The following is a 57,671-nucleotide window of genomic DNA, read 5'->3' as shown; positions in this document are numbered from 1 at the left end:
GTCGAGGCCGGTAACGACCTCGGTGATGGTGTGCTCGACCTGGATGCGCGGATTGACCTCGATGAAGTAGAAGGCGCCGGTGTCGGCGTCCATCAGGAACTCAACGGTGCCCGCGCCGCAATAATTGGTGGCGCGACCGATGGCCAGCGCCGCCTGGGCGAGTTGCTCGCGGGTTGCGTTGTCGAGATAGGGCGCGGGCGCGCGCTCGATCACCTTCTGGTGGCGACGCTGGATCGTGCAGTCACGCTCAAACAGATGCACCAGATTGCCGTGGGAATCGCCGAGAAGCTGCACCTCGACATGGCGGGCGCGTCGCACCAGCTTTTCCAGATAGACCTCGTCCTTGCCGAACGCCGCCTTCGCTTCGCGTCGCGCCGCCGCCACCGCGTCCAGCAACTGGTCGGCGCCGTCGATGGGCCGCATGCCGCGCCCGCCGCCGCCCCAGCTGGCCTTGAGCATCACCGGATAGCCAACCGCCGCGGCAAGGCGCAGCACCTCGTCGTCGTTGTCGGGCAAGGGATCGGTGGCCGGCATCACCGGCGCGTTGACCGACACGGCCAGATTGCGCGCCGCCACCTTGTTGCCGAGCTGGCGCATGGTGTCGGGCGAGGGGCCAATGAAGATGATGCCCGCCGCCGCGCAGGCCTCGGCGAACTCAGGGCTCTCCGACAGGAAGCCATAACCGGGGTGGATGGCGTCGACCCGCGCCTTCACGGCGATGTCGATGATCGAATCAATGTCGAGATAGGCCTGGAGCGGCCCCTTGCCAGCTCCGACCCGATAGGCCTCGTCCGCTTTGAACCGGTGGAGCGACAGCCGGTCTTCCTCGGCGTAGATCGCCACCGTCTCGATGCCCAGCTCTGTCGCCGCGCGAAAAACGCGGATGGCGATTTCAGAACGGTTGGCGACCATCAGCCGCTTGATACGCTTCCCCATCTCGACCCTTGTTACCCGATTGTTGTTCACACCAGTTTGCAATATCCGCAACCTGCGCCGCCTCGGGAAGGGCTTATTCTGCGAAGAATTGCGGATATGTGCCTCCGACGATGCGAAGTTTGCAAAATTCGGCCGCGCCAGCATGACGAACCGTAAGGGTGCGCGCGTGCGGCCCTGCCCGGAAAAGCGATGCGCCACAGGGGGGCAGCTGCGCCGGCGGCTTCTTCTGGCGCGCGCATGGCCGGAGAAAGCGCAATCCACTTTTCAGAAGGCAATCCACCGTATCCCGTGCGCCCGGCTGCCTGGTTACGCCGGGGCGGCGGCAGGCGCGCTTGCCGGTCCAGGGCTTCGTCCGCCGCTATGGCAGGCGATAGGCGAAGGTGGGGATGCCGCTGCGGGCCTGGAGAATCTCGGTCTCGACGCCAAACACCTGGCGCACCCAATCCGGCGTCAGCACCGCATCCGGCGCGCCCTGGGCGACGATCTCGCCATTGCGCATCAGCAGGATGGCGTCGGCGCAGGATGACGCCAGGCTGAGATCGTGCAGCACCGCGAATACCGCGACGCCGCTGTCGGCCAGGCGCCGCGCCTCGCGAATCAGCAGCAGCTGGTGATGGATGTCGAGGCTGGCGGTCGGCTCGTCCAGAAACAGCGCCTGGGGCAGGTCGTCCCGCTTCGTCGCGGCGCGACCGGCCGCGAGCTGGGCGATGGCGCGGGCGAAATGCACGCGCTGGCGTTCGCCGCCGGACAGCGTCTCATAGCTGCGGTCTGTCAGATGGCCGACGTCGGCGCCGGCCAGGCTGCTGTCGATGATCGTCGCAGCCGCGGCGCGCGGCAGCTTGCGGCCCACGGTCTCCATGCCGAGACGGACGACCTCCGCCACCGTGAACGGAAAGCCGAGACTGGAGGCCTGGGGCAGCACGGCGCGTGACGCCGCCAGCCGCCATGGCGGGATGCTGGCAAGCTCCGCGCCATCCCACAGGACGCGGCCGCCGGTTGGCGCCAGCTCGCCGCAGCACAGGCGCAGCAGGGTTGATTTGCCGGCGCCATTCGGGCCGATGGCAACGGTCATCTGGCCGGGGCGCAGCGTCATGCTGGCCTGGTTGAGCAGGGTTTTGCCGCGCACGCCATAGCTGGCGGCGGAAAGGGTCAGCAGGTTCATGCGAACGTCCCCCTGCCGCCGCGCAGCAGCAGCCAGAGAAAGAACGGCGCGCCTACCGCGGCGGTGAGAATGCCGATCGGCAGTTCGGACGGCGAAACCAGCAGCCGCGCCAGCACATCGGCGCCCACCAGCAGCGAGCCGCCGAGCAGCGCGCTGGCCGGCAGCAGCACCCGGTGATCGGGCCCGCAGGCCAGACGGATGACATGGGGCACGACAATGCCGACAAAGCCGATGGCCCCACAGGCCGCCACCGCGACGCCGACGGCCAGCGCCGTCAGCAGGATGGCCAGGCGCTTGAGGCGCTGCACCGCGACGCCGACGTGATAGGCCTCCGCCTCGCCCAGCAGCAGCGCGTTGAGGCCGCGCGCCAGCGCCGGCGCCGCGACGATCACCAGCAACACCGCCGGCGCCACCGCCGCCACCTTGGTCCAGGTGGCGCCGCCGAGGCTGCCGAGCGACCAGAAGGTGAGATCGCGCAATTGCCGGTCATCGGCCATGTAGACCAGCAGGCCGGTGAGCGCGCCGGCAAGCGCCGCCAGCGCCACGCCGGCCAGCAGCATGGTGGTGACGGATGTGCGCCCCTGGCGCGTGGCGATGACATACAGCACGGTGGTGGTGACCAGGCCGCCCAAAAACGCGGCCGCCGGCAGGATGGCGAACGGCAGGGTGGTCCCCGCCGGCCAGAAGGCGGCGATCAGCCGGTCGCCGACGACGATCGAGGCCGCCGCCGCCAGCGCCGCGCCGGATGACACGCCAACAAGGCTGGGATCGGCGAGGGGGTTGCGAAACAGCCCCTGCATCAGCGCGCCGGACACCGCCAGCGCCGCCCCGGCCAGCAGGCCAAGCAGGGTGCGCGGGGCGCGGATGTCGAACAGCACCAGGGCTTCGCGCGGCGTCGCCGTCTGGTCGGTGAGGCCGAGGCCGCCGGCGAAAATGGCGAGCACCCGCCGGGGGCTGATGTCAACGGCGCCCGCGCCCAGAGACAGCACGACGACGGCCGCCATCAGCAGCGCCAGCGTGATGAACAGCAGCATCGCTCCTGGCCTGAACGCGGTGGTTCCCGATCCCTGCATGATGACTCAATCCCCGGGCGGCGTCAGCGGGCGCCGCGCCTTCGCATTATTTTCGCGCATTATTCTCGCGCGCCGTCTTGTGCTGGCCGTTGGCAACGGTTCAGCGGGCGTCCTTCAGCTCCGGGTAGAGCGCGCTGAAAACCTCCAGCGCCGCGTCCGGGGCGCGCGGGCCAAAGCCCAGCAGGTAAAGACCGTCGAGGCTGACCAGCCGCTGCGTCTTCGCCGCCGGGGTGGCGGACAGCGCCGGCGCCTTGAACACGTCGCCGGCGGCGTGCTGGCGCGGGCCGCCGCTCATCATCAGGATCACGTCTGGCGCGGCCTCGATCACCGCCTCGTCGGTCATCGGCTTGTAGCCCTGGAAACCACTGGCGACGTTCTCGCCGCCGGCAAGGCGGATCATGCCATCGGCGCTGGTGCCGGCGCCGCCGACCATGGGGCGGCCGTTTTGCAGGCTGAGGATGAACATCACCCGCGCCGGCCTCGTGATCTTTTTGCGCTTTTCCGCGAGGGCGGCGAACTTGTCCCGCACCTGCTGTTCGAGCTTGCCGGCGGCGTCCTGGGCGCCCGTGACCGCGCCAACGGTGGCGATGCGTTCGAGCACGCCCTGCTCGGTCGCAGCTTCTGGCGCGCGCACGATGCGCACGCCGGCCTGGGAAACCAGCGTCAGCGCCTCAGGGGGGCCGCCGCCTTCCTGCAACAGCAGCACGTCCGGCTGCAACGACAGGATGCCCTCGGGAGATAGCTGGCGCACATAGCCGATGCTGGCCTTGTCTTTCTGCGCCACAGCCGGGAACGTGCTGGTGGTGTCGACGCCGACGATCCGGTCGCCCTGCCCCAGCGCATAAGCGATTTCCGTCAGGGCCCCGCCGGCGACGACGATCCGCTTCGCGGGCGCCCCGGCGGCGGCGTTCGCCGCTCGTCCGGCGAGGATGAGCGGGACGCCTGCAAGCGCCGCGCCCATCAGCCCGCGTCGGGTGAGGCGCGGGGCGTTTGCCCGGGCCAGCGGTTGCGTAATCTCGCGCCTTGTCTGGTCGGCCATGGCTGACGTCCCGTCTGTTGTTGCCGTTTGGTGTTGCCGGGCTGGCCGGCGCCGGAGCAGCCCCGGCCCTGGCGGCCGCGCCGCCCATGCTCCGGAGCCACACGAATCAGGAAGGCAGGACCTGCCGCCGCCACAGGGGAGGCGCTGGCAGTCTGACTGTGGTGGAACAGGATCTGCGCCAGGCTCCGGGTCAAACCCGGCGCCGCGACATGTCGATGTGTCTGCATCGCCACGGGCTGGCGGCGATCCGTTCCAGCGCCTCCATACAGGCAAGGTGCGTACAGTTACAGTTAAACTTTGCAGAGTTTCGCATTGGCGTGTGATCTCCGGTTCGCCGGACGACGGCGCGCCACGGCTCTTGTGTAGAAAAAATGCGTATTATTAACAGCATGATATGCCATGGCCCGGCGTATTCGTGGCCCGGCGCCAGGCCTGGCGCGCGCCCATGCGCCGCCCTCATGGGGAAGGGATTCGGGCAAGGGATTGCGAGATTTCACTTTAGATTCATTCTGAAGTTTGCCTGTATTTGGAAATGGAACGAATCTAAAGTGTGTTTTCAGTTTTAAATCATTATAATTTAGAAGTAATATTGTGTTTGACTCGTGTATTTCCAGAACTTACGGAGGGGCAGAGGCGTTGCCGCACGATCGCCGCTGCGAAGGTCAGCAGAGCGCGGGCGGAAACCGTAACTGTCAAACATTCGGGATCTGGGCGATGCGCAAAGGTGCGTGCGGGGCGCTGTTTCTGTCTGCGTCACTTCTGGCCATCACGGTCGCAACTGCGGACGAAATCAAACTCGACACGATTTCGGTCACAGCGACCCGTGTCGAACAGAAGGCGATTGATCAGCTGGCCGGCGTCAGCATCGTCAATCGCGACGAAATCGAGCGGTTCAATCCGTCGCGTATTTCCGACGTCCTGCGTGAGATTCCCGGCGTCTGGAGCCAGGAAAACGCCAATGATCCGGCGCAGTCGATCAACATTCGCGGTTTGCAGGACTTTGGCCGCGTGGCGGTGCTGGTTGACGGCGCCCGCCAGAATTATGGCGTCAGCGGCCACAACGCCAATGGCCAGTTCTACCTCGATCCCGAGCTGATCAGCCGCGTTGACGTGACGCGCGGTCCGGTGTCATCGATCTATGGCTCCGGCGCCATTGGCGGCGTGGTGCTGTTCCAGACGCGCGGCATCAACGATCTGCTCAAGCCTGATGAGAAGGTCGGCGTCGAGCAGCGCCTGGTGCTGGGGACAAACGGCGCGGGCTTCCTGTCCAGCAGCGCCGTCGGCGCCAGGATTGGCGGCGTCGCCGATGTCTATGGCCAGTTCCTCACCCGTCAGACCTACAACTACAAGGACGGCGCCGGCACGGTGATCAACGACACCGGCAGCGAAGTCGCGAGCGGCCTGTTCAAGGTGAACATTCGCCCGGCCGAGGGGCACGAGATCTCGGCGACGGCCCTGCGCCAGAACTACGGCTTCAGCAACAGCGGCTCCAGCAACCAGGGCGCGCGTTTCGACAACGTGCTCAACACCGGCACCTACACCCTGGGCTACCGCTTCCGCAGCCCCGAGACGCCGCTTATTGACCTGAACATGAAGGTCTACGCCAACGACACCACCATGTCGCAGCGTTACATGGCCAATTCGCCCAGCGGCACGTACGGCGCGCTCGGCGCCACGCCGGGACTGAGCCGCATCATTTATGACCAGAAGACCACCGGCTTCGACATCTTCAATACGTCGAAGTTCCAGACCGGCGCCCTGTCGCATACCCTGACCTATGGCGGCGACGGCGTCTGGGACAAGGTCAACAGCTGGGACACCGCGGGTGGTTTTGGCTCGGCGTTCACGCCGGGCGGCGAGCGCACCCTGTTCGGCCTCTATGTCCAGGACGAGATCCGCTACAGCAGCTGGCTGCGCGTGGTCGGCGGCGTCCGTTATGACCATTACGAACTGACCAGCCCGACAACCGGCAGCGACGGCGGCCGGGTGTCGCCCAAGTTCACCATCGGCGTGACGCCTGTCACCGGCCTTGAGCTGTACGCCACTTACGCCGAGGCTTACCGCGCGCCGACCATCACCGAAACGCTGATCGAGGGATATCATCCGTTCCCGGCGTTCCGGATGCTGCCGAACCCAAACCTCAGGCCCGAGGTGGCGCACAATCTCGAGGCGGGCGTCAACCTGAAGTACAACGACGTGCTGAAGGCCGGCGACACCTTCCGCGCCAAGGCGACGGTGTTCCGCAACGAGATCGATGACTATATCGGCTTCACCAACGCCGATACCTCGACCCTGGTCGCCTTCATCCCCGGCATGCCCAATTCGGTGTGCGCGCTGCTGCCGCCGGCCCAGGCGCGGCGCCTGTGCGCGCTGATGCCGGACCAGCAGTACCAGAACTTCGGCAAGGTCCGGCTCACTGGCGCCGAGCTGGAAGCCGCCTATGACTGGGGCTGGGGCTTCACCACCATTGCTGGCACCTATGTGCGCGGCAAGGACCAGGACACGGGCTATGGCCTTGCGTCCGTGCCGCCGAACCGGATTTCCGGCACCCTGGGCTTCCGGTTCCTCGACAACCGCCTGACGGTTGGCGGCCGCGTCACCGGCGTCTTTGGCAAGAGCCGCCGCAACCTGCCGCCGGACCAGGTTGACCTGGCGACGCCTGGCTACGGTCTCGTCGATCTGTTCGCCTCCTACAGCTTCAATGACTGGGTGCGGGCGGACGTCTCGGTGCAGAACCTGTTTGACAAGCGTTACACCCAGTATCTGAACTACACGTCGAACCCCGGCATGCAGGCCAAGGCCGGGTTGACGATCAAATTTGCCTCGCATTGAGGCGCGGAGCGGGGCGGCTGCGCCCCGTTTTCGCACGCGACATGCGCCGTTTTCTGTTAGGATCGGCGCCGGGATATGTGTTGGGGCCGCACGCGTCCGGAGCAGGGCTGGTCTGGATCAGACCATTGAAAGCGGAGCGGGACCGTCGGCTGAGCAGGAGAGCCTGATGTATATTGGCATGAACCGTTTCAAGGTCCTGAAGGACAGGGCCGGAGATTTTGAGCAGGTCTGGCTGACCCGCGAATCCTATCTGCACGAGCTGGATGGCTTCATCGAGTTCCACATGCTGCGCGGGCCGGAGAAGGAAGACCACGTCCTCTATTCGTCCTACACGCTGTGGGCGTCGAAGGCGCATTTTGACGCCTGGACGCAGTCCGAGCAGTTCAAGAAGTCGCACCAGCGCGCCGCGCAGCCCGGCAACGGCCCGATGACCGCCGGTCATCCGGAGTTCGAGGGCTTCGACGTCATCCAGAGCAAGCCGGCGCGTCAGGCGGCCGAGTAATCAGGCTGAAGCTTCAGGCGGAGCATGGCCCGAACCGTCATCAGGCGGCGCATCCCCGATGCGCCGCCCTTTTTATGCCTGGTCATGGTGCGGTCCGGACGAAAGCCCATCCCAGACCCAATGAACGCGTCGCACCGGCTTTGGCGCAGCCCGCGAGGCGCCCGGGCAGGTCAGCATCCGCGTACTCCGCTGGCAAGCGTCTGCATCAGGCGCCCGCCAGTTGCACTGTCATGATCAGGCCAACCGCCATCATGGCCCAACCGATGGGCGTGGCGAAAATGATCGAACCGGCTGATTTGATGGCGCTCATGTTCTTGTCCCCCAGAAGCGTTCTGCTTCATGGACAACATAGCCAGCCCAGGAGGTGAGGGACGTGCGCGGATGCACGCCAGCGGCGTGGCCCGGCGTGCGACAAAGGGGAGGGACATTATCGCCAGCCCGATTCGTCTGGGGCGCGCCTTGCGGCGCTCAGATCGGCATGAGAAACACCAGCCCGCCGGCGACCCCCGCCGCGATCGCTGCGCCCAGCAGCGGCAGCCAGAATGCGACCGGACCCGCGGCGATCGCCAGCGCCAGCCGGCCGACCGCATTGGCGCAGAGGGCGGCGAGCACGCCATGGCCGATGACACTGGCGTCGACGCCCTGATCGGTGAGGCGCAGGGCGCTCAGCACCGCCACATCCACGTCGAACATCCCCGACAGGGCGGAGGTCGCGACCAGGCTGCCGCTGCCAAAGCGTCCGACAACGCCCGCGCTGATGGTCGAGATCAGGGCGAACATCAGGGCGAACAGCAACAGGGATCCCAGTTCGAAGGGATTGCCGGGCGTGGAGGCGGCTCCGTCCGCCTGGCCGCGCAACAGCAGCAGGCCGCCGCAGCCGGCGAAGGTCAGGGCCGCCGCCAGGGTTTCCGGCGCCATCGTTACCAGAATCTGGGGGCGCAGAAGCAGCGTCACCGCCGCAACCCGCAGCAGGGAGGTCATGGCCGCGAGGCAGGCTGCCCCTGCAAGCGGCGCCGCCCGCTCGCCGCCCGCCGCCTTGCGCGCCAGCGCCACCGTCACCGCCGTGGAGGAAATCAGCGCGCCAGCGATCCCGCTGACCACCATGCCGCGCGCCGGGCCAAGCAGGCGCACCGCCGCGTAGCCCATGAACGAGATGGTGGCCATCAGCACGGTGAACAGCCAGACTTCCCACGGATTGAAGCCGCCCCAGGGGTCAATGGCCCGGTTGGGCAACAGCGGCAGCACCACGGCGGTCATCACGGCCAGCGTCAGCGCCGATCGCACCTCTGTCCAGCTCAGGCGTTGCAGCAGGCCGTGAAGGGTCTCGCGGCTGGCCAGCAGGCCGGCAAGCAGCGCCGCGCCAGCGGCCGCGGCCCGGATTTCGCCCAGCGTGGCGAGGGCGCCCAGGGAAAACACCAGCACGGCCGCCACCACGCCGGTGACGCTGAAGCCGCCCTCCTGCGCTTCTTCCCGCTGCTTGAACCAGGCGAAAACCGCGCTGAAGCCAAGCAGTCCCGCCACCAGCACAGCCGGGGCGGCCAGCGCCTGCGACAGGGCCGCCGTGACGCCGCCAAGCAGCCCGATGGCGCCAAAGGTCCGGATGCCCGCCGTGCGACTGCCAGCCGGCCCGGCGCGCTCCCGCCAGCCGCGCTCAAGGCCGACGAGCAGGCCAATGGCGAGTGAGAAACCAAGCCGTACGATCAGGCTGTCAAAGTTGACAAGACCGCTCATGGCGCCTCCGCGAGGCCCGGCTCAGCCAGGACGGCCTTCACCCTTGCCCCAGGTCCAGCGCCACTCCCGCACCTCGGGCATGTCCTCGCCGTGCTCGCGGATCCAGTCATGGTGCTTGCGCAGCTTTTCCTCGAAACTGGCGATGATCGCCGCGCCTTTCTCCTGCAGGATTGGCAGCCGGCGGATCGCCTCGATGGCCAGATGGTAGCGATCGAGTTCGTTCAGCACGGTCATGTCGAACGGCGTTGTCGTCGTGCCCTGCTCAATATAGCCGCGCACGTGGAAATTGGGGTGGTTGCGGCGTTTGTAGACGAGGCGGTGGATCAGGTACGGATAACCATGATAGGCGAAGATCACCGGCCGGTCGGACGTGAACAGCCGGTCGAACTGCGCGTCGGTCATGCCGTGCGGATGATGTTGCGGGTCTTGCAGCGTCATCAGGTCCACCACATTCACCATGCGGATGCGCAGGTGCGGCAGGTTCTGGCGCAGCAGGTCGATGGCCGCCAGCGTCTCCTTGGTGGGCACGTCGCCGGCAGAGGCCATCACCACGTCCGGTTCCAGCCCGTCCTCGGTTCCCGCCCAGTCCCAGACGCCTGCGCCCGCCTCGCAATGGCGGACGGCCTCATCCATGGTCAGCCACTGCGGCTCCGGCTGCTTGCCGGCGACGATGACGTTCACCCGGTCCCATGTCTTCAGGCAATGATCGCCCACCCACAGCAGGGTGTTGGCGTCTGGCGGGAAATACACCCGCACGATCTCCGGATTCTTGTTGGCGACGAGATCGACGAAGCCTGGATCCTGGTGGGAGAAGCCGTTGTGGTCCTGGCGCCAGACGTGTGAGGTCAGCAGATAGTTCAGCGACGGCACCGGCTTGCGCCATTCCAGCTCACGCGCGACCTGCAGCCATTTGGCGTGCTGGCTGAACATGGAGTCGATGATGTGGATGAAGGCTTCATAGCAGGAGAAGAAGCCGTGGCGGCCGGTGAGCAGATAGCCCTCGAGCCAGCCCTGGCACATGTGCTCGCTGAGGATTTCCATCACCCGGCCATCGGCGGAGAGATGCTCGTCGCTGTCGAGAGTCTCCGCCATCCACACCCGGTCGGTGGCCTCGAACACGGCTGACAGGCGGTTGGATGCGGTTTCGTCGGGGCCGAAGACGCGGAAGTTGGCCGTGCTGGCGTTGAGCCGCATGACGTCGCGCAGATACTGGCCAAGAATCAGCGTCGCCTGGCTCTCCCTGTCGCCGGGCGCCGCCACCGGGGCCGCGTACTGCCGGAAATCCGGCGTGACCAGCGGCCGGGTCAGCAGGCCGCCGTTGGCGTGCGGATTGGCGCCCATGCGGCGCACGCCTTCCGGGGCCAGGGCCTTCAGCTCCGGCCTGAGGGCGCCGTTGTCATCGAACAGGTCGTGGGGATCGTAGCTCTTCAGCCAGTCCTCCAGAATCTGGCGGTGTCCGGGGTTGGTCCGGCAGGCGTCGACCGGCACCTGATGCGCCCGCCAGGTGTTCTCCACCATCTTGCCGTCGACGGTTTTCGGCCCGGTCCAGCCCTTGGGACTGCGCAGGATGATCATCGGCCAGCGCGGCCGCTCCGGCGATTTCAGCGACGCGGCGCGGCGGATGTCGGCGAAGCGGTCGAAAATCCGGTCGAGCGTCGCGGCCATCAACTGGTGCATGGCCGCAGGCTCGTGGCCTTCAATGAAGACAGGCTCATAGCCATAGCCGGTGAACAGGGCGCGCAAATCGTCGTCGGACAGGCGCGCCAGCACGGTCGGATTGGCGATCTTGTAGCCATTCAGGTGCAGGATCGGCAGCACCACGCCGTCGCGGACCGGGTTGAGGAACTTGTTGGCGTGCCAGGCGGTGGCCAGCGGTCCGGTTTCGGCCTCGCCGTCGCCAACCACGCAGGCGACGACCAGGTCGGGATTGTCGAAAGCGGCGCCATAGGCGTGCGCGAGGGAGTAGCCGAGTTCGCCGCCCTCATGGATTGAGCCTGGCGTCTCCGGCGCGACGTGGCTGGGAATGCCGCCGGGGAAGGAGAACTGTTTGAACAGCCGGCGCATGCCCTGTTCGTCGGCGCTGATCTGCGGATACACCTCGGAATAGACGCCCTCCAGCCAGGTGTTGGCCACCATGCCTGGTCCGCCATGGCCGGGGCCGCAGATGTAGATGACATTGGCGTCGCGCTTGCGGATGACGCGGTTGAGGTGGGCGTAGATGAAATTCAGCCCGGGGGTGGTGCCCCAGTGGCCGAGCAGGCGCGGCTTGATGTGCTCGGGCGCCAGCGGCTGGCGCAGCAGCGGATTGTCCATCAGGTAGATCTGGCCCACCGACAGGTAGTTGGCGGCGCGCCAGTAGCGGTCGATCAGCGACAGCTCCGTTGCGTCAAGCGCCGGCTCCCCGTGGTGGCTTTGGATCTCGCTCATGGCTGCCTCCGGTCAGTTCAGGGGCGGACGCGATCCGGCGCCCTGCAAAATATCCATTCCCGCGCGCTCCTGCCCGCCGGCGCTGTCGCCCGCCAGCGGCTCCTGACCTATCGCAGGAACCTCCGGAAGCGCTGCAATGAGAACAGGAACAGCGCCAGGCCGATGCCGGCGAGGGCCAGGAATTGTGGCCACACCACCCCGAAGCCCGCCCCACGAAACAGGATGGCCTGCGACAGGATGATGAAATGCGTGTTCGGCGCCGCGAGCATGATGGTCTGGATGACCTCCGGCATGCTTTCGCGCGGCGTCACGCCGCCGGAAAGCAGTTGCAGCGGGATCAGCACCAGCATCAGCAGCAGGCCGAACTGCGGCATCGAGCCCGCGACGGTGGCCAGAAATATGCCGAGGCTGGTGGTGGCGAACAGCATCAGCGCCGCGCCGGCCAGAAACAGCAGGGTCGAGCCTTCGATGGGAATGCCCAGCGCCCCCTGGACCACGAAGACCAGCGACATGGCGGAGGCCAGCAGGACGACGAAGCCCATGGACCAGATCTTGCTCACCATGATCTCGGTCGGCGTCACCGGCATCACCAGCAGGTGCTCGATGGTGCCGTGCTCGCGCTCCCGGATCAGCGCCGCGCCGGTGAGGATGATCGACAGCATGGTGATCGACGAGATGATGTTGTTGATGGCGCCGAACCAGCTCTTGTTCAGCTCCTGGTTGAACCTGGCGCGCAGGGTCAGTTCCACCGGCAGGGCGGTGATGCTGCGCCGCCGGTTCAGGTATTCGGCGATCTCGCTGGTCAGGATCGACTGGATGTAGCCGCCGCCGGTGAAAGCCTGGCTCATGCGCGTGGCGTCGACGTTGAGCTGGATCGCCGGGGACCGCCCGGCCAGCAGGTCGCGCTGGAAGTTGGGCGGAATGTCGATGGCGAAGGTGTCGAGGCCAGAATCCATGCGCCGGTCCATCTCATGGGTGGAGATGTGGCGCGGCGGCGTGAAATAGGGCCGGTAGAACGCCGTGGCGATGCGGGTGGAAACCGGAGAATTGTCTTCGTCGACGATGGCAATGGCCGCCTGGTTGAGCGTCTCGGGCATGGCTTTCGCGGCCGTGTAGATCGCCAGGGTAAAGGCATAGACGATCAGCAGCAGCATCATCGGATCCCGCCCGAGGCCGCGCAGTTCCTTCACGCCCAGCCGGGCCACATTGGCGATGCGCATCTCAGCCCGCCTGTTTTCTCAGGAGCGCGACGCCAAGGCCGGTCAGCGCCGGCGCCGCGATCAGCAGGGGAATGAAGGAGCCGGCCAGATCCCCAAAGCCGAGGCCCTTCGAGAACACGCCGCGCGAGATCGTCACAAAATAGGTCGCCGGGTAGATCTGCCCGATGAAGGCGCCAATGCCCTGCAGCGATGACACCGGGTCAATGATGCCGGAATATTGCACGGCGGGGATCAGGGTGATCAGCGCCGTGGCGAAAATCGCCGCGATCTGGCTGCGGATGAAGGTGGAGATAACCAGGCCCATGCCGGTGGTGATGAAGCCGTAGATGAGCGCCGCCGTCGCCAGGGTCAGAAAATTGCCGGTCAGCGGCACCTTGAAGATGAACACCGCGAACGCCGTCATCATCAGGAAGTTGATGAACGCCAGGCCCACATAAGGCGCCTGCTTGCCGAGCAGGAATTCCAGTCTTGTCACCGGCGTCACATAGAAATTGATGATCGAGCCGAGCTCCTTCTCCCGCACCACCGACAGCGCCGACAGCATGGAGGGAATCATCAGCAGCAACAGGGGGATCACCGCCGGCACCATGGCCACCAGGCTTTCCAGGTCCGGGTTGTAACGGTAGCGGATGGCGATCTGGAAGGCGCTGGCGTTCGATGCCGCGCCAAGCTTCTCCCGCGCTTTCTGTTGCAGCCATGCGGCGTGCATGCCCTGGACGTAGCCCCGAATGGTCTCCGCCCGCTGCGGCATGGCGCCATCAATCCAGGCCGCGACCTCGACCGGCCGCCCGCGCGCCGCATCCCGCGCGAAGCCGGGCGGAATTTCGATGGCGAGACTGATGTCGCCGCTGCGCATCCGCCGGTCCAGCTCTTCGTAGCTGGCGATGGGCGGCTTCTCGGTGAAATAGCGCGAGCCGGAAATTTGCAGGGCGTAGTCGCGGCTTGTGGTGGTGTTGTCCCGGTCGAGCACCGCGAAGCTCAGATTCTCCACATCCATGTTGACGCCGTAGCCGATGACGAACATCAGCAGCACCGTGCCGATGATCGCCAGGGTGGCGCGGATCGGGTCGCGGCGCAGTTCAAGCGCCTCGCGCCGGGAGTAGGCCAGCATCCGCCGGGCGTCGAAGCCACGCCGGATATGACTTTCGCGTTCAGGCGTCGCCGCGCCGGGAGCCTCTGGCTCCGCAGCCGGCGCCTGTCCCGCGGCCGGGTCGGTCTGCTTCACCGCCTCCTCGAGGCAGGCGATGAAGGCGTTTTCCAGCGTGTCGGCGCGGTAGGCCTGGGTGATCGCTTCCGGCGTATCGGAAATCAGCACGCGCCCGGCGTGCATCAGGGAAATGCGGTCGCACCAGCCGGCTTCATTCATGAAGTGGGTCGAGACAAAGATCGTGACATTGTCCCGCCGCGACAGGTCGGACAGGATCCGCCAGAAATTGTCGCGCGCCACCGGATCAACGCCAGAGGTCGGCTCGTCCAGGATCAGGATATCCGGGCCATGGATGATGGCGACGGCCAGGGACAGGCGCTGGCGCACGCCGAGCGGCAGATCGTCCGGCAGGGCGTCCATGACGTTCCTGAGATCGAACCGGCTGGCCAGTTCATCCATGCGCGGGCCGATTGCCCCGGCCTCCATGCCAAACAGCTGCGCGTGCAGCTTCAGGTTCTGGCGGACGGTCAGCTCCGTATAGAGCGAGAACGCCTGGCTCATGTAGCCAACGCGCTGGCGCACCATCATGTCCCTGGGGTCAACCTCGCCGCCAAACAGGCGGGCGACGCCTTCGCTTGCCGGCAGCAGGCCGGCCAGCACTTTCATGGTCGTGGTCTTGCCGCAGCCGTTGGAGCCAAGGAAGCCGAAGATCTCGCCGCGCGGGATGCGGAAACTCACGTCATTGACGGCGGTGAAATCGCCGAACTTCACCGTGACGTGCTCGGCCTCGATGGCGATGTCCGCCGCATCGCTGGCGGGGCGGGGCGGAATCACCACCTGGTGGTGATCGCGCCGCGCCTCCTCCGGCAGCAGGGCGACGAAGGCGGCGTCGAGGTCGGCGGCGCCTGTCCGCTCCAGCAGTTCCGCCGGCGATCCGGTGGCGAGGATTTCGCCGTCGTTCATGGCGATCAGCCAGTCGAAGCGCGCGGCTTCCTCCATGTAGGCGGTGGAGACGATGACGCTCATGCCCCGCCGTCCGGCGCGGATGATGTCGATCAGCTCCCAGAACTGGCGGCGCGACAGCGGGTCAACGCCGGTGGTCGGTTCGTCAAGGATCAGCAGGTCGGGATCGTGAATCAGCGAGCAGCAAAGGCTGGCCTTCTGCTTCATGCCGCCGGACAGTTTGCCCGCCGGGCGATCCGCGAAGCGGGACATGCCCGTATGGGCCAGCAATTCGGCGATGCGCCGCTCGCGTTCGGCCTGGTTGTGGCCGAACAGGCGGCCGAAGAAATCGACGTTCTCGAACACCGACAACGTCGGATAGAGGTTCTTGCCAAGGCCCTGGGGCATGTAGGCGATGCGCGGCAACACCTCCTGCCGTTGCCGGGCGCTGGCGATGTCCGCGCCCAGGCTCTCGATCTGCCCGCCCTGCATGACGCGGGCGCCGGCGATCAGCGACATCAGGGTCGATTTGCCGACGCCGTCCGGTCCGATGACGCCAACCATGCAGCCGCCTGGAATTTCCAGGGTAATGTCCTTCAGGGCCCGCGTCGCGCCATAGGACAGGCTGACGTTGCGCAGGCGGACCGCAGGCGCCTCCGCCGCCGGCTGCGCTTCGGTCTGCTGCGGGCGCGTGGCCGGCGGGCTTGTCATGTCTACTGGACCGTTTTGGCGAGATGGGCGGGCCATTCAGCGGCGGGGTCGACCCTGACATAGGCCATGCCGGGAAGGCCGGTTTTGACCTGGCGCACGTGCTTCTTCAGCAGTTCCCCAGGAATTTTGGCTTTCACCCGGAACATCAGCTTCTGCCGCTCCTCCTCCGTCTCCACCGATTTGGGGGTGAACTGGGCCACGTCGGAGACGAAGCTGATCTTCGCCGGAATCACATATTGCGGCGCCGCGTCGAGCACCAGGCGCACGTCGGAGCCGAGCGCCAGGCGTCCGGCCTGGGCGGTTGGCAGGAAGAAAGTCATGAACACATCGCCGACGTCGACCAGGTTGAGGACGCGGCCGCCAGCGGACAGCACCTCGCCGGGCTGGGCGACGCGATACTGGATCCGCCCGGCGCGCGGCGCCTTGAGGGTGCTGTCGTTGATATCGGTGACAATGGTGGCGATGGCCGCCTGGGCGGCGTCAACCGCGGCTTTCGCATCCACCACCTGGGCCCTGGCGGCGCTGATGCCGGCTTCGGTCGCCGCCAGTTGCGCTTTCGCCGCGCCGAGGGCGGCGCGCGCGCCCTGCTCGGCGGCGCGGTCATCGTCCAGCGTCTGCTGGCTGGTGGCGTTGGTGCGGATGAGGTGCTGCGAGCGTTCATATTTGCGCGTGGCGACGTCGAGCTGCGCCTCGCGCTGCGCCACCACGGCCGCGGCGGCCTCATGCTCCGCCTCGCGCTGTTTCACCAGATTTCCGGCGGTTTCGATGCTGATCTCGGCGCGGCGTTTCTCCGCTTCCGCCTGCTTGCGCCGGCTTTCGAGCTGCTCGGTGTCCATCCGCGCCAGCACCTGTCCCGGTTCGACGAAGTCGCCTTCATCGACAAGGATTTCCTTGATGCGCCCCGGAGCTTTCGTGGAGATGTCGATCTCGACCGCCTCGATGCGGCCGTTGCCGCTGGCGATCCCTGGCGGCAGATCCTGCGGACCCAGCTTGCGCCAGGCGTAATAACCGCCTGCCGCAACGACAACTGCGAACGCCAGCGCCGCCCAACGCCTGCCAGAAGAAGCCATTGTCACGGAACTCCGATATGCGATGCGCTGAATGCACGCCACAGTCAGCCTACAGCGGCGCGAGCCGATTTCAACATGGTGCGGTTGTGCATAACTGATGGTTACGTCGGGCTAACGACACGAAATCCCGGTGAGGTGTGCGGGCTGACGCTACGGATCCACGATGATTGACCCCATCGGGCGGTACAGTAACAATTCAGGGAGACGGGACGCACGGTCACCGGCGCAGGCATCGGCCCTGTGTGGCGGGTGGCGTTTTATCGCCGCGTCCCGGTTCGCCGCCGGGTGGCCGGGGTATCCGGGAGCGCGGCCGGGAGCGCGGGATGAACGGAAAACTGCTCGTCACCTTCAACGCCGGCTCCTCCACCGTGAAGATCGGCCTGTTCGCGCTGGATGCTGGCGACAATGGCCTTCGCCCGCGCCGCATTGGCAAGGGGATGATCGACTTTCGCCGCGCGCCGTTGCGCTTCGGGCTGACCGAAGGGCCCGACCATTTCGACATTGAACTGACGGCGCCGGCCGGCGGCGAGCTGGATGATGTGCTGTCGGAAGCGTTCGGCCGGTTGTCCTGGCATTTCGATCTGGATGAACTGGCGGCGGTCGGCCACCGGGTCGTGCATGGCGGCAGCCTGTTCACGGCGCCGGTGATGATTGACGCCGCCGTGCTGGCGCGCATGGACAGCCTGACGCCGCTGGCGCCGCTGCATCAGCCCCAGGCCCTGAAACTGGTCCGGGCGATCGCCAGGTTACGGCCAGGCCTGAAACAGACGGCGTCGTTCGATACGGCCTTTCACGCCGCCAACGCGGACCTGACCCGCCGCTTCGCGTTGCCCCGCGCCCTGCATGACGCGGGCGTGATGCGCTATGGCTTCCACGGCTTGTCTTACGCATTCATCGCTGGCGAACTGGCGCGGCGCCGGCCAGACATCGCTTCCGGCCGGATGATCGCGGCGCATCTGGGCTCCGGCGCCAGCCTGTGCGTCATGGAAAATGGCCTCAGCCGCGACACCAGCATGAGTTTCTCCACCCTTGACGGCGTCCCGATGGCGACGCGATGCGGCGCGCTCGATCCTGGGGCGTTGCTGTATCTGTTGGGCCAGAAACAACAGTCGTTGCAGCAGGTGGAGGACCTGCTCTATCACCGCTCCGGCCTGCTGGGCGTCTCGGGAATCAGCGCCGACACCCGCGACCTGCTGGCCAGCGACCGGCCGGAAGCGCGCGAGGCGCTGGCGCTGTTCGCCCTGCGCGTCGCGGGGGAGGCGGCGCGGCTCGCAACCACGGCTGGCGGCTTCGACGCTCTGGTTTTCACCGCCGGCATTGGCGAGCACCAGCCACAGATGCGCGCCATGATTTGCGAACGGCTGGCCTGGCTCGGGGTGCGGCTGGACGCGGAGAAGAACGCCGCCAACGCCTTCGACATCGCCGGCGCCGACAGCGAGCGCGGGGTGTTTGTCATCGCCACCGATGAGGAGCAGGTCATCGCCGGTGAAGCCCTGGCGGCGCTGCGCGCTGGGCTGACGGCAGGCCCATGATGTGGCAACGGGACGGCTGGACGCCCTGAACGGGGCGGCGACGACAGGGACTGGCGGCGGGCGGCATGCGGATGCGTTGGTTTCAGGACAAATTGCCGTTTCATGGCAAACTGCTCCTGGGGGTTTTGCCCCTGAGCGCGCGCGGCGTCCTGCGCGACGTCATGGCCGGGATTAGCCTGGCGTCGATGAACGCCCCGCAGGTGCTTGGCTACACCCGCATCGCCGGCACGCCCGTGGTTACTGGCCTGTATACGGTGCTGCTGCCGCTGGTGCTGTTCGGCATTTTCGGCGCTTCCCGGCATCTGGTGGTGGCGGCGGATTCGGCGACGGCGGCGATTTTCTCCACGGCGCTCGCGCCGATGGCCGCCCTGGGCAGCCCGAAATACATGGCTCTGGTCGGCATGCTGACGCTGCAAACGGCGCTGTTATTGCTGGCGGCGCGGCTGTTCCGGCTTGGGTTTCTCGCTGATTTTCTGTCCCGCACCACCCTGGTCGGCTTTCTCACCGGCGTCGGCGTTCAGGTCAGCGTCGCCATGGCGCCGGACATGCTGGGGATCAGGGTTGATACGCGCCACACCCTTGGCCAGATCCAGGAAATCGCGGCGGGGCTCGATCAGGTCCGGATGCTGGAGCTGGGGCTGGCCGCCGGCGTTGTCAGCGCCATTCTGGCGGGGCGCTGGCTGACGCCGCGTTTCCCGGTCCCGTTGGTCGTTGTCGCCGGCCTGATCGCCGCCAGCGCCTGGTTTGATTTCGCCGGCCATGGCGTCGCCGTCATCGGCCCGGTGCCTGGCGGATTGCCGTCGCTGGCCTGGCCGGATGTCTCCTGGTCAGAAGCCCGCGCGCTCCTGCCGGTGGCTGGATCGTGCGTGGTGATGATCATGGCGCAGAGCGCCGCCACCAGCCGCATCTACGCCATCAAATACGGCGAACGCTCGAACGCCAACGCCGATATTCTCGGGTTGGCCGCCGCCAACGCCGGGGCGGCCATCAGCGGCGCTTTCGTCGTCAATGGCAGCCCCACCCAGACGGCCATGGCCGACAGCAACGGCGCGCGCAGCCAGGTGGCCCAGATTACCTTCGCGGCCGTGGTGGCGCTCATTCTGCTGTTCCTCACCGGCCCCCTGCAATACCTGCCGCACGCGGTGCTCGCCGGCATCGTCTTCACCATCGCCCTGAACATGATCGACATCAGGGGGCTGCGGGCGATCTACGCGGAAAGCCCCGGCGAATGCGGCCTGGCCGTCCTCACGGCGGTGGCCGTGCCCTGCATCGGCGTCGAGCAGGGCATCCTGCTGGCCATCGCCCTGTCGCTCATCCGCCATGTCCGGCATTCCTACCGGCCGCATGTGTCGGTCCTGGCGCCAGGCGCCTCGGGCCGATGGGAGCCCGCCCCGGCGCGGGCGGGGCTGCAGACGGCGCCGGGGCTGATTGTCTACCGCTTCGGCGCGGACCTGTTCTACGCCAACGCCGATGGTTTCGCCGATGCGGCCCAGGCGCTGGTCGCCGCCGCGCCGGCGCCCGTGCGTGATCTGGTCATTGATGCGTCCGCGACCACCAGTATTGATTTTTCGGCCGCGCGCGTTTTCCGGGCCCTGATCGCCAGCCTGCAGCAGCGGGGCGTCCGGGTCGTCATGGGGCGCGTCAGCAACAGCCTGCGCGCCGATCTGGAGCGGCATGGCGTCGCCGCGGCGCTCGGCGAAAGCCAGATTTTCCCGACCCTGCATGAAGCGCTTGAGGCGGTCGGCGTGGACTATCACCAGGGCATGGCGCCGCGTCTGCCCGACGCAATGGCGGCCTCACCGGCCGTGTGAGGTCGCACGGCGCGGCCTGAACCGGGGCGGTAGCTTCAACCTCATGAGCAATGCTTCAGGGAGGTTGCCATGACATACGGGGTGATTGCCGTGACCGCGGCCATCTCGCTGATGGTCGTCTGGATCGCCGGCCTGCTGACCCAGGCAGACTGACGCGCCGGGACATGCTGGGGCGACAAAGCGCTTTGCGTCAGGACGCTTCGCGGTCAGCGGTTTCGCGTTCAGGCGCACACCGGACGCCGCCAGCACTGGCAGGCGCCCGGGTCGTCCATGCAGCGTCAGGCAAGCCCGGCGCGTTTCCAGCCAGCCATGGCGCCTTACGCCTCTGCCGGGCCGGAGCCGGGAGCCGGGCCGGCCGCGGCAGCCTGCTTCTTCAGCTTCCTGCGGTTCTCCAGGTTCTGCAGCACCACGAACACCGACGGCACGACGGCGATGGTCAGCAACGTCGATCCCATCATGCCGGTGAGCGTGGCGAAGCCGATGGACTTCTGCGCGTTGGCGCCGGCGCTGTCCGCCAGCACCAGTGGCACCAGACCAAGGCCAAACGCCAGCGAGGTCATGATGATTGGACGCAGGCGCAGGCGCGCCGCCTCCACCGCCGCCTCGATCACGGTGCGCCCCTCCTGCAGGTGCAGGTCGCGCGCGAAACCGACGATGAGGATGGCGTTCTTGGCTGACAGCGCGATCAGCAGGATCATGCCGATCTGGGTGTACAGGTTGCTGGGAATGCCAATGGCCAGCAGACCGCTCGCCGTGCCCAGCAGGGCCAGCGGCACCGACAGCATGATGGCCAGCGGCGCCAGCCAGCTCTCATACTGGCCAGCCAGCACCAGATAGACCAGCAGCAGGCTGAGCGCATAGACGATGTAGATCTGGCCGCCGACCGCCGCCTCCTGGAAGGAGAGGGCGCTCCAGTCAAAGCCGGTTCCCGGCGGCAGCACCTGGGCGGCAATGTCCGCAAGCTGCGTCATTGCCTGGCCGGAGCTGACGCCCATGACCGGCGAGCCAATCACCGTCGCCGCCGGATACATGTTGTACAGGCTGATCAGCGAGGGGCCGATGCTGGTGTCGATGTCAGCGATGGCCCCCAGCGGCACCATCTGGCCGCTGGTGCTGCGCACCTTCAGGGCGCCGATGGCTTCCGCGTTCATGCGCCATGGCGCGTCGGCCTGGGTATAGATCTGGAATACCCGGCCGAACTTCAGGAACTGCCCAACATAGGAGGAGCCGATGTAGGAGCCCAGCGTGCTCGCCGCCGCGTTGAAGGGCACGCCGAGAGTCTCGGTGCGCGTCCGGTCAATGGTGGCTCGCACCTGCGGCGCCTGGGCGCTGAAGGTATTGACGGCGGACATGAAGTTGCCAGATTCCCTGGCCCGCGTGGCAATCGCGTCAGCGATGCGCTGCAGCTTCTGGTAGTCGAACTCGCCATTGCGCAGCTCCACCTTCATGGTGAAGCCGGAGGCGTTGCCAATGCCCTGGATCGGCGGCGGCGGCAGCACGGTGGCCACGCCGTCCGGCAGTGCTTTCGCTGCCTCGGACAGGCTTTTGTACATGCCAACGAGGCCCTGGTCCGGCCCACGCTTGCTCCAGTCCGTCAGCATGACGTAGAGCACGCCGGCGTTGGCCAGGCTGGCGCTGTCGTTCATCACCGATATGCCGGCGATGGCGACGACATTCTCGACCCCCGGTACCTTGCGCAGACGTTCCGACAGTTCCGACAGGGATTTGCGGGTGCGTTCAAGGGCGGCGCCGTCAGGCAGCTGCACCGAGGCGATGAAATAGCCCTGGTCCTCGACCGGCAGGAACGAGGTCGGGACGCGGCTCAACGTATAGCCGGAAACGCCGACGAGGATCACCGTCAGCGCGAAGACGGCGCGATAGTGCTTCACCAGCCGCGCCATCATGCGCACATAGGCGTTTTCGCAGGCCATGTAGCCATGCTCGAACACGCGAAAGATCACGTTGCGATCCTTCACGTGCTTGGGCGGCCGCAGCCATAGCGCGCTCTGCGCCGGCTTCAGCGTCATGGCGTTGATGGCGCTGATGAGCGCGGTGGCGGCGATGACGAGGGCGAACTGCCGGTACATCTGGCCGCTGAGGCCGGGCAGGAACGCCGCGGGCAGGAACACCGCCATCAGCACCAGGGTGATGCCGAGGATCGGGCCCGTCAGCTCCTTCATGGCCTGGATGGTGGCGTCATGGGGCGACAGGCCCCTTTCCATGTGCTTGGTCACGCCCTCGACGACGACGATGGCGTCATCGACCACGATGCCGATGGCCAGCACAACCGCCAGCAGGGTCGACATATTGATGGTGAAGCCAAGCGCCGCCATGGCGGCGAAGGCGCCGATGATGGTGACCGGCACGGTGGTGGCGGGCACCAGCGTGGCGCGCCAGTCCTGCAGGAAGATCAGGATCACCAGCAGCACCAGCACCGCCGCTTCCACCAGCGTGTGATAGACGTCGTTGACCGAGGCCTTGACGAACAGCGTGGTGTTGAACGGCGTGGTCCAGTTCATGCCGGGCGGAAAGTCTTTCGCCAGCGTCTGCATCCGCGCTTCCACGCGCTGGGCGACGTCAAGGGCGTTGGCCTCTGGCAACTGGAAGATCGCCACGCCGGCCGATGGCTGGCCGTTCAGCCGGAAGTCCTGGCTGTAGGTCTGGGCGCCGAGCTCCACCCGGGCCACGTCGCGCAGTCGCGTCACCTGGCCGCCGTCGGCGTTGTCAGCCTTGATGACAATCCTCTCGAACTCGCTGACGTCCGCAAGCCGTCCCTGGACCAGCAGGGTGTACTGGAAGGCGTTGCCGCCGACCGTTGGCGGCGCGCCGAGCTGGCCGGAAGCCACCGGCAGGTTCTGGGCGTTGATGGCGTTGGAAATGTCGGCCGGAGCAAGGCCCCGCGCCTGCATCTTCTGCGGATCAAGCCAGATGCGCATGGCATACTGGCCGGCGCCGAACACGTTGACAGAACCGACGCCCGGCAGGCGCGACAGCTCGTCCACCAGATTGATGGTGGCGTAGTTCGCCAGGAACAGACTGTCCTGGCGCTTGTCCGTTGAGGTCAGCGCGATGATCTGGAGGATCGACGTCGACTTCTTGTTGGTCTGCACGCCCTGGTTCTGCACCACGGGCGGCAATTGCGCCAAAGCGGTGGAAACCCGGTTCTGCACCAGGATCTGGGCCTTGTCCGGGTCCGAGCCGATGGCGAAGCTGACGGTAAGCGTGTAGTTGCCGTCGCTGGTGCTGGTGGAGGACATGTAAATCATGCCCTCGACGCCGTTGACCTGCTGCTCGATGGGCAGCGCCACTTCCTGGGCGATCACCGATGCGCTGGCGCCCGGGTAGCGCGCCGTCACCTGCACCGTGGGCGGCACCACATTGGGATACTGCGCCACCGGCAGGTTGAAGACCGCCACGGCCCCGAGCAGCACGATCAGGATGGCGATCACATTGGCCAGGATCGGCCGCTCGATGAAAAATTTTGTCATCAGCGCGCCGCTTTCCCGTCAGCCGGATTGACCTGCGGCTTCGCGCCGGCGTCCGTCGCCTTGGGGGCAGGGGCAGGGGCAGGGGCGGGGGCGGGAGCAGGCGCTGGCTGCGCCTGCACGCGGACGCCTGGCACGGCGCCCTGCGCCTGGCCGACAATGACCTGTTCGTCGCCGGTCAGGCCGGAGACAATGACGCGCATGCCGCTGTCGGTGACCTGACCGACCTCCACCTGCCGCTCTTCCACCAGCCCCTGGGCGTTGACCAGCAGCACATAGCGGCCGCCCTGGCTGGCGCCCAGGGCGCTGTCCGGCACCAGCAGGCCATTTTTCGGGTTCGGCAGGGGGATGCGGACGCGCAGGAAATTGCCGGGCAGGATGGCGCCCTTGCTGTTGGGCGCGAGGGCGCGCACCAGCAACGTGCCGGTGTTGGGATCGATGGACGGCGAAACGTAATCGATCTTCGCCGGGTAGGGGAAATCCTTGCCGATGGCCAGGCCCATCTCCACCGGAATGCCGTCGGCGCCGCCGCGGGTCATGTGGCGTGCGCGCATGGCGTCGCGGATGCGTTCCACCAGGTGCTCGTCGAGCGAGAACTGCACGTAAAGCGGCGCGCTCTGGACGATGGTCGCCAGCGTGGTGGGGCCGCCGACGCCGACCATGGCGCCAACGTCGACCTGGTGATTGGTGACAATGCCGTCGAAGGGCGCCCGCACCTCGGTGTAGGACAGGTTCAGCTGCGCCTGCTTCACCTGGGCGGTGGCCTGGTCAACGGCGGCCTTGGCGGCGTCGCGCTTGGTTTCGGCGTCGTCGCGCGCCGCCTGGGAGGCGGCCTGCTTGGCGTAAAGCTGCTGCTGGCGATCCAGTTCGACCTGGGCGTTCTTCAACTGCGCCTGCTGCTGGGCCAGGGCCGCCTGCGCCAGCTCCAGACTGATCTGGTAGGGCGGCTGCTCGATCACGAACAGCAACTGGCCCTTCTTCACGGTCGCGCCGTCGACGTAGTTGATGCTGGTCAGATAGCCCTGGACGCGGGCGACGAGATTCACCTGCTGGATGGCGAACGCCTGGCCGGTCGCCGGAATGTATTGCGTGACGGTCTGGCTCACAGGTTTGGCGGTGAACACTACGGGAGGCGGCGGCGCCTGGGTCTTGGGTTCGTTGCAGCCCGCCAGCAGTCCGGCAATGGCCGCAACCGCCATAAACGCAGTGGGGCGTGGGTTCCAGGTGATCTTCAACGTACGCCTCCCTTTGGCGTATGATGGCGCCGCAATCTGGACAAAACGCAGTCCAGCCTCCGCCTCATTTGGGGGTATTCAGAACATGTTCCGGTCTGTCAGGCAAATTTTCCTTGCAGAAAATTGTACAGGCGCGCGACTTGCGTATGACGCTGTCCGCCTCATGGCGGGGCCCCGGGTAACAGGGCTTCGCCAATGGTGGAGACGGAGTGGCCCAGCGCCTTGAGGCCGCCGGTCAGCAGCGCTCCCGAATGACGCTGCTCCTGCCCGCCGGCCATGGCCTTGCCAATGCCGGCGAGGGTCGCGGCGTCTTCGAAAGCCTTGCCATGATTGCGGCCAACGCCGCCATCCACGCCGCTGAGGTCATGCGCCCGCATGCCAAGGCGGTGAAACTGGTCAAGGTCGGTGTTTTCGCCAGCCCGCAACTTGCCGCCCGCCAGACGCCGCGAGACGCGCAGGGCATAGTCGTCCTGCGAAACATAAACCGTGATGTGGGATGCGAGGCCGCCGATGCGCGCCGCCTGGCGCCGGAAAACGTCCATGTCAACGTCCGGCGCCGCCAGCACCACCTTCCGCATCGCGCCAAGCGCGCCACGGTCATTGGCCGTCGCCAGCTGCCGCAGGGCCTCCATCGTCACCCAATTGCCCATGGAGTGGGCGAAAATGTCGATGCCGCTGATCGCCGGATCGCGCGCCAGCTGCTTCAGCAGGGCCTCCAGCGCGTCGCGGCTGAAGTCGGCGGAAGCCCGGTCGTAGGCGTAGTCGGTGACGCCGCCGCGCGATGGCCAGCTGAACAGCACCGCCACGCCGTCGAAATGGATGTCGTCGGCGATCTGGGCGAACCGCATCGCAGCCGCATCGAAGGCGGTGTTGTAGCCATGGACGAACACCAGCGCCTTGCGCGGCGGCGTTCCTGCGCCTGTTGTTCGCAGGGCGCGGGCGAACCCGGCGCTGTCGAGCTGTGTGGCCGACGTCAGCACGATATGCCGTTGTGGGTCGGGATGACTGGCGTCGACCGGCAAGGCGCCTGGCTGGCGGCCGGGCGGCATGGAGAACGCCAGTCGGGCATAGCCCATCTCACCGCCGCGCTCGCCGGAGAACAGATATCCGGGCGGCTCCGCCGGCGCGGGCGCCCGGGTGGTCACGGCGAGCACAATGCGCTGGTCCGGCATGGCGCCGGCGGCGGCGACCGGTTGCAACAGTCCCTGGCGTGGCCCGGCGCAGGCGGCAAGCAGGACCGAAAGGCATGCGGCCATGGCCATCGGGAGGAAACGGACAAACGCGGGCATATCCTGATCCGGGGGCGTCTTGTGGGGGCAGGCGCCTTCAGGGGGAATTTCTGGGCGGAAGACGATTCCAGGGCCAAAGAGGCGGCGCGGCTCGCCGCCTGCCAGCGCCTCGCCGGCAAGCGCGGTTGCCCGTTCTCACATGGCAAAGCCTCAGGTGGGAAAGCCGGCCAACAGCGTGCAAAAAATGCATCAGGCCCAGGCGGCAAGGCCCCGGAGAGTTTATCCACGAGATCCAGCCCAGGAGATCCAGCCCACGAGATCCAACTTCTGGGATCAAACGCTTCTGGCAGACCATGCCTCGCGGGCAACGCTCCGGCGCGGCGCCCCGTCAGGGCGCCGCCATCCGGCCTCCCAGGCTTGCTTCAGCGCGCGGCGATCGCCTGCTTGCAGCTGTCGCTGAGTTTGTCCTTGTTGGTCTTCAGGCAGGAAACGACCTGATCGCGATTGCCGATGGCCGAGGCGCAAAGCTTCTGCGCGTCGGCGCGACAGGCGGTGCGGGCGTCTTCCGCCATGGCGGCGCCGCTGCTGGCGGCGGCAAGGACGACGGCGAGGAAAAGAGCCTTCTTCATTCTGGAGGTTCCCGGTTTCTGGCGCGCCATTGCGGACGCTGGCGCCATGCGCCGTTGGGCGGAGCCGTCCCCGGCGCGCGGCCGCAGCGCCAGATATCCGGGGCGCGGAGCGGTCACATGGCGCGAAGGCCTGACCGCGCCGCGCAGGCGCTCCCCAACGCGGCGAACCTGCGGGAAAGCGGCGGGCCGGCCTATGCCATGTTCATGGGACGGCGCGCCTGGAGAGAAGCGCATGGGGGGAAGATCTTGGGGAGAAGATCTTGGGGAAGCGCGCATGGCGCCCGTTTCACCAGACCCGGTTGACGGGCCCCGTTGATGGGGGCCGCCCCATCGGTCCCATCTTCATGGGATGGCGACGCGGGCCGCCGGATGCTCCTTTGCGGAGAGGCGCGGCGTCGATACACGCGCCGGTTGCCAGGCTCCACTGCTGGCCGCGCGCTGGCGCGGTGATCCGGATGCGTACGAATTCCAGAGAGGAAACCATGAACTCCAGGCACTATCTGCAGGTGATGGGCGCGGCGCTGCTGGGCGCCAGTGTTTTTGCGGCCACGCCAGCGGCCGCTGTGGTCTATTGCAAGACTGTCGGCGTCCCCAGGGGCTGCGTCGTGCGCCCGGCGCCGGTGGTGGTCGCGCCGCGTCCGGTCGTCGTGGCTCCGCCAGCCCGCGTCGTTGCGCCCCGGCCGGTTGGCCCCGCCTATCGCGCGCCGGTTGGAACGCCGACCAATCGCGGCGGCCCTGTCGACCGCGTTGGCCGGTTCTGACGCCTGTCCGGGTTCCCATCAGATCGCGGCCTTACGCAGGCGCGAGGATGCTGGGGCATCCGCGGCCTGTAGCGCTCATGCAGGCGCAAGGCCTGTCCATGGGCGCCTGTTCACGCAGGTCATGCCGCGCGCGGCCCGGACTTCTGCAAACCCCAATGGGGTCTGGCTCATCGGGGGTGGTTTCAGGCGGCGTTTTCCGTTTCCGGGAAACGCTCCGGCAGGTCCAGGGTAATGCGGACCCCGTCTGCTCTGCTGTCGAGGCCGAGCGCGACGCCGCAGCGTCCGGCCCGTCGCCGCATGTTGTCTAGGCCCCGTCCCTGCGACGTTGTCTGGCCAGGGAACCCATGGCCATCGTCGGCGATGACGATGCGGCCGCGCGCCACGCCGTCTTCGCCGCTGAAGGCTCCGAAGCTTACCGTGATGCTGCTGGCGTTGGCGTGCTTCACCGTGTTGGTCACCGCCTCGTCGAGCAGACGGAGCAACTGGATGACGTGCCAGGGCCGCAGTTCCTGATGCACCGGCAGCCCGCCAGGCGACAGCGGCCGCCAGTCGAGACGGATGTCGTGCGGCCGCAGGCGGGCGGCCGTGCGTTCACGCCAGGCGCCCAGCGCCAGCATCAGGTCGCCGTCGATGTCGTCCATGGCGTCGATCACCAGGCGCAGGTCGCGCAGGGCGCTGCGGGCGGCCTCGCCAATCTGCGCGCCGTGGGCGCCATGGCGCTCGGCGAGCGCGACGATGCTGACAAGTTGTCCGCCCAGCCCGTCGTGCAGATCGCGGGTCAGCCGGGCCCGCTCGCTGGCGAGGGCCGCGGCGTGCTTGCGCTGTTCCTCCCGCGCGAAACTGGCGCGCAACTTGTCCTCCGCCTCGCGCACCTGGGTCACCAGCCGCCCGGCGAAACTGTCCACTTCATTCAGGGCGCTGGCGAAGCGCCAGGTCAGGCAGGCGCCGATCGCCGTCATCATCGCGGCGTAGGCCATGCGGGTGACGAAAATACGCTGGTCCGGCAAAGCGCCGACGATGGTCAGCACGTCGCGGACGAGGCAGGTCATCAGCACGGTGGAGGCGCAGGCGAGCAATACGCTGATCAGATCGCGGCGCGACAGGGCCGCGGCGTTGGTCAGCCAGGCGACGCCGCCGAGACTGAAGGCGATGGCGGGCAGGCCAAGCCAGATGAACGCCAGACGCACCGCCTCTGGCCCGGCCACCAGCCCGGTGATGGCGATGGCGACGCCGGGCGCCAGCGCCAGAACCATGAATGGCGGCGTCAGCCGTCGCCCAAGGAACAGCATGCAGAAAACCAGCATCAGGCCGCTTTCCAGCGGGGCCGAGCCGATGGCGGCGGCGCGAATGCCGGCAAGCCAGGATGGCTGCTCCGGCGGAACGAGGAAGGTGTGCAGCGCCCCCAGCGCCATGGCCGCAGCCAAAACGCCGTAAGCCGTTTCCTGCCGGCGCTTGAACCACATGATGCCGAGCACCATGGCGAGGATGACCTGCCAGGAGGAGAAGACCACGGGCAGGGTGCTGAACAGCAGGACGCGCCAGTCATAGGCGTCGCGCAGGGCGCTGTCGGGCCCCACATACAACGCGTCGAGAAAGCCGCTCAGCGGCCCCCAGACATACAGGCGCACGCTGAGTTCATTGACGCCGGGACGCAGCAGCTGCGCCGGGATGACGGCGATGTCGGCGGCGTTGCGATCCGGCCGGTTGTTGCTGGCCTTGCGCCGCGTATCGAGCGCGACCACGCCGTTGACGAGGATCTGCGCCGCGTTGGTGAAGCGCGGCGTCATGACGGACCATTCCTCCGTCAGCTTTTCCGGGGCGATGAAGCTGAGGGCCAGGTTGATGCGTCGCGGCGTTGGGCCGGGAAAAGTCGCGGGCAGCCTGATGGGGGTTGCGCCATCGGGGCCTGCAACCGTCGCCTCGCGCACGGCGTAACGGCTCTCCGGGTGGGGGAGCGACATGCCGATGGCGAGCAGGCACAGAACGACAAACGCCGCCTGGAGCGACAGGTGCAGGAGCGCGAAACGCTGGCGCCGCCAGCCGGCGAGAAACGGCGTCGCGCCCGCGCTGGCGGGCTGCGCCTCGCTGCTCAAAGCTTGATCAGCCCCTGTTGTACGGCTTCAAACACGGCTTCACCCCGGGTGTTGACCTCAAGCTTGCGGTAAATGCTCTTGATATGTCCTGGCACGGTCTGGCGCGACAGCCCCAGATGCGCGGCGATATCAGCATAGCTGAAGCCTTTGGCTATGCCCCACAGGATGTCAATCTCACGCGGGGTCAGCCGGGCCGTGTTCAGTTGCGGCCGCGCGGCCGCATCCTGCTCCCGTTGCGCGCGGCGCACGATGAAACGGGCGATGGAGGCCGAGATGGGCGAATGTCCCGCCACCAGATCGCGGACAGTGGCCGCGATGTCGGTCGGAAACGCGTCTTTCAGCAGATAGCCCGTCGCGCCGACGCTGATGGCGGCGATGACGCTCTCCTCATCGCCAAGAATAGAGATCACCATGATCTCGGTTCCTGGAAAGCGCGCGCGCGTTTCGCGAATCAGGTCGACGCCATGGCCGTCAGGCAGTTGCAGGTCGGTGAGCAGCACATCTGGCGTGATCTGGCCGAGCGCCGCGCGGGCCTCCGCCAGGGTTCCCGCCTCGCGGACCGTGAAGCCAGGCTCGCCGGCAAGCACGTCGCGCAGCCGCTCACGCGTGGGCGCATCATCTTCCAGGAGAAGCACCGTGATGACGCCCGGCGGGCTGCCGGCGGAACCGCCGCCCGAAGAATCCATGTCCGCTGCTGGTGCTGTCATGCCATGCGATCCTGGCCTGTCTCTGGGCCTGCCTCAAACCGGCGCCCGGGGAGGCGGCGCGGCCGTCCTGCGGACGTCCCGCGACAATAGCCAAGCGGCCCGCGTTTGCGACAGCCATGAACATGGGGCGGGGGCAATATGGGGCGGGGGCATGCCTTTCATCCCGGGGGGGCTCCCAAAGGACTGCCCCAAAAATGTTTGCCCCAAAGAGCTTCCCCCAAAGAGCTTCCCCCAAAGAGCTTCCCCAACGGCATTCCCATCGGCGCGCGGGACGTGAATACCGCGAGCCCGATCAGAGGGAATCCGGCTCCTGAGCGTCGCAAAATTGTCAAAAGCCGAGCATTGTTGCGATTATGGCACAAGTATGCGCGGCTTTGGCCGGGCATCTCCGCAGGGGGCTGCTCCCCCTCCAGGATAACGTCCTGAAGGCGCGGGGCTTACCAGGTTATCTGGATTCATTATGCACTGGGTGCATGCCCCCGATTGGCGCACGGTTTCTGGCAAACCTCTCCGGGCGTGACCGACAAGGTCATCCTGTCTGGAATTGTTCTTAAAGATAGCGTTTGCCAGCCTTTGTGACCTTTGACTAAGAGCCGGGCAGAACGAACGCGCTGGCGTTCATCGCAAATACGCGCATCTGCACCTTGTTCATCATTCATTTTTCATTTCTGGGAGCATCGACATGACGCCGGAGCGTGCCTCCACATCACTGCGGCCATTGATGTCTGGTCTGGCGCTGACGACGGGCTTCGTGGCTTCGGTCTCCGGCCTGTCGACCGGCGCCGCCGCGCAGTCCGCCGCCAGCAACGCCCCGGCTGGCGACGCCGCCGGCAACATCGCCCTCGACACCATCACCGTCACCGGCGCTGGCCAGGGCAGCGGCAACACCAATGAGGCGACCACCGGCATCGCCCGCCTGCCGGCGACGGTGCGCGAGACGCCCAAGACGGTGAACGTGGTGACGCAGCAGCTGATGCAGCAGCAGCAGGTCACCACCCTGGAGCAGGCGCTGAAGAACGTGCCCGGCATTACCCTGTCGAGCGGCGAGGGCAACGGCGGCCAGAGCGGCGACCAGTTCCGCATTCGCGGCCTGTCCGCCAAGGGCGACATCTACGTCGACGGCCTGCGCGATTTCGGCGCCTATGTCCGCGACGCCTTCGACACCGAGAGCGTCCAGGTCATCAAGGGGCCGTCTGGCGAGGCCTTCGGCATCGGCAGCCAGGGCGGCGTCATCAACCAGACCAGCAAGAAGGCGAAGCTCAGCAACTTCTTCACGGTCGAGCAGGGCATTGGCTCGGGTCTGGTGTCGCGCACCCAGGTCGATGGCAACTACAAGATCAACGACACCACCGCCATCCGGCTGAACGGCGTCTATCACCACCAGGACGTGGCGGACCGCGATCAGGTCAAGCAGCGTCGCACCGGCTTCGCGCTGGATTTCGCCACGGGTCTCGGCACCGACACCCAGTTCCGCCTGAACTACCGCTACCAGCACAATGACAATGTGCCGGATTATGGCGTCGGCATGTTGCAGGGCGGCGACGGCCTGTTCCGTCCCATCACTGAGTACAACATTCCGGGCATTGGCCGCGGCCAGTCCTATGTGCGCAGCACCGATCGCGATCAGGGCAACATCCACGCGGTCACCGCGAGCTTCTCGCACAAGGTCAATGACTGGCTGACCATCAGCAACGACGCGCGCGCGACGTTCTTCGACCGCGACTTCTCCGGCACCAATCCGGCGGCCTGCTCAGGCGCCTGCGCCAAGGCCATTTTCGCCGGCAAGAACTATCTGCTGCCGTATGGCGCCGGCGGCGGCATGACCTACCTTCAGAACGGCTGGGCCATCCAGGACGTGCTGACCGCGAAGGCCGACGTCAACCTGCTGGGCTTCCGCCACAAGCTGATCGTTGGCGTCGACGCCAGCTATCAGGACGACGAGCGCAACAACGGTGTGTGGACCGGTCGCATCAACGACCAGACGATCCTCAATCCGCGCTTCGCCTATCCGGCGGCCTACGCCACCTATGGCGCCACCCGCCGCTTCGCCAATTCGAGCGATATCGGCCTGTTCGCCAGCGACCGCATCTGGCTGACCGAGCAGTTCTCGGTGCAGGGCGCCGTGCGCTGGGACTACTTCCGCTCCGAGTTCCGCAATGTGCCTTACACCTTCGGCGGCGCCCAGGATGCCTACAAGACCAGCCCGTCGATCGCCGCCATCTGGGAGCCCTTCAGGAACACCACGCTCTACGCCTCGTTCTCGCGCTCCTACCGTCCGGTTGGCGCCGACATCGCCGTGGCCGTCGGCGGCGTGGCGACGGAGGTTCCCGGAAGCAACAACCTGCAGCCGGAGCGTTCGGACACCTTCGAGGTCGGCGCCAAGGTCGATCTGCTCGACGGCAAGCTGGGCCTGACCGCCGCCGCGTTCAACATCGACAAGAAGAACTCGTATTCCGTCGATCCGACGACCGGCGAGGTCATCTCCGGCTTCAGCGACAACGGCGAGGGCCGTCGCATCCAGGGCTTCGAACTGGGCGCCAGCGGCAAGCTGACCGACAACTGGACCCTGACTGCGTCCTACGCTTATCTCGACGGCAAGGTGACCCGCACGAAGACCGGCACCGCGGGCAATCTGGCCCCGTCGGTTCCGCACAACAACTTCACCCTGTGGACCGCCTATGACCTGACCACGGATGTGACGAAGCTGCCGGGCGTCATCACCCTGGGCGGCGGCATGCAGTACGCCTCGGCCTACTGGGCGGATACGCCGAACACGGCCCGCATGCCGGAGACGTTCTCGCTCGACGCCATGGTGGCCTGGAAGTACGAGAACTTCCGCGTTTCGGTTAACGTCTACAACATCACCGACCATCGCAATTACGTTTCGGCGTTCAACGCCTCCCGCGCTGTTCCGGCTTCTGGCCGCACCGTGCTGCTCAACCTGGCCGCGACGTTCAACTCGTTCTGATCATGGGCGACGCCAGCGTAAAATCCGCTCATACTGAAACGGATTTTACGCCACTGGTCTGGATGGGCGCGTTTTCCTCACCGAAGCGGTCTCCGCTCCGCCGGAAAGCGCGCCGGCGCGCCGGCCCGACACATCCGCGCCCGGGCCGCAAGGTCCGGGCGTTTCTTTTGCAACAGGGCGCGATGTCCAGCGCGCCGGGAGGTTCGACATGCTGGTGCAGGTTCCCGATGTGCTGACGCCGGAGGACGTGCGGCGCTGCCGGCAGATGCTGGAGCAGTCCCAATGGGTGGACGGCCGCGTCACGGCGGGCGACCAGGCGGCCCGCGCCAAGAACAACCTGCAAATTCCGGTCGACAGCCCGGAGGCGCTTGAGCTCGGCGATCTGGTGCTGCGGGCGCTGGCCCGCAACGCCAGCTACACCGCCGCCGCCTTGCCGCTGAAAGTGCTGCCGCCGATGTTCAACCGCTACGATGTCGGCATGACCTTCGGCGCCCACGTCGACAATTCCATCCGCATGCTGCCGGATGGGTCGCGCCTGCGCGCCGATGTCTCCAGCACCATCTTCCTGTCCGATCCTGACGACTATGACGGCGGCGAACTGGTGGTCGAGGACACGTTCGGAACCCATGCGGTGAAGCTGCCGGCCGGGCACATGGTGGTCTATCCCGCCTCCAGCCTGCACCGGGTGATGCCGGTGACGCGCGGCAGCCGCTGGGCCTCGTTCTTCTGGGCCCAGTCCATGGTGCGCGACGATACGGAGCGGGCCATGCTTTATGACCTCGACCTGGCGGTGATTGGCGCGCGCCAGCAACTGGGCGACGACAGCCAGGTGGTGCTTGGCCTCGTCAACCACTACCACAACCTGCTGCGGCGCTGGGCTGACCTGTGACCAGCGCGCCCGGAAGCCTTTTCAGGCAAAGTGGATCCTGCTTTGCCTGAGGAAAATGCGCCAATTCAAAACGGCGCGCCCACGCCGCATGATGAAACCCGAAGGCGCGCCGACAGGGTTGAGAAGACCGTCGAGGTGCAACTGGCGCTGGGCCAGACGGCGCTGGATCGCGGCGAGGTCGCGGCGGCGCTGGAATGGTTCCGCGCCGCGGCGCGCGGCGGCGACGCCCGCGCCCTCAACATGGTTGGCCGCTGCCTTGAACACGGCTGGGGCGTCGCGGCCAGCCCGGCCCTGGCGGCGGACTGGTATCGCCGCGCTGTCGCCATGGGCGACGCCTGGGCCATGTTCAATCTCGGCGACCTGTATATGCGCGGCGCCGGCGTCGCCCGCGACGACGCGGCGGCGTTCGACCTCTATGCGGAGGCGGCGCGACGCGGCAACGCCAAGGCGCTGAACATGCTGGGGCTGTTTCACGAAGACGGCCGCTTCGCGCCGCCGGACCTGGCCGCCGCCCGCGCGCTTTACCAGACGGCGGCGGAAGGCGGCGATTGCTGGGGCGCCTTCAATCTTGGCCGGCTGCTGGTCGATGCCGGCGATGCGGCGGCGGCGCTGCCCTGGTTCACCCGGGCGATAGCGGTTGGCTTTCCCGACTTCTGGCGGGCGCTGGGCGCCGCGCTCTCCGGCCACGCCGACCCGCGCCTCGATGCGTTGGGGCGTCAGGCGCTTGAGCGGGCGGGGGCGTAGGCCGCTCAGTCTCCCGTGGGCTGCCGGTAGAACACGCCGATGCGGTCGCCGCCGATTTCCTCGATGCGCATGTCGATGTCGTAGATGGCCCGCATGGCTTCTGCGGTCATGATGCTGGCCGGCGCGCCTTCGCGGATCACCCTGCCATCGCGCATGGCGACGATGTGGTCGGCGTAGCACGAGGCGAAATTGATGTCGTGCAGCACCACGACAATGGTCTTGCCGAGGTCATCAGCCATGCGCCGCATCAGTTGCATCATGCCGGCGGCGTGCTTCATGTCGAGATTGTTCAGCGGCTCGTCGAGCAGGATGTAGTCGGTGTCCTGGCAGACCACCATCGCCACATGGGCGCGCTGGCGCTGGCCGCCGGACAATTCGTCAAGAAACCGGCCGGCCAGATGGCTCAGGCCGAGGTACTCAAGGGCGCGGGCGACGTGCGCGCCATCCGCCTGGGTCAGCCGGCCATGCGAATGCGGATAGCGGCCGAAGGCGACCAGATCGCGCACCGTCAGCCTGGCGGCGATGTGATTGTCCTGGCGCAGGATGGAGAGCCGTCTTGCCAGCGCGTTGCTGGCGGTTTGCGCGACATCCATGCCGTCGACGAGAATCTGGCCGCTGCTCATCGGCAGCAGCCGGCCGATCATGGTCAGCAGGGTGGATTTGCCGGCGCCGTTGGGGCCGATGATGGCGGTGACGCCGCCGCGCGGCAGGGTCAGGTTCACCCCCTGCACCACGGCGGTCTCGCCATAGGATTTCCGGACGTCGCGGATCTCGATCACCTGACGGCTCCCCGCACCAGCATGAACAGGAATACGATGCCGCCCAGAAATTCGACGATGATCGCCAGGGCGGTGTTGAAGGCAAAAACCCGCTCCAGCACGGTCTGGCCGCCGACAAGGCAGATGACGGCGATCAGCGTCGCCGCCGGCAGCGTCAGCGCGTGGCGGTGCGAGGGGATCAGCGCATAGGCCATGTTGGCCACCAGCAGGCCAAAGAAGGCCACCGGCCCGACCAGCGCCGTGGCGGTGCTGGTCAGCACCGCCACCAGCAGCAGCATGGTCATGGTCGTGCGCTTGTAGGGCGCGCCAAGCGCGATGGCGGCGTCGCGGCCAAGCCCCAGCACGTCCAGCGTCGCGCGCATGCGCCAGATGGCGATGGCGGCGAGGGCGATGATCACCGCCGCCACGCCAAGCAGCGTCTTGTCGACCGTGTTGAAGCTGGCGAAAAAGCGGTCCTGCAGCACCACGAATTCGTTCGGGTCGATCATCCGTTGCAGGATGTTGGAGACGCTGCGGAACAGCATGCCCAGCACCACGCCGGCAAGCAGCAACAGGTGCAGGCTGCGCACCGCGCCCGTGAACAGCCAGCGGTAGAGCAATGCGGCGAAGCCCGTCATCAGCGCCGCCTGGCCGAGAAACAGCAGGCGCTTGTCGATGAGGTTGAGGTCGCTGGCTCCGATGGCGAACACCGCCGCCGTCTGGATGAGGATGTACAGCGCGTCGAAGCCCATGATCGACGGCGTCAGAATGCGGTTGCCGGATACGGTCTGGAACAGCACGGTGGCCAGCGCGATGGCGCAGCCGACCAGCAGCAGCGCCGCCAGCTTGACGGCGCGCAATTGCAGCACGAAGGCCCAGCTGCCCGTGACGCCCACGGTCATGAAGGCCGTGCAGGCGACAAGCGCGATCACCAGCAGGGCCAGCAGGACCAGGCCGCCGCTGGCGTGGCCGGAGCGCGTGGGCATGGCGGGATCAGCCGGCACGGAAGCGTTTCCCCAGCAGGAGATACAGGAACAGCAGGCTGCCGAGTACGCCCATCATCACGCCGACCGGGATCTCGAACGGATAATTGACCAGCCGCCCGAGCAGGTCGCAGGCCAGCGCCAGCCCGGCGCCGATCAGGGCGGTGAGCGGAATGGCGCGCCGCATGTTGTCGCCGAGGGCCATGCTGGCGAGGTTTGGCGCCACCAGGCCAAGGAACGGGATCATGCCGACGGTGGTCACCACCATGGCGGTGACCATGGCGACGATGCTGAGGCCAAACAGCAGCACGCGGCGATAGTTCAGGCCCAGGTTGACGCTGAAGTCGCGGCCAAGCCCGGCCACCGTCAGCCGGTCGGCGGTGAACCAGGCCAGCGTCGCCAGGGCAAAGGCGACCCACAACAGTTCATAGCGGCCGCGCAGGATGGTGGAGAAATCGCCATTCGACCAGGCGGCGAGCGATTGCAGCAGGTCGTAACGGTAGGCGATGAAGCTGGTCGCCGCGCCAATGACGTTGCCGAGCATCAGCCCGACCAGCGGCGTCACCAGCGGCGATGACAGGGGGATGCGCGCCAGCACGCCCATGAACAGCCCGGCGCCGGCCAGGGCGAACGCCGCCGCCACCATCATCTTCACGATCACCGGCATGTCTGGCAGCAGCAGGGTGGCGCACAGCATGCCGAGACTGGCCGCATCCACGGCGCCGGAGGTGGAGGGCTCGGCGAAACGGTTGCGCGCCAGCATCTGCATGATCAGCCCGGCGATGGCCACAGAGCCGCCGGCCAGCACCACGGCGATGGTGCGCGGCCCCCGGCTGGTCAGCAGCAGGCTGATCGCCGCCGGATCGCCGGCCAGCACGGCGCCCGGCGTCAGGTCGCTGACGCCGGCGAACAGGCTCGCCACGGCCAGCAGCAGAAAAACGGCCAGGGCCGCCGCGGTCCTGGTCATGGCGTGGGGTAACGCGGCTTGCGGCCCGGGATCAGGCGGGAGGAGGGGGGAGACATCGGCGCGCCTCGCCTGCCCGGCCTGGCTGAGATGTTGCTGGTGTGATCCATTCCCGCCACTGCGTCTCTCGCCACTGTCTCTCTCTGCCGTCCATGTCCGGGCTTGTCCCCGCCATCCACGTCTTCAGCCGTGAGACCGGGTTCGGCCCCTTGCTGAGGCGTGGACCGCGTGGATGGCCGGGACAAGCCCGGCCGTGACGGTTGGCGGCGTTTTGGCCGGAGGAGCTTCCGGGCCGGCATGACCTGGCGCCAGAGCCGCCTTCACGCCGTTGCTCGCGCGCCCGCCGCCTGCTTGCTGGCGTTCACCGGCAGCCGCTCACTTGCCGCCGAACGCCTTGTTGAGCTGGTCGATGTCCTGCTTCAGCGCGGTGGCGCCGCCGCCGACCAGATACCAGTTGGCCGGATCGAGATAGACCACCTGGTTCTTCTTCCAGGCCGTGGTCTGGCCGACCAGGTCGTTGTCCAGCATCTTGCGGGCATTGCCGGTCTTGCCGAGGGCGGCGTCGCGGTCGATGACGAACAGCCAGTCCGGATTGGTTTTCTGGATGAACTCGAAGGTCACCGGCTGGCCGTGTGTGCCGATCTTCAGGTCGGGCGCGGCTGGCGTAACGCCGAAGGCCTCATGAATGACGCCGAAGCGCGAGCCGGGGCCATAGGCGCTCATGCGGTTGGCGACGGTGAGGATCAGCAGGCCCTTGCCAGCCGCCTGGGCCTTTTGCTTCAGCTGCGCCACGCCGGCGTCGAGACCGGCGACGAGCTGCTTCGCCGCGTCTTCCTTGCCGAATGTCCTGCCGAGCGTCGTGATGTGCTCGCGGGCGCTGGCGAACGGCGCCTTCGCGTCGACGGTCATGTCGATGGTCGGGGCCAGTTTCGACAGTTCGGCGTATTTGGCCTGCGAGCGGCCGCCGACGATAATCAGGTCCGGCTGCATCGCGCCCAGCGCTTCGAGATTGGGCTCGAACAGGGTGCCGACCTTCGTCACCTTGTCGTCGTTGTACTTCTGCAGCCAGGCCGGCTTCACGCCGGAGGGGACGCCAGCGATTTCGACGCCAAGCGCGTCGAGATTGTCGAGCGTGGCCAGATCGAACACGACGATCTTCTTCGGCGTATCCTTCAGCGTGGTTTCGCCGGAGGCGTGCTTCACCGTCACCGGCGCCGCATGGAGCGGAGCGGCGGCGAAAGCCGCGAGGCCGAACAGCAGCCCGCAAAAGGCCTTGCGGGAAATATTCCGGGACGAATTCACGTCAGTGCTCCCTGGGTTCAAGGTCCAGTCTGGTGCGGAAGGCCAGCCGGCGCTTCCGGAGGACAGGTCGGGGTGGGGGATGCCAGAACGGAGGCGTCGATGGCGGCAAGCCCTGGCCGCCCGGTCAGCGCCATCGCCGCTTCAAGTTCGGTGGCCAGCATCGCCAGGGCATGGGCGACGCCGGCGGCGCCGGCGGTGGCCAGCGCCCAGTACAGCGGCCGGCCGACCAGCACGGCGCGGGCGCCGAGGGCCAGGGCCTTCAGCACGTCGGTTCCGCGCCGCACGCCGCCATCCACCAGCAGCGGAACCCGTCCATCGACGCGGCGCGCCACCGCCGGCAGCAGGTCAATCGCCGCCGGCATGCTGTCGAGCACGCGCCCGCCGTGGTTGGAAACGATGAGGCCGTCGACGCCGCGCGCGATGGCGAGCTCCGCGTCATCGGGATGAGCCACGCCCTTGAGCAGCAGCGGCAGGCGCGTCTGCTCCCGCAACCAGGCGATGTCGTCCCAGCGCGGCGCCGCGTCGATGAGGCCGCGAAACACCGGGCTGCGCGCTGGCTGGGCCCGTGTCGCCGTCGCCTGGGCGAAACCGGCGAGGTTGACCGACTGGACCTGCGCGGGCAGGTGGAAGCCACAGCGCTGCTCGGCGTCGCGCACGCCGTTCACCGGCGCATCCGCCGTGACGACGAGGGCGGCATAGCCAGCGTCCTCAGCCCGCCGGACAAGGGTGAGCGTGTCGTCGCGCCGGGGCTGCGGGTAAAGCTGAAACCACAGGGGCGCGGGGGCAAGGCGCGCCAGCTCGGTCATGTCGACGCTGGCCTGGCAACTGGCGATGCAGCCAGCGCCCGCCGCGGCGGCGCCGGTGGCCATGGCGAATTCGCCTTCCGGGTGAACCAGCTTCTGCCAGGCCATCGGCGCGGCGATCACCGGCGCTTCCAGATTCAGGCCGAACAGGCGCGTGGCGGCGCTGGCGCCGCGCAGATCGGTCAGGAGGCGCGGCAGCAGGCGCAGGCGGGCGAAGGCCTGCCGGTTGTCGCGCAGGGTGGCCGCATCCGCCGCGCCGCCGCCGATGTAGGCCTGCAGGTCCGCCGGCAACAGCGCGCGGGCGTGACGCTCATAATCATCCAGGCAGACGGTGTCGGGGGGAATGGACAAATCGGTTTCAGATCAGGTTACAGCCGGTCCTGGCGAATGGCGCGCGCCCAGGCGCGCCGCAGTTTCGCGCACCGGGGCGTTGTGGTCGCTCAGGGGGCTGGCGTCAACCTGTTGTAAAACCTTATCTTTTGTAACGATTATAAAGTGGCGGGAAAAGCGCGACGGCGGCGGGAGATGACCGCCGGCGTCATGGCGACGCTCCGTCAGGATGACGCGACCGCGGCCCGCATCCTGACGGTCCTCATGCCAGTGGTGGCAGTGCGGTCAGCCGAGCTTCACCAGCATCTTGCCGGTGTTGTCGCCGGTGAAGAGCTTGAGGAAGGCGGCGGGCGCGTTCTCGATGCCATGCTCGACAGTTTCCTGCACGTGCATTTTGCCGGCGCGGATCAACGCGCTGGTCTCCTCGCGGAAACGGGGGCGCAGATCCATGTGGTGCCGCACCACAAAGCCTTGCAGCTTCAGGCTGCGGCTGATGGCGAGCATCAGGTTGTTGGGGCCTGGCGCCGGCGCCAGATCATTGTAGCCGCCGATCATGCCGCACAGGGCGATGCGGCCGAAAACCCTCATCTGGTGCAGGGCCGCTTCGAGATGGCCGCCGCCGACATTGTCGAAATACACGTCGAGGCCATCCGGCGCCGCGGCCGCAAGCGCCGCGTTGAGGTCGCCACAGGTGCGGTAGTTGATCACCGCGTCAACGCCGGCCACATCGCGCAGCCATGCGCATTTTTCGTCGGTCCCGGCCGAGGCGACCACATGACAGCCATGCGCCTTGGCCAACTGGCAGGCGACCGAGCCGACCGCGCCGGCGGCGGCGGATACAAAAACGCTGTCGCCGTCCTTCAGTTCGGCGATGCGGAACAGTCCGGTGTAGGCGGTGAGCCCTGGCGCGCCGAGCACGCCGAGATAGGCCTGCGCCGGCGCCTGGGCGACGTCGATCTTCTCAAACCCTTCCCAGGAGCCGGTGGCGTATTCGCGCCAGCCCAGCATGTGGAACACATGGTCGCCAGGCGCGAAATCCGCGTGACGCGATTCCACCACCACGCCGACAGCGCGTCCATACAGCGCCTCGCCGACCTGGAACGGCGTCACATAGCTCTTCTGGTCGATCATCTGGCCGCGCATGTAGGGGTCGACCGACATCCACAGATTGCGCACCAGCAACTCGCCCTCCGCCGGCTGGCGCAACGGCGTTTCCGCCAGGGCGAAATCGTCAGGGGTGGGCATGCCGACCGGGCGGGCGGCCAGCCGGATTTCGCGATTGGTGGCGCTGGATTGCAAGGCGTTTGCTCCGGGATATGTTGTCGTTTGGGGGCATCATAGAGCATTTTCCGGCGCAGGCGACGCGCCAGCGTCAGGAAATGGACGCGAATGGCCGGCAGGATGCGCGGGGCCGGCGAAATCGATGCTGGCGGCGTTTTGGATTGCCCCAGTTGACGTCCCCTGAAGTGCACGTTGATTTGAATTATTAAAAATAAAACCAAAGTTATCTGGCGATGATTTGGCCGATGTCCGTGCGTTTTGTAGTTGTCTTTCCGTGAATGCGTGAAATATATGCGCCAGAGTTGCGCTGTTCCGACAGGCGCGGCGCGCCGTGGATACACGGCGCCGAAGTGAGTGGAGAGTGTCATGAGCGGTGAACACGCGAACACCCGCACGGAAAAGGACGCCATGGGTCCGGTCGAAGTGCCGGCCGACCGGCTCTGGGGAGCCCAGACCCAGCGCTCCATCGGCAATTTCCCCATTGGCGTCGACCGCTTCCGCTGGGGCCGGCCGGTGATCCGGGCGCTGGGCCTGCTCAAGAAAGCCGCCGCCGAGGCCAATGGCGCGCTGGGCGAACTGCCCGCCGACAAGGTGAAGCTGATCGTCCAGGCCGCCCAGGAGGTCATTGACGGCAAGCTCGACAGCGAGTTCCCGCTCGTCGTCTGGCAGACCGGCTCCGGCACCCAGACCAACATGAACGCCAATGAGGTGATCGCCAACCGCGCCATCCAGCTGGCTGGCGGCGTTGTCGGCTCGAAGAAGCCGGTCAATCCCAACGACGACGTCAATCACTCCCAGTCGTCCAACGACACGTTCCCGACGGTGATGTATGTGGCGGCGGTCGAGGGCCTCGGTCACGCCCTGCTGCCGGCGGTGCAGCGCCTGCGCGACGTGCTGGCCGACAAGCAGGCGCAATACGCCGACGTTGTCATGATCGGCCGCACCCATTTGCAGGACGCCACGCCGCTGACCGTGGGGCAGCTGATTTCCGGCTGGGTCGCCCAACTCGACCATGGCCTCGCCGCCGTGCGCGCCGGCATGGAGGGGCTGTTCAACCTGGCGATTGGCGGCACGGCGGTGGGCACCGGCCTCAACGCCGATCCGCGCTTCGGCGATCTGACGGCGGCCAACATCGCCCGCGAAACCGGCTTTCCCTTCGTCTCGGCGGCCAACAAATTCGCCGCTTTGTCGGCCCATGACGAGATGGTGGTGGCCAGCGGCGCCGTGCGCGCCCTTGCCGGGGCGCTGCTGAAGATCGCCAACGACGTGCGGTTTTACGCCTGCGGCCCGCGCGCGGGTTTTGCAGAACTGCGCATCCCGGAAAACGAACCCGGCTCATCAATCATGCCGGGCAAGATCAACCCGACCCAGTGCGAGGCGCTCACCATGGTGTGCGTGCAGGTGTTCGGCAACGACCACGCCGTCGCCTTCGCCGGCTCCCAGGGCAATTTCCAGCTCAACGTCTACAAGCCGGTGATGCTGCACAATCTGCTGGAATCGGCGCTGCTGCTCGGCGACGCCTGCAACGCCTTCACCGATCACTGCGCCGTCGGCATTGAGCCCAATATCGATCGCATCAACGAGAACCTCGACAATTCGCTGATGCTGGTGACGGCGCTCAACCCGCACATCGGCTACGAGAAATCAGCGGAAATCGCGCTTGCCGCCCATCGCGAGGGCCTGTCGCTGCGCGCCGCCGCCCTGCAACTGGGCTATGTGACCGATGACGAATTCACCCGCTGGGTGCGGCCGGAGGACATGGTCGGGCCGCTGAAGAAATAGCATCGGACCGGGGCGAGAGGGCGCCGCCCCGCTTTGGCTCCGGGAAATCTCCAGGTGGGCCTTCATCTGCCCCTACGTCATGCCCCGACGTGTTCCGGGCTGAACATCAGGGCGGGCGCAAGCCACTGCTGGGGCGTCGCTCCGTGGATGGCCGGAATAAATCCGGCCAAGACGGCGTAAAGGGATGGCGTCACAAAGGGGCTGGGCTGGCGGTCAGCGATCCTGCTTGTGCGCAGGCTTGCGGGGGCGCGCCGTAGCCAGCGAAAACCATCCGCTGCAAGGCGGCCAGACTCAGGCGGCGACCTCAAGCGGCGGCACCCCGGCTGACGCGTCGCCGTCTGGCGCAGCCCGCGCCAGCGTCGCCCTGTCCGCCGCCCCGCCCATCTGCTGGAGGCCGCAGGCCGCGCCGGCTGGGGCGGAGGCCGCTTCGCCCGGGTTGCCGCGCGCGGAAGGGCGCCGGGCCTGCATGGTTTGCAGCACGAAGGTCATCAGCGTCTGGTCGACGTGATTGGCGGCGCGCGTCACGTCGATGGCGATGCGCAGGCCGTTGTCGGTCATGGCGCCGGCGGCGTCGAGGGTGGTGATCAGCCAGTTGACCACCTCGCGCTCCACCTGGCCGGATGCGGCTGCCCCCGTCACGACATGGGCCACGGCCAGATCGACGAATGTGTCGTCCCAGGCTGGATGCCGGTCGGCGATCAGCCGGTCGAGCGCCGCCAGGGCGTCGACCTCGGCGCGGCGCGCCACGTCGCCCGCCAGAATTTCCCCGGCAAGTCGCAGGACGTCCTGTTCGCTCACCCGGCCGGCGTCCAGCACGTCGTCAACGAAATCCCGCAGTTCCTGCCTGATCATGCCCTGTCATTCCTGCATTCCGGCAAAAGTGGCTCCACCCTTGCGTCTGGAACTGCCGCCGCCCGCGCCAGGAGCATGTCCTGGCTTCAGGTTTTGGCGGAAAGGCCCCCTGTCTTTCCTGCGGCAGCATCGCGCGGCGTTCTCGCCAGCAGGTTAACGCGGCATGGTAAATAACGGTTCAGGTTAAGCATTGCTGACCAGCCGTCCGGGAGGCCGCCGCCCGGAGGGCCGCCGTCAGGGCGGCCAGCCGGCCGGCCCTCACGGTTCTGGCGTCCCCGCCGGTCCGGCCCTGACCCGCGGCTCAGACGAAGCGCGTGGCGGCGCCGCCCAGCGGCTCCCAGGCCGCCAGATCTGCCTCGAAGGCCTTGAGCTTGGCGCGGACGCGGGGATAGGCCTCGTCGCCCAGCACCAGGTGCAGGGGCGGGGTGTCGGAGTCGATCGCCTTGAGGATGACGGCAATGGCCTTGTGCGGGTCGCCGCCCTGCAGGCCGTCGTTCTCCGCGGCATAGCGGCGGGTGACGCCAGAGGTCTCGGCGTAGGCCGGCATTTCGTTGCCGGCGGCGTTGATCGAGCGGCCGAGAAACTCGGTGCGGAACGGACCCGGCTCAACGATGATCACCCTGATCCCGAACGGCGCCACCTCCTGCGCCAGCGCCTCGGACAATCCCTCCACCGCGAACTTGCTGGCGTTATAATAACCAAAGCCGGCCCGGCCAACGAGGCCAGCGATGGACGAGAGGTTGACGATGCGGCCGCCGCGTGAGCGGCGCAGCGCCGGCAGGGCGGCGCGGGTGGTTTCGATGAGGCCGAAGACGTTGGTCTCGAACATCGGCCGGTATTCTTCCGGCTCGCCTTCCTCTACCGCGCCGACGAAACCATAGCCGGCGTTGTTCACCAGAATGTCGAGGCGGCCAAAGCGCTGTTCCGCCAGGGCCACGGCGGCCTCAGCTTCGCCTGGCTGGGTCACGTCAAGTCTGGCGATCTGCAATTTGCCGTCCGCCGCCGGCTTCAGGTCCGCCAGCGTCTCTGGTCTGCGCGCGGTGGCGACCACGTTGTCGCCGCGGTCCAGCGCCGCCTGGGCGAGAATTTTGCCAAAACCTGTCGAGCAGCCTGTGATCAGCCATGTGCGCGGCGTGGTGTGTGTCATCGGGCGTCCTCCTGATTTGTGGCGGCATTATTGGCGCAGATGACCGGTGCGCCAAGCCGCGCTGGCGCGGGGCAGACCAGCGACGCGGGCATTTTTCAGGAAAACCGGCGCGGCGTCTTTACGTTGTGGATCTTTCGAAATATAAATTAGAAATATTCAAAATGTTATCTGTTGCGCAAGTCAATAATTGAAAAATTACATATGTTTGGAGCTTCATGCTAAAGACTGATATTGGTTTCGTGAACAATATTCTCTGGGGCGATGTGCTGACATACATGCTCCTCGGCGCGGGGTGCCTGTTTACGTTACGTCTACGGCTGGTGCAGGTTCGCCGTTTTCCCGAGATGTTCCGCACGCTGGCGCGCCCGGCGGTCAGCGATCCGGCTGGCATTTCACCGTTCCAGGCATTGTGCGCCTCGCTGGCCGCGCGGGTTGGCACTGGCAATGTGGCGGGCGTGGCGGTGGCGCTTTATCTTGGCGGTCCAGGCGCCGCGTTCTGGATGTGGCTGGTCGCGGCGCTTGGCATGGCGACCGCCTTTGCCGAAAGCTCGCTGGCGCAACTGTTCAAGGTTCGCGACGGGGCGGGCGCCTATCGCGGCGGGCCGGCGTTCTACATCGCGCGCGGTCTGAAGGCGCCGCGCGCCGCCACGGCGTTCGCGATCTGCCTGATCATTGTCTTCGGACTGGTGTTCAACGCGGTGCAGGCCAATTCCATCGCGGGCGCCGCGCAGGAGGCGTTCGGCGTCGCGCCGCTCTGGTCGGGCGTTGCCGTAACGCTGGCGGCGGCGCTGGTCATTTCCGGCGGCGTCGCCGGGGTGGCGCGCTTTTCCGGCGTCGTTGTGCCGCTCATGGCGGGCGCCTATATCGCCGTGGCGCTGGTGGTGCTGGCGCTCAATGCAGATCAGGCTCCGGGACTGCTGAAGCTGATCGTTTCCAGCGCCTTCGGCCTGGATCAGGCGGCTGGCGGCGTCGCTGGCGGCATGACGGCGGCGATGATGAACGGCGTGCGTCGCGGGCTGTTCTCCAATGAGGCGGGCATGGGCTCCGCCCCCAATATTGCCGCCGTGGCCACGCCCAGTCCGCACCACCCGTGCAGCCAGGGCTTCGTGCAGGCGTTCGGCGTCTTTATCGACACGCTGGTGGTCTGCACCGCCACGGCCCTGCTGATTTTGCTGTCGGGCAAATTGCAGCCTGGCTCGGGCGTCACCGGCGTCCAGCTCACCCAGCAGGCCATGGGCGTGCATCTGGGCGTCTGGGGCGCGCCGTTCGTCAGCATCGCCATCACCTGCTTTGCCTTCACGTCCATCGCCGGCAACTACGCCTGCGCTGAGGGCGCCCTTGTTTTTCTGCGCTGCGACGGGCGCACGGGCCGGCTGTTGCTGCGCCTTGGCCTGCTGGGCATGACCCTTTGGGGCGCCGTTGTGCAGGTGACGACGGTGTTCGACCTGGCCGACGTGTCGATGGGCTTCATGGCCGCCATCAATCTCGTCGCCATCGTGCTGCTGTCCGGCGTGGTGGTTCGCCTGGCGCGCGACTACCTCGCCCAGCGCGACGCGGGCCGCGAGCCGGAATTCGACCCGAGCCTGTTGCCGGAACTGGCGGATGTCATTGAGTCGGGCATCTGGGGCGCGCCGGCGCCCGTCCCCGGACGCGCCGGTTTCGCCGCCGCCGCCGGTCTGCCTGGGGGGATCGCGCCGCCGCCTGGCGATCTTGAAGTTGTGCAGGGGCGGCCGGGGGCGTGAGGCGGCGGGCGCGGCTGATCTGGTCCGGATCATGCGGTCGTGCAAGGGTTCCGGCCATTGCAACAGGAGGATGTCCCGATGGCCGGACCCCGCGTCTCAATCGAATTCTGCACGCAGTGCCAGTGGCTGCTGCGCGCGGCCTGGATGGCCCAGGAGCTGCTGTCCACCTTTGGCCAGGATCTGGGCGAAGTGGCGCTGCTGCCCCGGACCGGCGGCGTGTTCCGCATCCGGGTGAATGACAGCCTGATCTGGGACCGCACGGTTGATGGCGGCTTTCCGGACGCGAAAACCCTGAAGCAGCGGGTGCGCGACCTGATTGATCCGGAGCGGTCGCTTGGCCACTCCGACCGGCCGGCGGGCGGAAGCTGAGGGCGTTCGCGCCGGCTGCCTGGGGGATCCGGCCGCTGTGGACGTTGGGCGCGTGGGCTTTCCGGCTCCCGCGCATGGTTTTCTGGAATGTGGGTCGCCGCGGCGATCCGGATATCCGTCGCAGCCCGGGGGGACGGGCGTGACGGTTCGGGTGGTTTTCGGAGCCGGGGCTGGGGCCGGCTTCCGGATGCGACCTGATGGAGGAGGGGGAGCAACAGACCTTCAACAGGAGGGGATGCATGGCATTGTCACAGTACGCCCAGCAGATGCTGCGCTGCAAAAGTATCGACGCGCTCCGGGCGGTTGCTGATTCCGGAGAGGGGGCGGGGCTGAAACGCTCGCTGGGCGTGACGCGTCTGGCGCTGATTGGCGTCAGCAGCACCATTGGCACCGGAATTTTCTTCATTTTTGGGGTTGCGACGCCGCTGGCCGGGCCAGCGGTGGTGCTGGCGTTCATTCTGGCGGGCCTCGCGGCGGCGCTCAGCGCGCTGTGTTACGCCGAACTGGTGTCGGCGTTGCCGACCGCCGGCTCGGCCTATTCCGCCGCCTATGCGGCGCTGGGCGAGGCCGCGGCCTTCCTGGTGGCCAGTTGCCTGCTGCTTGAATATGGCGTCGCCACCTCGGCCATCGCCGTGACCTGGGGGCAGTACCTGAACCAGATGGGCGAGTATCTGTTCGGCTGGAGCCTGCCGCATTTTCTCTCGGCGCCGCCGGCCCAGGGCGGCCTGGTTAATCTGCCGGCGGTGACCCTGATCGGCATGGCCTGCCTGCTGCTGCTGCGCGGCGCCCGCGAGTCGGCGACGGTCAACGCCATCATGGTGCTGGTCAAGGTTGGCGTGCTGGTGATGTTCATCATGGTCGGCGCCACCGCGTTCAACGTCGACAATCTGCAACCGTTCATGCCCCATGGCGTCGCCGGCGTCGGCGCGGCGGCCTCGGTGATCTTCTTCGCCTATGTCGGCATCGACAGCATCGCCACGGCGGGTGAGGAGGCGATCAATCCCCGCCGCACCTTGCCGCTGGCGACGATGATCGCCTTCTTCGTGGTCACGGGCCTGTATGTGGCGGTGGCCATCGTCGCGGTCGGCGCGCAGCCGGCCTCCGAGTTCGCTGGCCAGGCGGCGGGGCTCGCCGTCATCCTGCAGAACGTGACGCAGGCGCGGTGGCCGTCGATCGTGCTGACCGCCGGGGCCATCATCTCGATCTTCAGCATCGCGCTGGTGCTGCTGTTCAGCCAGACGCGTGTGCTCTACGCCGTGAGCCGCGACGGCCTGCTGCCGCCGCTGTTCTGCCGGGTCGACGCCCGCACCGGCGTTCCGGCCCTGAACACGATAACGGTGGCGGCATTGAGCGCCGTGCTGTCCGGGTTCTTTCCGCTCGGCATTCTGGCGGAAATGGTGTCGGTGGGCACGTTGGGCGCCTTTGTCATGGCCGCGCTCAGCGTCATTGCCCTGCGGGTGCGCCAGCCGGACCTGCCGCGCAGCTTCCGCCTGCCGCTGTATCCGTTCACGCCGCTGGCCAGCATCGGCCTGTGCCTCTACCTGCTCTCGGGCCTCGCGCCGCTGACCCTCGGCCTGTTCGGCCTGTGGCTGGTCGCGGCGGGCGCGGTGTACGTCCGCTATGGCATGCGCCGCTCGCATCTCGGGGCGGGGACGCAGCAGGATGCCCAGGAAGGCGCCGGGCCCTCCGTGAGCGGCGGCGATCTGGCGGCCGCGCCGGCGGGCATCGCCGCCGGGCAAGGCGGCTGACGCAAAAGACGGCTGACGCGAAAAGGGGCGGGAAGCCTGTGGCCTCCCGCCCCTGACGGCAGCTTCAACCGCCGCCCGGAGCCATTTCCGGTCGATATGGATCGGGAATGGCTCAAGTTTCCTTTGTCTGGATTGAAGCCCGGTCGGTCAGGCATCCCGGCCTGATCGCGGAGCCTTTCAGGGACGCCGCTCAATCGCACACCCGTACGGCGCGGTAGCGGATGACATTGCCCCACGGATCGATCACCGGCTCCCGGGATACGTAGCACGCGGGCTGCGCCGTCATGGCGCTGGCGGCGATGGCGCCCAGGGCGAGGCCGCCGATCAGGCCGGCGCCGCCGTAGACATAGCCGGGGCGATGGAAATGCCCGTGGCGGTGATGATGGCCATAGCCATGCCCATGCCCATGTCCATGTCCATGTCCATGTCCTGGGCCGGCGCTGGCCGGCGATGCGGCGGCGAGGGCGAAGCCGCCGATGGCGGCGGCGACAACGGCGATGACGGCCTTGCGGCTGGTAGCGGCGACGTTCATGACATCCTCCATCTGCAGCGGCGCCGCTGGATAGCTGTTCCGGCGCCCTTATGCCCATGGGTCGCAGCGAGCGCCGCGACGGTTCACGCCTGGCGTGAAAAATTTTCAGAAAATTTCGACAGGGATCCGCAGGGGGCTGATGAACCGGCGCCGCGACAGCCGCGCTTCGCGATCTTCTCCTTCTCCTTGGCGCTTCCCTTGGGTGGGGTTCTCTTGGGCGCGCCTCAACTGGACGCGTTTCTCCCCGGCGCGTTTCTTCCGGGCGTTTCGCCCGCGCCGCCGTGATATAAGACAGCTCGCCACGCAAGCAGGGAGCGCACATGCCACGGCGACAGGCGAACAGGCGGGATGGCGCGCAATCTCCGGCTGCGGCCGGCGCCGGCCGGCTGTTCGCGCTCGATGTCGACGGGGAAGGGCCGCCCCTGCGCCCCGATCTGTTGCCGGACGGCTTCGCCCGCTGGTTCGCGGCGCGCGGCTGGCGGCCCCGGCCGCACCAGTTGCTGCTGCTTGATCTGGCCCTGGCTGACCGCTCCACCCTGCTGGTCGCCCCCACCGGCGCCGGCAAGACCCTCGCCGGTTTCCTGCCTTCGCTGGTCGAACTGGCCGCGCGCGCCGCCCCGGGCGTCAACGCGCTGCACACCCTGTACATCTCGCCGCTGAAGGCGCTGGCGGTCGACGTCGCCCGCAATCTGGAAGCGCCGGTGGCCGGTATGGCGCTCGACATCCGCGTCGAGACCCGCACGGGCGACACGCCGCCGCACAAGCGCGCCCGCCAGATGCAGCGGCCGCCGCACATTCTGATGACCACGCCGGAGCAACTGGCGCTGATGCTGGCCCATCCGGATGCGGAAAAACTGTTTGGCGGCCTGCGCCGGGTCGTGCTGGATGAGTTGCACGCGCTGGTCGCCTCGAAGCGCGGCGACCTGCTGGCGCTCGATCTGGCGCGCCTGCGCCGGCTGGCGCCTGACCTCACCGTCACGGGGCTGTCGGCCACGGTGCGCGAGCCACAGGCGCTGGCGACTTACCTGACAGGCGTCGGCGCGGCTGCGCCGCCAGTCGACATCGTGCGCATGGAAGGCGGGGCCCCGCCGCAGATCGCCATTCTGGGCGGAAAACGCGAACTGCCGATCGCCGGCCACACCACCTCCTGGGCCATGCCGGAAGTCTATGAGGCGATTCGCAGCCATCGTCTCACCCTGGTGTTCGTCAATACGCGCCTGCAGGCCGAGTTCACCTTTCAGGAACTGTGGCGGCTGAACGATGACACGCTGCCCATCGCCCTGCACCATGGTTCGCTCGACGCAACCCAACGTCGCCGGGTGGAGGCGGCGATGGTCGATGGCCGCCTGCGGGCGGTGGTGTGCACCGCGACGCTTGATCTGGGCGTCGACTGGGGCGACGTCGATCTGGTCATCAACCTCGGCGCGCCGAAGGGGGCGAGCCGGTTGATGCAGCGCATCGGCCGCGCCAACCACCGCCTGGATGAGCCGTCGCGCGCCTGGCTGGTTCCCTCCAACCGGTTTGAGGCGCTGGAGTGCGAGGCGGCGCTGGAGCTGGTGGAGGCGGCGGCGCAGGACACGCCGGACCCGCGAACCGGCGCCCTCGACGTGCTGGCCCAGCATGTGCTCGGCATGGCCGTGGCCGGGCCGTTCACCGAAGATGGGCTGTTTACCGAGGTCAGCTCCGCCGCGCCCTACGCCGGGCTGTCGCGGGCCGATTTCGATGACGTGCTGGCCTTCGCGGCCACGGGCGGCTACGCCCTGCGCAGCTATGAGCAGTTCGCCCGCATCCGTCGCGACAGCCACGGCCAGTGGCGCATCGCCACCGCCGCCGCAGCCCAGCGCTACCGGCTGAATGTGGGAACCATCGTTGAGGCGGCGAAGATCAAGGTGCGGCTGTCGCGCCCCTCCCGCGCGCGCCGCCCGGACGGCAGGCCCGGCCTGACGCCGCGCCCGGCGATGGGCGGTCGCATTCTGGGCGAGGTCGAGGAGGATTTCGCCGAGCAGCTTGTCGCCGGAGATACTTTTATATTTGCCGGCGAAGTGTTGCGCTTCGAAGGGCTCGCCGCCAATGAGGCGCTGGTGACGCGGGCGACCGGCCGTGACCCCAAAATCCCCGCCTGGGCCGGGGGCAAGTTCCCGCTCTCCACCTTCCTCGCCGCGCGGGTGCGGCAATTGCTGGCCGATCCGGACAGCTGGCGCGCCCTGCCGCCCGAGGTGCAAACCTGGCTGACCTGGCAGCGGCGGCATTCGCGCCTGCCGCAACCGGACGAACTGCTGGCGGAGACTTTTCCCCACGCCGGGCGTCACTATCTGGCGGTCTGGCCATTCGAGGGGCGTCTTGCCCACCAGACCCTCGGCATGTTGCTGACCCGGCGGCTGGAGCGCGCCCGCCTGCGCCCGCTTGGTTTTGTCGCCAACGACTATGGCGTCGCCGTCTGGGCGGCGGGTGACCTGGCCGCGGCCTTCGCCACGGGTTCATCCGGCGCGCCGCGCCTGGCGCTGGACGATCTGTTCGCCGAGGACATGCTGGGCGACGACCTGGAGGAATGGCTGGATGAATCGGCGCTGATGAAGCGCACGTTCCGCCACTGCGCCATTATTGCCGGGCTCATTGAGCGCCGCCATCCCGGCATGGCCGCCAAAACCGGCCGCCAGGTCACCATCTCCACCGATCTGATTTACGACGTGCTGCGCCGGCACGAGCCGGACCATGTGCTGCTGCGGGCGGCGCGGCGCGACGCCGCTTCCGGCCTGCTTGATCTGAAGCGCCTCGCCGATATGCTGGCGCGCATTCGCGGGCGCGTGGTCTGGCAGCCGCTGGAGCGGATTTCGCCTTTATCCATCGCGCTTGTGCTCGAAATCGGCCGCGAATCGACGCCGGGCGACGCGGACGCCCTGCTGGCCGAAGCGGAAGGCGCGCTGGTTGACGAAGCTCTTGCCTGAGAAGCCCTTGCCTGAGAAATCCTTGCCCGGGAAATCTTTGCCTGAAATGGCCCCCCCCACGGCAGCCCGGTCGCCGGTCGCCGCCATTCCGGCGGGCGATGCGGAGCCGGTCTGCGTGCGCCTCGGCGCGACGCAGTTTCTCGCCGATCCCTCCGGCGTGCTGTTCGAGCCGCAGGCGCGGTTGCTGGTGGTCGCCGATCTGCACCTGGAGAAGGGCTCGGCTTTCGCGGCGCGCGGCGTGCTGCTGCCGCCCTGGGACACCCGCGCCACCCTGCGCCGGCTGGCCGCCGCCATCGCCCGGTTGCAGCCCCGGACGGTGATCGCCCTCGGCGACAGCTTCCACGATGCCGGCGGCCCGGCCAGGCTTGATCCGCAGGACAGGGCGCTGCTCGCAGCCCTGCGCGAAGGGCGCGACTGGCTGTGGGTGACCGGCAACCACGATCCGCAAATCCCGCCGGAACTGGGCGGCGCCTCGGCTGATGTGTTGCGCCAGGGCGGCCTGACCTTCCGCCATGCGCCGGAGGTGGCGCTGACGGAGGCGGATGGCGTTGAACTGTGCGGCCACCTGCATCCGGTCGCCCGTTTGCGGCTGCGCGGCCGTTCGTTGCGCCGGCGCTGTTTTGTGTTGGGCGGCCGCCGCTGCATTCTGCCGGCCTTCGGCGCCTATGCCGGCGGCATCAATGTCCGCGACGCCGCCTTCGCGCCGCTGTTCCCAGATGGGCTCTCGGTGCGTATTCTGGGCGAACAGCGGGTGTTCGCCGCTCCGACTTCCCTGTTGCTGCCGGACTGAGGCGGCGGCGGGATCTTCTCCGGCGTGTGACGCCGGGGGAGGGCAGACATATCTGGTGGAAACCCTTCGGCAGCCTCCTGGTGAACAAACAATTGAGCAACGCCGCGCGCCAGTTCGACCTGTTCGATGACGATCCCGGTTTCCGGGAGGCGCCGCGCGTTGCGCCGAAACCCCGCCGCCGCGCCGCTGCGTCCCCCGTCGCCACCGCGGCGAGCGCCGATGCGGCGGATGCCGGCGCCCGCTCCGCAGAAGCCATGGCGCAGGCGCTGGAGCAGACCGGCGACTATCGCATTCTGCGCCGCCTCCAGCCGCGCCCGGTGATTGACCGCGCCCTCAGCCCCCTGCCGCGCCTCGCGGTGATTGTCGACACGGAGACCACCGGCCTGCGCCACGACGCTGACGAGGTGATCGAGATCGGCGCCGTGGCCTTCACCTATGGCGACGACGGCGCCATTGGCGACGTGGTCGGCGTTTATGGCGCCCTCCAGGAGCCGTCGCGACCGATCCCGCCTGAGATCACCCGCCTCACCGGCATCACCGACGCCATGGTTGCCGGCCAGCGCATCGACGAAGCCGCGCTGGCGGCGCTGCTGGAGCCCGCCGATCTGGTCATCGCCCACAACGCTGCCTTCGACCGGCCGTTCTGCGAGGGGCTGTCGCCGGTGTTCGCGGCGAAGGCGTGGGCCTGTTCGGTGCGGGAGATCCCCTGGCGCGATTACGGCTTTGAAGGCAACAAGCTGGGCTATCTGGTGGGCCAGGCCGGCCTGTTTCATGAGGGGCATCGCGCGGTTGATGACTGCCACGCCCTGCTGGAGGTGCTGGCGCGGCCTGTCCGCCGCCATGATGCTCCGGTGGAAACCGCGCCGGATGAGACGGCGGGGCCTGTCGTGCAGACGCCTTTCGCCGCGCTGCTCGCCGCCAGCCAGCGCATCAGCGTGCGCATCTGGGCCGAGCGCAGCCCGTTCGACATGAAAGACCAACTGAAAGCGCGCGGCTACCGCTGGTCGGACGGGTCAGACGGCCGCCCGAAGGCCTGGTGGACCGAAGTGCCGGAGGATGCGGCGGAGGAAGAGCTGCGGTTCCTGCGCGACGAGATCTACCAGTGGCCCGACGCCACGCCCTATCGTCAGGTCCTGGGCGCCCATGATCGCTTCCGCCCCGGCTGAGGGCCGCCGGCGCCCGGTTGGCCGACGTTTCGCGACGGGGGGTGAAGCTGAAGGACAGCGCGGCGCCGGACCGGCATGACGCGTGCGCCCGCCCGCGGCTGGAGACAGGCATCGCTGCCTCCACGTCCATGGAGAGGGCCGGTCCGGCGCAGCCGGAGCCCGATCAGGCGCTGACGGTAAAGCCGGAGAGGGCGATCTTGTACTGGTTGACGTCGCCGCCTCCCGCCAGTTGGCCCGCCAGGTAAGTCGTTTGCGTTACATTGGTGCAGCTGTCGTAGATATTGGCGATAACGATATGCGCCTGGTTATAGCTCAGACTAGTCTGGTTGAGGGTGGCGCAACCCATCCACCAATTGTCATGACCTGACTGCTTGCCCTGGGCAAGGTAAATGCGTGTGACGGCGCTGGCGATAGAGCTGGTGGGGCCGCCGAAACTGATATCAAGCCCAAAGTAAAAATTGAGATCGCCAGGGCTGGATGTTCCTGAATCGGCGAAGGGAGAGAAGACGTGCTCCGTCCCCCCGCACGTTTTGACGAAGTCAGACGCCACGCCGGAGTCGCCATTACGGTCCTCGTCCAGGCTAATGGTGAAGGTTCCGTCGCTTCCCTGGCTGGAAATCGACGGGATGACCTGATTGCCGTCCTTGTCGACAAAACTTCCGCTGACGTAATAGACGAATGATCCCATGGGAAGGTTGAGAAGCGCGGTGTTGCCCGTCGTGGCGTTTGAGGTGACAATTGTCATCAAATCCTCGCTTGATCATTGAAATGGATACTGCGCAGCGGAGCTCCTGGGGCGCCGCGACGCCGGAAAAGCGCGTCAGCAAATGCGTCAGGAAGAATCCGCCAGACCAGATGGGTCGGGTGACCACGCCACCCGGCGCCGGGCGGTTTGTGCGATCTGTTCGCACCAGGTCACGGAGATGCGGACGCATCCGTGACCTGAAAAGCCAGCTGCGGCTGGAGCTCCACCCAAACCCGCCGGGCCGGACACATCGGGTCTGCGGATCAGGTTCCGACTTTCCATACCTGTGACGGATCGCTGCCCGACCACGCCTTCACGCTGATCGGATCACCAGGGGTCGCCGGGGCCGACGCATAACGGATGCTCCCGCCGGTCTGGCTGGTCGACAGGGTGGGATTGACGCCGATCAGCATCGCGCCAGACGACCATACAGGGCGCAACGTCACGCCCCGGACGGTCGCGTCGCTGCTCCAGGATGACGGCGCGCAAATTAGCAGATCCTGGTAGTTGTTGCTGTCGTAGATGATCCCGCGCTTGCAGGCGCTGTCCTGGGTGAAAGATATGTTGAAGACCGGGGAGGTGACCAATGCTGAACTGCCGCTATCGTAGGTAGCGCTCAATGTGATGGTTAATGTCTGCAGGCCCGTGTCGCCGGCGATGCTTTGATAGGTCAGGTCGGCAATGCTCGCGGAGGCGGAGGGGTTGGCCAATGCGGGCAGCCGCTTGCTGAAGTTCACCGATGCCGTTGCGTTGCCGACCGAATAATCGGCGGCGGTGCTGCTGGTGTTGATGTCGTTGCGGGTCCCCACGCCGGGAATGGCGGGATTCCACGCCTCCATGGCCCTGGTATTGTACGCGGGTGGGGCGGGGTCGGCCGGCAGGTAGAACGGGTAGGTGTTGCCGTATTCGTCCGCCATCACCAGATTGATATCCGTCTGGACATGGTTTTCGTGACATGTGGCGCCGAAGCCAATGTAACGACTGACGGCGATGGCGTCGTCGACCTGCATGGGGTCAGCCTTGGCGCCATAGTCGATGTTGCTCTTCATGCTGTATTTGCCGGTGCGGTCGGGTTGGTTTTTGCCAGGCAGGTCCAGCACGTCCGATGGCCATAAATACAGGCGATAGTCGTAGAGTCCGTGGATTGTCGATGAATAGCAATAGTTGCTTTGCAGGGTATTGATATTAGAAATCGAAAATACTACGGCTGTTATATAATTTGCGTCAAGAAATTCGGGCGATGGCATGATTTCGTAATCGAATTGCCGGTAGTAATTGTCCTTGTATTCCGGGTTCGCGGCGATATTGGCCGGGCCGTTGTCATTTTGCCGGGCGCTGCTGTAGGGCGTGCAGGTGCTGATGAGGCTTTCTGGCTTCAGTTTTGGCGGCGCGACCGGCGTGATGATGAGCTGGGGCGCGGGCAGGGCGCTGCCCTGGCGCGAGAAATTCACGGCCGTCGCGGCCTGCACGGTTGCCGTGGCGTCCAGATAGCATCCCGTCGGGCTGATCATGACGCCCAGGGTTATCGGCTCGGGATTGGTTGCGACCCCATGCCGTATATAGAAATAGAGCGTAGCCCGGCCATTGTTGATGACGGAGCGGGCGACGTCGAGAACCGCCAGCGTCGCGCCGCCGCCAAGGCTTTTCTTGCTGTATTCATTGGCGATGTCGTCGAAACCCCAGGTGACGTTCCCCGGCCATGGCGCGCCAGACGTCAGGCGTGTGATGGGCGCGCTGCTCACATAGTCGAGAAACTGCACCCTGGCGGCCAGATCCTCCACGGTCGGGCAGGCGTCCTGGGGAATGAGGCGGCCCTCTTCCGCGGAGATGAGGTCGAACGACAGGGTCACTTGCGCCTGATGCAGGCCATTGGCGTAGATGGCGTAGCCCTTGTCGCCATTCGCGGACTGGATGGTGGTGTTGTTGACGTTGGCCCAGGCGTCCCTGAATTCATAGGCGATGATGGCCGGTTCGGCCGGGGGCGCGCCGGTGAAGGGATTGCCGTCCGCGTCCACATTGCGATCCACCGTCACGGTCACATGTCCGGTTTCCGGCAGGTCGCTGGCAAGGTCGGCGGTGAAGTATCCGGCCCAGCTGGTTCCGCCCCTGTCCCTGTCAACGCAGGCGACGGTGATCTGGCCTGGCCGGTCCAGATCATGATTGACGAATGATGCCCTGGTTCCGCTGAGGTTCAGGATCACCGAGGGGTTGCCGCCAAGCGGCGCGGGGCCGGTCCTGTACTGCACCCAACCGCTGATGCGCAGCAGGCTGCCGCCGCCGTCCGCCGGCGCCACGGCGACGACCTGTACGTCAGCGCCGCTGTTCACGATGGTTTTCGTCGTTCCGTTGTGTTTGACAGCGACGGTATCGTCAAACACGGCTTCAATGGAGTTGTCGTAGGAAAACGTATATTCTGGCTGTTGCTGGTCGATGGAGCCGTCGTTATCTTCCAGGTCAACTGACAATTCGCCGCTGCCCCACAACGGGGAGGTGAAATATGTTGTCGCATTGCCGTTCGCATCACTCGTGACCACGGTCGCAGTCAACGGCTCTCCGC

At 67.0% G+C, this 57,671-nt stretch carries 41 protein-coding genes (2 of these 41 only partly in view); 15 read left to right on the top strand and 26 right to left on the bottom strand.

The features are described from left to right. The 4 genes from pyc to ACERNI_RS04200 all read right to left on the bottom strand — a co-directional run. On the bottom strand, window positions 1-936 hold the 5' end (the start) of the coding sequence (pyc, locus tag ACERNI_RS04215) for a pyruvate carboxylase (RefSeq protein ID WP_448832011.1). The gene continues 2,508 nt to the left of window position 1, outside the view; only the first 936 of its 3,444 coding nucleotides appear in the window; its start codon is at window positions 934-936; its stop codon lies off the left edge, out of view. Between the two features lie 358 nt (window positions 937-1,294). Next, window positions 1,295-2,098: a heme ABC transporter ATP-binding protein gene (locus tag ACERNI_RS04210; protein WP_448832010.1), complete on the bottom strand. Its 804-nt coding sequence runs from the start codon at window positions 2,096-2,098 to the stop codon at window positions 1,295-1,297. After that, window positions 2,095-3,171, bottom strand: a complete 1,077-nt coding sequence (locus ACERNI_RS04205) for a FecCD family ABC transporter permease (protein ID WP_448832009.1) — start codon at window positions 3,169-3,171, stop codon at window positions 2,095-2,097. Before ACERNI_RS04205 ends, ACERNI_RS04210 begins: the two co-directional genes overlap by 4 nt. Before the next feature lie 100 nt (window positions 3,172-3,271). After that, window positions 3,272-4,210 carry a heme/hemin ABC transporter substrate-binding protein gene (locus ACERNI_RS04200; RefSeq protein WP_448832008.1) on the bottom strand — a complete coding sequence of 313 codons (939 nt, stop codon included), beginning with the start codon at window positions 4,208-4,210 and terminating at the stop codon, window positions 3,272-3,274. Window positions 4,211-4,924: 714 nt separating this feature from the next. Between ACERNI_RS04200 and ACERNI_RS04195 the strand changes: the two genes are divergently transcribed. Together ACERNI_RS04195 and ACERNI_RS04190 are read left to right on the top strand one after the other, a co-directional pair. Then, window positions 4,925-7,042 (top strand): TonB-dependent hemoglobin/transferrin/lactoferrin family receptor, encoded by a 2,118-nt coding sequence (locus ACERNI_RS04195; RefSeq protein WP_448832007.1) that lies wholly within the window; start codon window positions 4,925-4,927, stop codon window positions 7,040-7,042. Between the two features lie 166 nt (window positions 7,043-7,208). Then, window positions 7,209-7,544, top strand: coding sequence for an antibiotic biosynthesis monooxygenase family protein (locus ACERNI_RS04190; protein ID WP_448832006.1), 336 nt, complete (start codon window positions 7,209-7,211; stop codon window positions 7,542-7,544). A gap of 468 nt (window positions 7,545-8,012) precedes the next feature. Here the strand turns inward: ACERNI_RS04190 and ACERNI_RS04185 are convergent, their stop codons facing one another. The 5 genes from ACERNI_RS04185 to ACERNI_RS04165 form a co-directional block, all read right to left on the bottom strand. Beyond that, window positions 8,013-9,275: an MgtC/SapB family protein gene (locus ACERNI_RS04185; RefSeq protein WP_448832005.1), complete on the bottom strand. Its 1,263-nt coding sequence runs from the start codon at window positions 9,273-9,275 to the stop codon at window positions 8,013-8,015. A 21-nt stretch (window positions 9,276-9,296) separates the two neighbouring features. Then, entirely contained in the window at window positions 9,297-11,702 is a 2,406-nt protein-coding gene (locus ACERNI_RS04180; protein WP_448832004.1) for a phosphoketolase family protein, read from the bottom strand. 107 nt (window positions 11,703-11,809) lie between these two features. Continuing rightward, on the bottom strand, window positions 11,810-12,922 hold the full coding sequence (locus ACERNI_RS04175) for an ABC transporter permease (RefSeq protein ID WP_448832003.1): 1,113 nt from the start codon (window positions 12,920-12,922) through the stop codon (window positions 11,810-11,812). A gap of 1 nt (window position 12,923) precedes the next feature. After that, on the bottom strand, window positions 12,924-15,722 hold the full coding sequence (rbbA, locus tag ACERNI_RS04170) for a ribosome-associated ATPase/putative transporter RbbA (protein WP_448832002.1): 2,799 nt from the start codon (window positions 15,720-15,722) through the stop codon (window positions 12,924-12,926). Between the two features lie 2 nt (window positions 15,723-15,724). Beyond that, on the bottom strand, window positions 15,725-16,792 hold the full coding sequence (locus tag ACERNI_RS04165) for an HlyD family secretion protein (RefSeq protein WP_448832001.1): 1,068 nt from the start codon (window positions 16,790-16,792) through the stop codon (window positions 15,725-15,727). Between the two features lie 323 nt (window positions 16,793-17,115). Here ACERNI_RS04165 and ACERNI_RS04160 point away from each other — a divergent pair, with 323 nt between their 5' ends. Together ACERNI_RS04160 and ACERNI_RS04155 are read left to right on the top strand one after the other, a co-directional pair. Beyond that, a complete protein-coding gene (locus ACERNI_RS04160; RefSeq protein WP_448832000.1) occupies window positions 17,116-18,324 on the top strand; it encodes an acetate/propionate family kinase in 1,209 nt (402 codons plus the stop codon). Between the two features lie 161 nt (window positions 18,325-18,485). Next, window positions 18,486-20,135: a SulP family inorganic anion transporter gene (locus ACERNI_RS04155; protein WP_448831999.1), complete on the top strand. Its 1,650-nt coding sequence runs from the start codon at window positions 18,486-18,488 to the stop codon at window positions 20,133-20,135. A 317-nt stretch (window positions 20,136-20,452) separates the two neighbouring features. On the opposite strand, the gene ACERNI_RS04150 is transcribed toward ACERNI_RS04155, so the two are convergent. From ACERNI_RS04150 to ACERNI_RS04135, 4 genes are all read right to left on the bottom strand, one after another. Then, on the bottom strand, window positions 20,453-23,626 hold the full coding sequence (locus ACERNI_RS04150; RefSeq protein WP_448832160.1) for an efflux RND transporter permease subunit: 3,174 nt from the start codon (window positions 23,624-23,626) through the stop codon (window positions 20,453-20,455). Further along, window positions 23,623-24,855 carry an efflux RND transporter periplasmic adaptor subunit gene (locus tag ACERNI_RS04145; protein ID WP_448831998.1) on the bottom strand — a complete coding sequence of 411 codons (1,233 nt, stop codon included), beginning with the start codon at window positions 24,853-24,855 and terminating at the stop codon, window positions 23,623-23,625. Before ACERNI_RS04145 ends, ACERNI_RS04150 begins: the two co-directional genes overlap by 4 nt. A gap of 161 nt (window positions 24,856-25,016) precedes the next feature. Then, complete coding sequence (locus ACERNI_RS04140; RefSeq protein ID WP_448831997.1) at window positions 25,017-26,144, bottom strand: alpha/beta hydrolase; 1,128 nt, start codon at window positions 26,142-26,144, stop codon at window positions 25,017-25,019. A gap of 362 nt (window positions 26,145-26,506) precedes the next feature. Next, entirely contained in the window at window positions 26,507-26,713 is a 207-nt protein-coding gene (locus ACERNI_RS04135; protein WP_448831996.1) for a hypothetical protein, read from the bottom strand. Window positions 26,714-27,195: 482 nt separating this feature from the next. On the opposite strand from ACERNI_RS04135, the gene ACERNI_RS04130 reads away from it, so the two are divergent. After that, window positions 27,196-27,474 carry a hypothetical protein gene (locus ACERNI_RS04130; RefSeq protein ID WP_448831995.1) on the top strand — a complete coding sequence of 93 codons (279 nt, stop codon included), beginning with the start codon at window positions 27,196-27,198 and terminating at the stop codon, window positions 27,472-27,474. Between the two features lie 182 nt (window positions 27,475-27,656). Here ACERNI_RS04130 and ACERNI_RS04125 read toward each other — a convergent pair whose 3' ends face one another. Together ACERNI_RS04125 and ACERNI_RS04120 are read right to left on the bottom strand one after the other, a co-directional pair. Next, window positions 27,657-29,567 carry a sensor histidine kinase gene (locus tag ACERNI_RS04125; protein WP_448831994.1) on the bottom strand — a complete coding sequence of 637 codons (1,911 nt, stop codon included), beginning with the start codon at window positions 29,565-29,567 and terminating at the stop codon, window positions 27,657-27,659. Next, window positions 29,564-30,253: a response regulator gene (locus tag ACERNI_RS04120; RefSeq protein ID WP_448832159.1), complete on the bottom strand. Its 690-nt coding sequence runs from the start codon at window positions 30,251-30,253 to the stop codon at window positions 29,564-29,566. The genes ACERNI_RS04125 and ACERNI_RS04120 overlap by 4 nt, the downstream gene beginning before the upstream one ends. Window positions 30,254-30,956: 703 nt before the next feature. Between ACERNI_RS04120 and ACERNI_RS04115 the strand changes: the two genes are divergently transcribed. From ACERNI_RS04115 to ACERNI_RS04105, 3 genes are all read left to right on the top strand, one after another. Then, window positions 30,957-33,242: a TonB-dependent receptor gene (locus tag ACERNI_RS04115; RefSeq protein WP_448831993.1), complete on the top strand. Its 2,286-nt coding sequence runs from the start codon at window positions 30,957-30,959 to the stop codon at window positions 33,240-33,242. A gap of 208 nt (window positions 33,243-33,450) precedes the next feature. Continuing rightward, complete coding sequence (locus ACERNI_RS04110) at window positions 33,451-34,131, top strand: Fe2+-dependent dioxygenase (RefSeq protein ID WP_448831992.1); 681 nt, start codon at window positions 33,451-33,453, stop codon at window positions 34,129-34,131. A gap of 42 nt (window positions 34,132-34,173) precedes the next feature. Further along, window positions 34,174-34,875 carry a tetratricopeptide repeat protein gene (locus ACERNI_RS04105; RefSeq protein WP_448831991.1) on the top strand — a complete coding sequence of 234 codons (702 nt, stop codon included), beginning with the start codon at window positions 34,174-34,176 and terminating at the stop codon, window positions 34,873-34,875. Window positions 34,876-34,880: 5 nt separating this feature from the next. Here ACERNI_RS04105 and ACERNI_RS04100 read toward each other — a convergent pair whose 3' ends face one another. The 6 genes from ACERNI_RS04100 to ACERNI_RS04075 form a co-directional block, all read right to left on the bottom strand. Further along, window positions 34,881-35,654 (bottom strand): iron ABC transporter ATP-binding protein, encoded by a 774-nt coding sequence (locus tag ACERNI_RS04100; protein ID WP_448831990.1) that lies wholly within the window; start codon window positions 35,652-35,654, stop codon window positions 34,881-34,883. Then, the gene (locus ACERNI_RS04095; RefSeq protein WP_448832158.1) at window positions 35,651-36,619 is read right to left on the bottom strand and encodes an iron chelate uptake ABC transporter family permease subunit; all 969 of its coding nucleotides are present in this window, start codon (window positions 36,617-36,619) and stop codon (window positions 35,651-35,653) included. Before ACERNI_RS04095 ends, ACERNI_RS04100 begins: the two co-directional genes overlap by 4 nt. 7 nt (window positions 36,620-36,626) lie before the next feature. Next, the gene (locus ACERNI_RS04090) at window positions 36,627-37,583 is read right to left on the bottom strand and encodes an ABC transporter permease (protein ID WP_448831989.1); all 957 of its coding nucleotides are present in this window, start codon (window positions 37,581-37,583) and stop codon (window positions 36,627-36,629) included. A 372-nt stretch (window positions 37,584-37,955) separates the two neighbouring features. Then, window positions 37,956-38,882, bottom strand: a complete 927-nt coding sequence (locus tag ACERNI_RS04085; protein ID WP_448831988.1) for a siderophore ABC transporter substrate-binding protein — start codon at window positions 38,880-38,882, stop codon at window positions 37,956-37,958. Between the two features lie 17 nt (window positions 38,883-38,899). Further along, window positions 38,900-40,036, bottom strand: a complete 1,137-nt coding sequence (locus tag ACERNI_RS04080; RefSeq protein WP_448831987.1) for an alpha-hydroxy acid oxidase — start codon at window positions 40,034-40,036, stop codon at window positions 38,900-38,902. 264 nt (window positions 40,037-40,300) lie between these two features. Beyond that, window positions 40,301-41,314 carry an NADP-dependent oxidoreductase gene (locus ACERNI_RS04075; protein ID WP_448831986.1) on the bottom strand — a complete coding sequence of 338 codons (1,014 nt, stop codon included), beginning with the start codon at window positions 41,312-41,314 and terminating at the stop codon, window positions 40,301-40,303. Between the two features lie 348 nt (window positions 41,315-41,662). On the opposite strand from ACERNI_RS04075, the gene fumC reads away from it, so the two are divergent. Further along, window positions 41,663-43,078: a class II fumarate hydratase gene (fumC, locus tag ACERNI_RS04070; RefSeq protein WP_448831985.1), complete on the top strand. Its 1,416-nt coding sequence runs from the start codon at window positions 41,663-41,665 to the stop codon at window positions 43,076-43,078. A 291-nt stretch (window positions 43,079-43,369) separates the two neighbouring features. On the opposite strand, the gene ACERNI_RS04065 is transcribed toward fumC, so the two are convergent. After that, window positions 43,370-43,930 (bottom strand): hypothetical protein, encoded by a 561-nt coding sequence (locus tag ACERNI_RS04065; RefSeq protein ID WP_448831984.1) that lies wholly within the window; start codon window positions 43,928-43,930, stop codon window positions 43,370-43,372. A gap of 301 nt (window positions 43,931-44,231) precedes the next feature. Next, window positions 44,232-45,077, bottom strand: coding sequence for an oxidoreductase (locus ACERNI_RS04060; RefSeq protein ID WP_448831983.1), 846 nt, complete (start codon window positions 45,075-45,077; stop codon window positions 44,232-44,234). Between the two features lie 215 nt (window positions 45,078-45,292). On the opposite strand from ACERNI_RS04060, the gene ACERNI_RS04055 reads away from it, so the two are divergent. From ACERNI_RS04055 to ACERNI_RS04045, 3 genes are all read left to right on the top strand, one after another. Next, window positions 45,293-46,819, top strand: coding sequence for an alanine/glycine:cation symporter family protein (locus tag ACERNI_RS04055; RefSeq protein ID WP_448831982.1), 1,527 nt, complete (start codon window positions 45,293-45,295; stop codon window positions 46,817-46,819). A 78-nt stretch (window positions 46,820-46,897) separates the two neighbouring features. Continuing rightward, a complete protein-coding gene (locus ACERNI_RS04050) occupies window positions 46,898-47,188 on the top strand; it encodes a SelT/SelW/SelH family protein (protein ID WP_448831981.1) in 291 nt (96 codons plus the stop codon). Between the two features lie 239 nt (window positions 47,189-47,427). Further along, on the top strand, window positions 47,428-48,936 hold the full coding sequence (locus ACERNI_RS04045) for an APC family permease (protein ID WP_448831980.1): 1,509 nt from the start codon (window positions 47,428-47,430) through the stop codon (window positions 48,934-48,936). Between the two features lie 190 nt (window positions 48,937-49,126). Here ACERNI_RS04045 and ACERNI_RS04040 read toward each other — a convergent pair whose 3' ends face one another. Continuing rightward, window positions 49,127-49,468 carry a hypothetical protein gene (locus ACERNI_RS04040; protein WP_448831979.1) on the bottom strand — a complete coding sequence of 114 codons (342 nt, stop codon included), beginning with the start codon at window positions 49,466-49,468 and terminating at the stop codon, window positions 49,127-49,129. Between the two features lie 320 nt (window positions 49,469-49,788). Here ACERNI_RS04040 and ACERNI_RS04035 point away from each other — a divergent pair, with 320 nt between their 5' ends. From ACERNI_RS04035 to ACERNI_RS04025, 3 genes are all read left to right on the top strand, one after another. Further along, a complete protein-coding gene (locus ACERNI_RS04035; RefSeq protein ID WP_448831978.1) occupies window positions 49,789-52,413 on the top strand; it encodes a ligase-associated DNA damage response DEXH box helicase in 2,625 nt (874 codons plus the stop codon). A 46-nt stretch (window positions 52,414-52,459) separates the two neighbouring features. Then, on the top strand, window positions 52,460-53,203 hold the full coding sequence (gene pdeM, locus ACERNI_RS04030) for a ligase-associated DNA damage response endonuclease PdeM (RefSeq protein WP_448831977.1): 744 nt from the start codon (window positions 52,460-52,462) through the stop codon (window positions 53,201-53,203). Window positions 53,204-53,283: 80 nt separating this feature from the next. Then, entirely contained in the window at window positions 53,284-54,369 is a 1,086-nt protein-coding gene (locus ACERNI_RS04025; RefSeq protein WP_448831976.1) for a 3'-5' exonuclease, read from the top strand. Between the two features lie 163 nt (window positions 54,370-54,532). On the opposite strand, the gene ACERNI_RS04020 is transcribed toward ACERNI_RS04025, so the two are convergent. After that, the gene (locus ACERNI_RS04020; protein WP_448831975.1) at window positions 54,533-55,114 is read right to left on the bottom strand and encodes a hypothetical protein; all 582 of its coding nucleotides are present in this window, start codon (window positions 55,112-55,114) and stop codon (window positions 54,533-54,535) included. 263 nt (window positions 55,115-55,377) lie between these two features. Then, window positions 55,378-57,671, bottom strand: partial view of a hypothetical protein gene (locus ACERNI_RS04015; protein WP_448831974.1) — the 3' portion only. 589 nt of this gene lie beyond the right edge of the window; 2,294 of the gene's 2,883 nt are visible here — the last part of the coding sequence; the start codon falls outside the window, past its right edge — the gene reads right to left on this strand; it ends in the stop codon at window positions 55,378-55,380.

This window comes from Camelimonas sp. ID_303_24 (assembly GCF_053543495.1).
This window is presented reverse-complemented; position numbering and strand designations above follow the sequence as displayed.

Excerpts from the sequence above, each read along its gene's own strand:
- ACERNI_RS04210 (WP_448832010.1), bottom strand. The coding sequence starts at position 2,098 with ATGAACCTGCTGACCCTTTCCGCCGCCAGCTATGGCGTGCGCGGCAAA.
- ACERNI_RS04205 (WP_448832009.1), bottom strand. The coding sequence starts at position 3,171 with ATGCAGGGATCGGGAACCACCGCGTTCAGGCCAGGAGCGATGCTGCTG.
- ACERNI_RS04200 (WP_448832008.1), bottom strand. The coding sequence starts at position 4,210 with ATGGCCGACCAGACAAGGCGCGAGATTACGCAACCGCTGGCCCGGGCA.
- ACERNI_RS04195 (WP_448832007.1), top strand. The coding sequence starts at position 4,925 with ATGCGCAAAGGTGCGTGCGGGGCGCTGTTTCTGTCTGCGTCACTTCTG.
- ACERNI_RS04190 (WP_448832006.1), top strand. The coding sequence starts at position 7,209 with ATGTATATTGGCATGAACCGTTTCAAGGTCCTGAAGGACAGGGCCGGA.
- ACERNI_RS04185 (WP_448832005.1), bottom strand. The coding sequence starts at position 9,275 with ATGAGCGGTCTTGTCAACTTTGACAGCCTGATCGTACGGCTTGGTTTC.
- ACERNI_RS04180 (WP_448832004.1), bottom strand. The coding sequence starts at position 11,702 with ATGAGCGAGATCCAAAGCCACCACGGGGAGCCGGCGCTTGACGCAACG.
- ACERNI_RS04175 (WP_448832003.1), bottom strand. The coding sequence starts at position 12,922 with ATGCGCATCGCCAATGTGGCCCGGCTGGGCGTGAAGGAACTGCGCGGC.
- rbbA (WP_448832002.1), bottom strand. The coding sequence starts at position 15,722 with ATGACAAGCCCGCCGGCCACGCGCCCGCAGCAGACCGAAGCGCAGCCG.
- ACERNI_RS04165 (WP_448832001.1), bottom strand. The coding sequence starts at position 16,792 with ATGGCTTCTTCTGGCAGGCGTTGGGCGGCGCTGGCGTTCGCAGTTGTC.
- ACERNI_RS04160 (WP_448832000.1), top strand. The coding sequence starts at position 17,116 with ATGAACGGAAAACTGCTCGTCACCTTCAACGCCGGCTCCTCCACCGTG.
- ACERNI_RS04155 (WP_448831999.1), top strand. The coding sequence starts at position 18,486 with ATGGCCGGGATTAGCCTGGCGTCGATGAACGCCCCGCAGGTGCTTGGC.
- ACERNI_RS04140 (WP_448831997.1), bottom strand. The coding sequence starts at position 26,144 with ATGCCCGCGTTTGTCCGTTTCCTCCCGATGGCCATGGCCGCATGCCTT.
- ACERNI_RS04135 (WP_448831996.1), bottom strand. The coding sequence starts at position 26,713 with ATGAAGAAGGCTCTTTTCCTCGCCGTCGTCCTTGCCGCCGCCAGCAGC.
- ACERNI_RS04130 (WP_448831995.1), top strand. The coding sequence starts at position 27,196 with ATGAACTCCAGGCACTATCTGCAGGTGATGGGCGCGGCGCTGCTGGGC.
- ACERNI_RS04120 (WP_448832159.1), bottom strand. The coding sequence starts at position 30,253 with ATGGATTCTTCGGGCGGCGGTTCCGCCGGCAGCCCGCCGGGCGTCATC.
- ACERNI_RS04115 (WP_448831993.1), top strand. The coding sequence starts at position 30,957 with ATGACGCCGGAGCGTGCCTCCACATCACTGCGGCCATTGATGTCTGGT.
- ACERNI_RS04110 (WP_448831992.1), top strand. The coding sequence starts at position 33,451 with ATGCTGGTGCAGGTTCCCGATGTGCTGACGCCGGAGGACGTGCGGCGC.
- ACERNI_RS04095 (WP_448832158.1), bottom strand. The coding sequence starts at position 36,619 with ATGCCCACGCGCTCCGGCCACGCCAGCGGCGGCCTGGTCCTGCTGGCC.
- ACERNI_RS04090 (WP_448831989.1), bottom strand. The coding sequence starts at position 37,583 with ATGACCAGGACCGCGGCGGCCCTGGCCGTTTTTCTGCTGCTGGCCGTG.
- fumC (WP_448831985.1), top strand. The coding sequence starts at position 41,663 with ATGAGCGGTGAACACGCGAACACCCGCACGGAAAAGGACGCCATGGGT.
- ACERNI_RS04065 (WP_448831984.1), bottom strand. The coding sequence starts at position 43,930 with ATGATCAGGCAGGAACTGCGGGATTTCGTTGACGACGTGCTGGACGCC.
- ACERNI_RS04060 (WP_448831983.1), bottom strand. The coding sequence starts at position 45,077 with ATGACACACACCACGCCGCGCACATGGCTGATCACAGGCTGCTCGACA.
- ACERNI_RS04055 (WP_448831982.1), top strand. The coding sequence starts at position 45,293 with ATGCTAAAGACTGATATTGGTTTCGTGAACAATATTCTCTGGGGCGAT.
- ACERNI_RS04050 (WP_448831981.1), top strand. The coding sequence starts at position 46,898 with ATGGCCGGACCCCGCGTCTCAATCGAATTCTGCACGCAGTGCCAGTGG.
- ACERNI_RS04045 (WP_448831980.1), top strand. The coding sequence starts at position 47,428 with ATGGCATTGTCACAGTACGCCCAGCAGATGCTGCGCTGCAAAAGTATC.
- ACERNI_RS04040 (WP_448831979.1), bottom strand. The coding sequence starts at position 49,468 with ATGAACGTCGCCGCTACCAGCCGCAAGGCCGTCATCGCCGTTGTCGCC.
- ACERNI_RS04035 (WP_448831978.1), top strand. The coding sequence starts at position 49,789 with ATGCCACGGCGACAGGCGAACAGGCGGGATGGCGCGCAATCTCCGGCT.
- pdeM (WP_448831977.1), top strand. The coding sequence starts at position 52,460 with ATGGCCCCCCCCACGGCAGCCCGGTCGCCGGTCGCCGCCATTCCGGCG.
- ACERNI_RS04020 (WP_448831975.1), bottom strand. The coding sequence starts at position 55,114 with ATGACAATTGTCACCTCAAACGCCACGACGGGCAACACCGCGCTTCTC.